The sequence below is a fragment of the Streptomyces sp. S3(2020) genome, from assembly GCF_013044505.1.
Classification (GTDB): domain Bacteria; phylum Actinomycetota; class Actinomycetes; order Streptomycetales; family Streptomycetaceae; genus Streptomyces.
In genome coordinates, this window is sequence record NZ_JABERD010000042.1 from 1 (window position 1) to 57,151 (window position 57,151).

The 57,151-nt window shown below is 68.0% G+C and carries 56 protein-coding genes; 20 read left to right on the forward strand and 36 right to left on the reverse strand.

Annotated features, from left to right (window positions below):
- Window positions 1–410: 410 nt before the first annotated feature.
- Complete coding sequence (locus HLK59_RS16080; RefSeq protein ID WP_171142111.1) at window positions 411–1,115, forward strand: hypothetical protein; 705 nt, start codon at window positions 411–413, stop codon at window positions 1,113–1,115.
- Window positions 1,112–1,558, forward strand: a complete 447-nt coding sequence (locus tag HLK59_RS16085; protein ID WP_171142112.1) for a helix-turn-helix domain-containing protein — start codon at window positions 1,112–1,114, stop codon at window positions 1,556–1,558. The genes HLK59_RS16080 and HLK59_RS16085 overlap by 4 nt, the downstream gene beginning before the upstream one ends.
- A 155-nt stretch (window positions 1,559–1,713) precedes the next feature.
- Here HLK59_RS16085 and HLK59_RS16090 read toward each other — a convergent pair whose 3' ends face one another.
- The 3 genes from HLK59_RS16090 to HLK59_RS16100 all read right to left on the reverse strand — a co-directional run bounded on the left by HLK59_RS16090 (window position 1,714) and on the right by HLK59_RS16100 (window position 4,598).
- A complete protein-coding gene (locus HLK59_RS16090; RefSeq protein ID WP_171142113.1) occupies window positions 1,714–3,567 on the reverse strand; it encodes a pentapeptide repeat-containing protein in 1,854 nt (617 codons plus the stop codon).
- 400 nt (window positions 3,568–3,967) lie between these two features.
- Window positions 3,968–4,372, reverse strand: coding sequence for a toxin Doc (locus HLK59_RS16095; protein ID WP_171142114.1), 405 nt, complete (start codon window positions 4,370–4,372; stop codon window positions 3,968–3,970).
- A complete protein-coding gene (locus HLK59_RS16100) occupies window positions 4,341–4,598 on the reverse strand; it encodes a YlcI/YnfO family protein (RefSeq protein WP_171142115.1) in 258 nt (85 codons plus the stop codon). Before HLK59_RS16100 ends, HLK59_RS16095 begins: the two co-directional genes overlap by 32 nt.
- Before the next feature lie 332 nt (window positions 4,599–4,930).
- Here HLK59_RS16100 and HLK59_RS16105 point away from each other — a divergent pair, with 332 nt between their 5' ends.
- Window positions 4,931–5,506: a hypothetical protein gene (locus tag HLK59_RS16105; RefSeq protein ID WP_206327186.1), complete on the forward strand. Its 576-nt coding sequence runs from the start codon at window positions 4,931–4,933 to the stop codon at window positions 5,504–5,506.
- Window positions 5,507–5,947: 441 nt separating this feature from the next.
- On the opposite strand, the gene HLK59_RS16110 is transcribed toward HLK59_RS16105, so the two are convergent.
- The 3 genes from HLK59_RS16110 to HLK59_RS16120 all read right to left on the reverse strand — a co-directional run bounded on the left by HLK59_RS16110 (window position 5,948) and on the right by HLK59_RS16120 (window position 8,255).
- Window positions 5,948–6,640 (reverse strand): hypothetical protein, encoded by a 693-nt coding sequence (locus tag HLK59_RS16110; protein ID WP_206327187.1) that lies wholly within the window; start codon window positions 6,638–6,640, stop codon window positions 5,948–5,950.
- Window positions 6,641–7,107: 467 nt separating this feature from the next.
- Entirely contained in the window at window positions 7,108–7,689 is a 582-nt protein-coding gene (locus tag HLK59_RS16115) for a hypothetical protein (RefSeq protein WP_171142118.1), read from the reverse strand.
- Between the two features lie 221 nt (window positions 7,690–7,910).
- A complete protein-coding gene (locus HLK59_RS16120) occupies window positions 7,911–8,255 on the reverse strand; it encodes a helix-turn-helix domain-containing protein (protein ID WP_171142119.1) in 345 nt (114 codons plus the stop codon).
- A gap of 211 nt (window positions 8,256–8,466) precedes the next feature.
- Between HLK59_RS16120 and HLK59_RS51015 the strand changes: the two genes are divergently transcribed.
- Window positions 8,467–8,991 carry a hypothetical protein gene (locus tag HLK59_RS51015; RefSeq protein ID WP_171142120.1) on the forward strand — a complete coding sequence of 175 codons (525 nt, stop codon included), beginning with the start codon at window positions 8,467–8,469 and terminating at the stop codon, window positions 8,989–8,991.
- A gap of 16 nt (window positions 8,992–9,007) precedes the next feature.
- On the opposite strand, the gene HLK59_RS16130 is transcribed toward HLK59_RS51015, so the two are convergent.
- The 6 genes from HLK59_RS16130 to HLK59_RS16155 form a co-directional block, all read right to left on the reverse strand.
- Complete coding sequence (locus HLK59_RS16130; RefSeq protein ID WP_171142121.1) at window positions 9,008–9,295, reverse strand: hypothetical protein; 288 nt, start codon at window positions 9,293–9,295, stop codon at window positions 9,008–9,010.
- 448 nt (window positions 9,296–9,743) lie between these two features.
- Window positions 9,744–10,634, reverse strand: a complete 891-nt coding sequence (locus HLK59_RS16135) for a serine peptidase (protein ID WP_171142122.1) — start codon at window positions 10,632–10,634, stop codon at window positions 9,744–9,746.
- Window positions 10,631–14,920, reverse strand: coding sequence for a hypothetical protein (locus HLK59_RS16140; RefSeq protein WP_171142123.1), 4,290 nt, complete (start codon window positions 14,918–14,920; stop codon window positions 10,631–10,633). Before HLK59_RS16140 ends, HLK59_RS16135 begins: the two co-directional genes overlap by 4 nt.
- 227 nt (window positions 14,921–15,147) lie before the next feature.
- Window positions 15,148–15,663, reverse strand: coding sequence for a DUF6262 family protein (locus HLK59_RS16145; protein ID WP_171142124.1), 516 nt, complete (start codon window positions 15,661–15,663; stop codon window positions 15,148–15,150).
- Window positions 15,660–18,071 carry a tyrosine-type recombinase/integrase gene (locus tag HLK59_RS50465; RefSeq protein WP_206327188.1) on the reverse strand — a complete coding sequence of 804 codons (2,412 nt, stop codon included), beginning with the start codon at window positions 18,069–18,071 and terminating at the stop codon, window positions 15,660–15,662. Before HLK59_RS50465 ends, HLK59_RS16145 begins: the two co-directional genes overlap by 4 nt.
- A gap of 59 nt (window positions 18,072–18,130) precedes the next feature.
- Window positions 18,131–19,240, reverse strand: coding sequence for a site-specific integrase (locus HLK59_RS16155; protein WP_346779740.1), 1,110 nt, complete (start codon window positions 19,238–19,240; stop codon window positions 18,131–18,133).
- Between the two features lie 147 nt (window positions 19,241–19,387).
- Here HLK59_RS16155 and HLK59_RS16160 point away from each other — a divergent pair, with 147 nt between their 5' ends.
- Window positions 19,388–19,771 carry a nucleic acid-binding protein gene (locus HLK59_RS16160; protein WP_171142126.1) on the forward strand — a complete coding sequence of 128 codons (384 nt, stop codon included), beginning with the start codon at window positions 19,388–19,390 and terminating at the stop codon, window positions 19,769–19,771.
- Window positions 19,772–19,773: 2 nt separating this feature from the next.
- Window positions 19,774–20,295: a DUF6233 domain-containing protein gene (locus tag HLK59_RS16165; protein ID WP_171142127.1), complete on the forward strand. Its 522-nt coding sequence runs from the start codon at window positions 19,774–19,776 to the stop codon at window positions 20,293–20,295.
- Window positions 20,296–20,921: 626 nt separating this feature from the next.
- Here the strand turns inward: HLK59_RS16165 and HLK59_RS16170 are convergent.
- The 9 genes from HLK59_RS16170 to HLK59_RS16210 form a co-directional block, all read right to left on the reverse strand.
- On the reverse strand, window positions 20,922–21,497 hold the full coding sequence (locus HLK59_RS16170) for a hypothetical protein (protein WP_171142128.1): 576 nt from the start codon (window positions 21,495–21,497) through the stop codon (window positions 20,922–20,924).
- Between the two features lie 2 nt (window positions 21,498–21,499).
- A complete protein-coding gene (locus tag HLK59_RS16175) occupies window positions 21,500–21,967 on the reverse strand; it encodes a helix-turn-helix transcriptional regulator (protein ID WP_346779741.1) in 468 nt (155 codons plus the stop codon).
- Window positions 21,967–22,638 (reverse strand): hypothetical protein, encoded by a 672-nt coding sequence (locus HLK59_RS16180; RefSeq protein ID WP_171142130.1) that lies wholly within the window; start codon window positions 22,636–22,638, stop codon window positions 21,967–21,969. The genes HLK59_RS16175 and HLK59_RS16180 overlap by 1 nt, the downstream gene beginning before the upstream one ends.
- The gene (locus HLK59_RS16185) at window positions 22,635–23,243 is read right to left on the reverse strand and encodes a sigma-70 family RNA polymerase sigma factor (protein ID WP_171142131.1); all 609 of its coding nucleotides are present in this window, start codon (window positions 23,241–23,243) and stop codon (window positions 22,635–22,637) included. The genes HLK59_RS16180 and HLK59_RS16185 overlap by 4 nt, the downstream gene beginning before the upstream one ends.
- 195 nt (window positions 23,244–23,438) lie before the next feature.
- Window positions 23,439–24,275, reverse strand: coding sequence for an IS5 family transposase (locus HLK59_RS16190; protein ID WP_171142132.1), 837 nt, complete (start codon window positions 24,273–24,275; stop codon window positions 23,439–23,441).
- 373 nt (window positions 24,276–24,648) lie between these two features.
- Window positions 24,649–28,860: a trypsin-like peptidase domain-containing protein gene (locus tag HLK59_RS16195; RefSeq protein WP_171142133.1), complete on the reverse strand. Its 4,212-nt coding sequence runs from the start codon at window positions 28,858–28,860 to the stop codon at window positions 24,649–24,651.
- Window positions 28,857–29,165: a CU044_2847 family protein gene (locus HLK59_RS16200; protein WP_171142153.1), complete on the reverse strand. Its 309-nt coding sequence runs from the start codon at window positions 29,163–29,165 to the stop codon at window positions 28,857–28,859. The genes HLK59_RS16195 and HLK59_RS16200 overlap by 4 nt, the downstream gene beginning before the upstream one ends.
- A 261-nt stretch (window positions 29,166–29,426) precedes the next feature.
- Window positions 29,427–29,690 (reverse strand): hypothetical protein, encoded by a 264-nt coding sequence (locus HLK59_RS16205; protein WP_206327190.1) that lies wholly within the window; start codon window positions 29,688–29,690, stop codon window positions 29,427–29,429.
- 132 nt (window positions 29,691–29,822) lie between these two features.
- On the reverse strand, window positions 29,823–29,969 hold the full coding sequence (locus HLK59_RS16210) for a hypothetical protein (RefSeq protein WP_171142134.1): 147 nt from the start codon (window positions 29,967–29,969) through the stop codon (window positions 29,823–29,825).
- Window positions 29,970–30,221: 252 nt separating this feature from the next.
- Here HLK59_RS16210 and HLK59_RS16215 point away from each other — a divergent pair, with 252 nt between their 5' ends.
- The gene (locus HLK59_RS16215; RefSeq protein WP_171142135.1) at window positions 30,222–30,917 is read left to right on the forward strand and encodes a hypothetical protein; all 696 of its coding nucleotides are present in this window, start codon (window positions 30,222–30,224) and stop codon (window positions 30,915–30,917) included.
- A 370-nt stretch (window positions 30,918–31,287) separates the two neighbouring features.
- On the opposite strand, the gene HLK59_RS16220 is transcribed toward HLK59_RS16215, so the two are convergent.
- The 3 genes from HLK59_RS16220 to HLK59_RS16230 form a co-directional block, all read right to left on the reverse strand.
- Window positions 31,288–31,629 carry a transposase gene (locus HLK59_RS16220; protein ID WP_171142136.1) on the reverse strand — a complete coding sequence of 114 codons (342 nt, stop codon included), beginning with the start codon at window positions 31,627–31,629 and terminating at the stop codon, window positions 31,288–31,290.
- A 415-nt stretch (window positions 31,630–32,044) separates the two neighbouring features.
- On the reverse strand, window positions 32,045–32,719 hold the full coding sequence (locus HLK59_RS16225; RefSeq protein WP_171142137.1) for a hypothetical protein: 675 nt from the start codon (window positions 32,717–32,719) through the stop codon (window positions 32,045–32,047).
- Between the two features lie 678 nt (window positions 32,720–33,397).
- Window positions 33,398–33,898 carry an SMI1/KNR4 family protein gene (locus HLK59_RS16230; protein ID WP_171142138.1) on the reverse strand — a complete coding sequence of 167 codons (501 nt, stop codon included), beginning with the start codon at window positions 33,896–33,898 and terminating at the stop codon, window positions 33,398–33,400.
- 69 nt (window positions 33,899–33,967) lie between these two features.
- Between HLK59_RS16230 and HLK59_RS16235 the strand changes: the two genes are divergently transcribed.
- Window positions 33,968–35,101 (forward strand): IS630 family transposase, encoded by a 1,134-nt coding sequence (locus HLK59_RS16235; protein WP_171142154.1) that lies wholly within the window; start codon window positions 33,968–33,970, stop codon window positions 35,099–35,101.
- 160 nt (window positions 35,102–35,261) lie between these two features.
- Here HLK59_RS16235 and HLK59_RS50470 read toward each other — a convergent pair whose 3' ends face one another.
- Window positions 35,262–35,591 (reverse strand): hypothetical protein, encoded by a 330-nt coding sequence (locus HLK59_RS50470; RefSeq protein ID WP_206327191.1) that lies wholly within the window; start codon window positions 35,589–35,591, stop codon window positions 35,262–35,264.
- Between HLK59_RS50470 and HLK59_RS50475 the strand changes: the two genes are divergently transcribed.
- Complete coding sequence (locus HLK59_RS50475; protein ID WP_206327192.1) at window positions 35,583–35,966, forward strand: hypothetical protein; 384 nt, start codon at window positions 35,583–35,585, stop codon at window positions 35,964–35,966. The genes HLK59_RS50470 and HLK59_RS50475 overlap by 9 nt on opposite strands.
- A 254-nt stretch (window positions 35,967–36,220) precedes the next feature.
- Here the strand turns inward: HLK59_RS50475 and HLK59_RS16245 are convergent, their stop codons facing one another.
- From HLK59_RS16245 to HLK59_RS16255, 3 genes are all read right to left on the reverse strand, one after another.
- Entirely contained in the window at window positions 36,221–37,198 is a 978-nt protein-coding gene (locus HLK59_RS16245) for a helix-turn-helix domain-containing protein (RefSeq protein ID WP_171142139.1), read from the reverse strand.
- A gap of 57 nt (window positions 37,199–37,255) precedes the next feature.
- Window positions 37,256–37,789, reverse strand: a complete 534-nt coding sequence (locus HLK59_RS16250) for a 2,4'-dihydroxyacetophenone dioxygenase family protein (RefSeq protein ID WP_171142140.1) — start codon at window positions 37,787–37,789, stop codon at window positions 37,256–37,258.
- Between the two features lie 1,089 nt (window positions 37,790–38,878).
- Complete coding sequence (locus tag HLK59_RS16255; protein WP_171142141.1) at window positions 38,879–40,072, reverse strand: PP2C family protein-serine/threonine phosphatase; 1,194 nt, start codon at window positions 40,070–40,072, stop codon at window positions 38,879–38,881.
- Between the two features lie 257 nt (window positions 40,073–40,329).
- Here HLK59_RS16255 and HLK59_RS16260 point away from each other — a divergent pair, with 257 nt between their 5' ends.
- Window positions 40,330–41,007 (forward strand): hypothetical protein, encoded by a 678-nt coding sequence (locus HLK59_RS16260; RefSeq protein WP_346779742.1) that lies wholly within the window; start codon window positions 40,330–40,332, stop codon window positions 41,005–41,007.
- A gap of 629 nt (window positions 41,008–41,636) precedes the next feature.
- Here the strand turns inward: HLK59_RS16260 and HLK59_RS51020 are convergent.
- Window positions 41,637–41,885: a LysE family transporter gene (locus HLK59_RS51020; RefSeq protein ID WP_240982445.1), complete on the reverse strand. Its 249-nt coding sequence runs from the start codon at window positions 41,883–41,885 to the stop codon at window positions 41,637–41,639.
- A gap of 5 nt (window positions 41,886–41,890) precedes the next feature.
- Window positions 41,891–42,376 carry a transposase gene (locus HLK59_RS16270; protein ID WP_240982438.1) on the reverse strand — a complete coding sequence of 162 codons (486 nt, stop codon included), beginning with the start codon at window positions 42,374–42,376 and terminating at the stop codon, window positions 41,891–41,893.
- Window positions 42,377–42,653: 277 nt separating this feature from the next.
- Between HLK59_RS16270 and HLK59_RS51975 the strand changes: the two genes are divergently transcribed.
- Window positions 42,654–42,785 carry a hypothetical protein gene (locus tag HLK59_RS51975; RefSeq protein WP_277349488.1) on the forward strand — a complete coding sequence of 44 codons (132 nt, stop codon included), beginning with the start codon at window positions 42,654–42,656 and terminating at the stop codon, window positions 42,783–42,785.
- Between the two features lie 65 nt (window positions 42,786–42,850).
- Here HLK59_RS51975 and HLK59_RS16275 read toward each other — a convergent pair whose 3' ends face one another.
- The 3 genes from HLK59_RS16275 to HLK59_RS51025 all read right to left on the reverse strand — a co-directional run bounded on the left by HLK59_RS16275 (window position 42,851) and on the right by HLK59_RS51025 (window position 45,225).
- Window positions 42,851–43,405 (reverse strand): hypothetical protein, encoded by a 555-nt coding sequence (locus tag HLK59_RS16275; protein WP_171142142.1) that lies wholly within the window; start codon window positions 43,403–43,405, stop codon window positions 42,851–42,853.
- A gap of 573 nt (window positions 43,406–43,978) precedes the next feature.
- Window positions 43,979–44,428 carry a hypothetical protein gene (locus HLK59_RS16280; protein ID WP_171142156.1) on the reverse strand — a complete coding sequence of 150 codons (450 nt, stop codon included), beginning with the start codon at window positions 44,426–44,428 and terminating at the stop codon, window positions 43,979–43,981.
- 560 nt (window positions 44,429–44,988) lie between these two features.
- Window positions 44,989–45,225 (reverse strand): hypothetical protein, encoded by a 237-nt coding sequence (locus HLK59_RS51025; RefSeq protein ID WP_240982439.1) that lies wholly within the window; start codon window positions 45,223–45,225, stop codon window positions 44,989–44,991.
- Between the two features lie 837 nt (window positions 45,226–46,062).
- On the opposite strand from HLK59_RS51025, the gene HLK59_RS16290 reads away from it, so the two are divergent.
- The 4 genes from HLK59_RS16290 to HLK59_RS16305 are packed head-to-tail and all read left to right on the forward strand — an operon-like array spanning window position 46,063 to window position 50,711.
- On the forward strand, window positions 46,063–46,893 hold the full coding sequence (locus HLK59_RS16290) for an alpha/beta hydrolase (protein ID WP_171142143.1): 831 nt from the start codon (window positions 46,063–46,065) through the stop codon (window positions 46,891–46,893).
- A gap of 17 nt (window positions 46,894–46,910) precedes the next feature.
- Window positions 46,911–47,813 (forward strand): alpha/beta hydrolase, encoded by a 903-nt coding sequence (locus HLK59_RS16295; protein ID WP_171142144.1) that lies wholly within the window; start codon window positions 46,911–46,913, stop codon window positions 47,811–47,813.
- Window positions 47,810–49,327, forward strand: a complete 1,518-nt coding sequence (locus HLK59_RS16300; protein WP_171142145.1) for an FAD-dependent oxidoreductase — start codon at window positions 47,810–47,812, stop codon at window positions 49,325–49,327. Before HLK59_RS16295 ends, HLK59_RS16300 begins: the two co-directional genes overlap by 4 nt.
- A 55-nt stretch (window positions 49,328–49,382) precedes the next feature.
- A complete protein-coding gene (locus HLK59_RS16305) occupies window positions 49,383–50,711 on the forward strand; it encodes an amidohydrolase family protein (protein ID WP_171142146.1) in 1,329 nt (442 codons plus the stop codon).
- A gap of 344 nt (window positions 50,712–51,055) precedes the next feature.
- Here the strand turns inward: HLK59_RS16305 and HLK59_RS16310 are convergent, their stop codons facing one another.
- Window positions 51,056–51,724: a TetR/AcrR family transcriptional regulator C-terminal domain-containing protein gene (locus HLK59_RS16310; protein WP_346779743.1), complete on the reverse strand. Its 669-nt coding sequence runs from the start codon at window positions 51,722–51,724 to the stop codon at window positions 51,056–51,058.
- A 204-nt stretch (window positions 51,725–51,928) separates the two neighbouring features.
- Between HLK59_RS16310 and HLK59_RS16315 the strand changes: the two genes are divergently transcribed.
- Window positions 51,929–52,147 (forward strand): hypothetical protein, encoded by a 219-nt coding sequence (locus HLK59_RS16315; protein WP_171142147.1) that lies wholly within the window; start codon window positions 51,929–51,931, stop codon window positions 52,145–52,147.
- 1 nt (window position 52,148) lies between these two features.
- Here HLK59_RS16315 and HLK59_RS16320 read toward each other — a convergent pair whose 3' ends face one another.
- A complete protein-coding gene (locus HLK59_RS16320; protein ID WP_240982440.1) occupies window positions 52,149–52,838 on the reverse strand; it encodes a TetR/AcrR family transcriptional regulator in 690 nt (229 codons plus the stop codon).
- Between HLK59_RS16320 and HLK59_RS16325 the strand changes: the two genes are divergently transcribed.
- From HLK59_RS16325 to HLK59_RS16335, 3 genes are all read left to right on the forward strand, one after another.
- The gene (locus HLK59_RS16325) at window positions 52,837–53,355 is read left to right on the forward strand and encodes a cupin domain-containing protein (protein WP_171142148.1); all 519 of its coding nucleotides are present in this window, start codon (window positions 52,837–52,839) and stop codon (window positions 53,353–53,355) included. The genes HLK59_RS16320 and HLK59_RS16325 overlap by 2 nt on opposite strands.
- Before the next feature lie 247 nt (window positions 53,356–53,602).
- Complete coding sequence (locus HLK59_RS16330) at window positions 53,603–54,349, forward strand: aminoglycoside phosphotransferase family protein (protein WP_171142149.1); 747 nt, start codon at window positions 53,603–53,605, stop codon at window positions 54,347–54,349.
- 719 nt (window positions 54,350–55,068) lie between these two features.
- Window positions 55,069–56,145, forward strand: a complete 1,077-nt coding sequence (locus HLK59_RS16335; protein ID WP_346779744.1) for an ISAs1 family transposase — start codon at window positions 55,069–55,071, stop codon at window positions 56,143–56,145.
- A gap of 342 nt (window positions 56,146–56,487) precedes the next feature.
- On the opposite strand, the gene HLK59_RS16340 is transcribed toward HLK59_RS16335, so the two are convergent.
- Entirely contained in the window at window positions 56,488–56,967 is a 480-nt protein-coding gene (locus HLK59_RS16340) for an NUDIX domain-containing protein (RefSeq protein ID WP_346779745.1), read from the reverse strand.
- Between HLK59_RS16340 and HLK59_RS52385 the strand changes: the two genes are divergently transcribed.
- Window positions 56,954–57,085, forward strand: coding sequence for a hypothetical protein (locus HLK59_RS52385; RefSeq protein ID WP_346779746.1), 132 nt, complete (start codon window positions 56,954–56,956; stop codon window positions 57,083–57,085). The genes HLK59_RS16340 and HLK59_RS52385 overlap by 14 nt on opposite strands.
- Window positions 57,086–57,151 lie beyond the last annotated feature (66 nt).

Consider the following 57,151-nt stretch of genomic DNA (forward strand, 5'->3'; position numbering starts at 1 on the left):
CCCCACCCTCATCTACCCCCTCCTCTTCGCCGTACGAGACAGATGGGTATAAGACACAGCCCCCAGCCCACCCCAGAAAACCAGCAGTGAAAACCAACGACGCCACACCACTGAAAAACCCACGACGCCCATCACTGGAGGGACATATCGAGGTCGATCTGTCTCGACTGAGGGGGCACATCGACCGGCCAATGTCAACCAGGGACGACATGCTCTAAGCGCTCGTGTTAAGTGCAGGCGACATCTGGGACGGATGCGTCTGGCGGGCCGACCGCCGGGCGGGCAGGGGGGAGATCTGTCCCCCCTGGAGGGACACAACCTGCGCGACATGTCGTGTCGGAGCGACATCTGTTTCAAGCAGAGCTGACATACTGCTGCGCGTCGGAGATCAACAACGTGGGAGCAGCTTCGTGTCGACTGAGCCGCAGGGCCACCGTCCAAGCGCCAAGGAGGCGCCACAGCCGAAGCTGCCGCTGGACGATCCCTCCGACGCCTGGAACCAGCCGCTACGGCCCGTCAAGGACCTGGACGACGTTGCACGGCAGTACCCGGGCCGGAAGCTCTCGCTGGGCGAGAAGCGCAAGCCCATGGAGTTCTACAGGACGGAGGAGCAGCCGAACGCGTTCTCCATGGACAGCCTGGAGTTCTTCCTCGTCATCGCGCAGTTCTTCCGCGAAGCGCTGCCGCTGCGGCTCATCCTGCTGATGATCGCCTGTCAGAAGGCCGGCGGGCGGATCCCCCTGACACAGGGTGAGATGGCGACCGTCCTGGACGTGCAGCGCACCAAGGCGAACGAGGCCCTGGGCGAGATCATGTCGCATGGCATCGTCTTCCGGGTGAAGCGCGGGGTGTACCAGTTCAACCCGCCCTACAGCTATCGCGTAGCGGAGTTCATCCCGGGCACCGAGACCATGGAGCCCGAGTACATCAAGGTCGACCAGCACGTCACCCTCAAGCAGATCCGTGCGGACCAGAGCCTGCCCGAGTTGGTGCGGTTCCCTTCACTGGAGAAGATGAGGCAGGAGATCGAGCGGCTGCGTAAGGAACGGGCAGACGAGCGAGCTCGCCGGCGCCTGGAGCGGGCGCAGCTGAAGGAGAAGGGGGCCGAACAGTGAGCGGTCTGCATTTTGCCGCGGTCAACGCGGAAGGCGTCGTCGCCGATCTCGATCTGCTGCCTGCGGCTTACCGCGTGCTGCTGAAGCTACGTGCCCACAGCGAGCCCGGCGGCCGTATCGAGATCGACCAGGGCACGATCGCCCAGATGCTCAACCTGAGCCGGACGGCGGTCAACGCGGCCCTGCGCGACCTGGACCTGGCGCAGCTGGTGAAGAAGCAGCGTGCCGGCGTCTACCAGCTCAACCCCATGCTCGCCGCCTACACCTCGCCCGAGGACGCTATCGCGGCCGTCAAGGCGATGCCGAGGAACGAGCGCCTCAACTCCACCGACTTCGTCGACCGCTACCGCAGGGCCGTCACCGCGTATCAGGACCAGCTCGCTGAGAAGCGCCGACGCCGGGCAGACGCCAAGCGCCGCCAGAACCTCAAAGCTGTCTCCTGACCCGCCCGGCCGGGCTGGCACTCCGGCGTTATCTAGGGGCCGAAGGGTTTCTGTGCAGTTCAAGAGCGCGATCGACGGCGCAGGCAAGTAGGGCACATAGCCGGGAACGGTTCGGTCGAACCGTTCCCAGGGCTTCGCCGGGCCGGGCAGGGCTGTCAGCGTTTGACGCGGTTGCGGACGGCGAGGACGGCCAGGCCCAGCAGGATGGGTTCGGTCAGGCGGGAGGTCATCTCGATGTAGGTGCCGGCGGTGGTGAGGTCCTGGCCGGAGGAGCGGAACACCACCGAGTTGAGGGTGACGTTCAGGGATTTCTCGAAGCGCTCGCCGGTGAGCCGGTTGCCGGTGGGATTTTGGGGGTCGTCCTTGTCGATCTGGAAGGTGGCCTTGCCCCCGCCGGCCGGTACGGTGCCGGTCGCGGTCTGCTTCGGGGTGTCCTGGGCAAGGCCGAAGGCCATCAGCAGGGTGATGGTGAGGAGCATGGCGAAGCCGAGCCAGGCCAGGGCCCGGGAGGCGCGCAGGCCGTAGCCGGACAGCGCCCAGTACGCGCTCAGCAGTCCCCGTTCGCTGCGGGGGATGTCGTCGGCATGGCGGCGCATCTCCATCTCCCCGTAGTAGAAGTCCGCGGCCCCCGGCTCGTGTTTCCCGTCCTCGAAGGCCTTGCGCAGAGCCCGGTACACCGGAGCCAGCTGCAACGGCCCCGTGCGCCCGGCGCCGAGGACTGCCACGTTCCAGCCCCGCACTGCTCCCGGTCGGCTGGCACGCCAGTGGTGTTCCTCGGCCAGAACGCGCCGCTCGGTGAACCGCACGGGCGGCCAGCGCCGCCACACGGCGGGCGGGGCCGTGTCGAAGGTGCAGGCGCCCTCCAGACGGAGTTGGTCCAGGTGCACGGTGCCGGCGAACAGACAACCCGACAGGTCGAGGTCGGCGAGGACCAGATGGGCCGCATCCACCCCGCGCAGCGACGCCACCCGCACCCTAGGGTCGGGCTCGCCCGGAAAGGGATCGTCCACCAGTTGCTGGCCGTCGGCGCGTAGGAACGGATCGGGTTCTGCGGCGATGGTGAGGGGGTACTCGAACACCGCATGAGCGAAGTCCACGGTGGCATAGCGCAGGCGGATCTCCGCTGTCGATGACCAGCGAGTGCGACGGCACTCCAGACGGCGCGTAGCCAATGTGAGGGTCACCGGGCTGTCGAACTTCGCGCCGGAAAGCACAACCCGCCCAGCACACACCAAAGGCCCGACGCTGTCAGCCTCCACGAAGGTCGCCGACCTGAACCAGGCGTTGCCCTTGAAGGTCGCCGACTCGAACCCGGCGTCGCTCTCGAAGGTCGCCGACTGGAACCCGGCGTCGCTCTTGAACGTTGCCGAATCGAACCCGGTGTCGCCCCCGAAGGTCGCCCACCGGAACACGGCGTCGCTCTCGAAGGTCGCCGACGCGAACCCGGCGTTGCCCTTGAAGGTCGCCGACTGGAACCCGGCGTAGCGCTCGAAGGTCGCCGACTGGAACCCGGCGTCGCTCTCGAAGGTTGCCGACTGGAACACGGCGTTGCCCTTGAAGGTCGCCGACTCGAACCGGGCGTAGCGCTCGAAGGTCGCCGACTCGAACCGGGCGTAGCGCTCGAAGGTCGCCGACTCGAACACGGCGTTGCCCTTGAAGGTCGCCGACTGGAACCGGGCGTCGCTCTCGAAGGTCGTCGACTGGAACACGGCGTTGCCCTTGAAGGTCGCCGACTCGAACCAGGCGTTGCCTAAGCGGGGGTGACCGGTTGCGGGGTCACTGAGGGCATTGAGCAAGGCGTCGAGGAGGGATTCGGTGAAGGCGGTGCCCCGGTGGTCAACGTTGACGCCGGGAGTCAGGCCGGCCAGGTAAGCGTCGCGGTCGGCGTCAACCAGGTGGGCGAGGCACGCGGTGTGGCCAGGGACATGGATGCCGTGGCACCCAACGGGGTCGGCAGAGTCTGCGCCGTGTGCGCAGTGCGGCCAGGACGGTGGTGCGGATGTGCTCATGGCGCGGCGGCTCCACGATGTCAGGTGCCCGTATGGACGCCCTGGGGACGGGAACGGTTCAGGCTCAACGGCGATGGGCCACGGCGCCCTCAAATTCCGCCGATCAGTTCGGTAAGCATTCGCCGATCAGCAGCACGTAGGCCCCGGGAAATGCGCGGATGTACTTCTGACTGCCGCCGCCAGTGCGATGGAAAAATGGGCCGCCGACCCGGCCTCGTGACCCGAGCAGCACCCTTGTGTCGCCTGACCGACGGGCAGAAGTGTCAACGCTCTCCGGAGTCCCGAACAGTACCCGGACACAACCGAACAACAGGCCGGTGCAGTCGGCACTGCTGCCCAAGGAGCACGAGCAGCAGCACCCCGGACCAAGGAAGTCCAGGGCGCTGCGCATCAGGGGAGATCAGATCCGCCAGGAGCGGATGCGATCGGCCGCGTCGTACCCATCGGCGCGGCCGGCGTCGATGTCCCTGGCAAGGTCGATCAGCGCGCCGTACGGCGGGTCGACGGCTTCGCTGGCGGCGTCCATGTACGCCGTGACGACCGCGGCGCCGTACAGGGCGTTGCGGGCCGGGAGGGGGCGCAGCCGGATGATGGCGTGCATCAGGGCCGCCGCGCGCCAGGCGTTGTCGACGGTCACGCCGACCTGCGGGGTGTTGACGCGGTGTCGGGCGACTGCCGCCACAAGGTTGGAGAAGTCGTGGACTGAGGGTTGCTTGGGCAGCACTTCCGCCTGGCGCTCCAGCAGCCAGCGGATGTCGATGTGCAGCTCCACCTCAGGCCGCCCGCCCCGGGACCTCAGCAGCATCCAGACGGGCGGGGGCGTCGTCGGGGAACGCCGCGTCGAACGCGTCTGCGTTGTCGGCGACGAACTGGCGGAAGACGTCTGCGGCGCCGTCGAGGCGGGGGTCGCGGACCGCGTTGCGTGCGGCCTCGGTGATGAGCGCGGTGACCGTGGTGCCCTCGGTCTCGGCACGCTCCTGCAACTGGGCGTGGAGGTCCTCGGGAACCCGGATCGTCACTGACTTCGACATGCTCCGACCGTACAGCAGGGCGTACAGCACGGGAGGTGTATGACGAAACTGCATCCGGACGGGGGCGTGTCCGGCGTCACCCGTCGGGGGCCACGACATAGACGAACAGTGACACACGTGACAGCGACGACCCGGGAAAATAGGCAAGTGATGACACAGCCCAGCACTGAGGGCTGTTCGAGATTCAGCAAGGACGGTCCGGGTATCTGGCCGCCCTGAAGGGGGAAGTTATGCCGAACAGCACACCGTCTGCCCCGTCTGACTCTGTCGAGCAACAAACGGCGCCTGCCCCGAAGGAGCGGCACGGGTTGCTTAGCGCGTGGGGAACGCTCTTGGCCGGAGTAGCCGCCTTGATGACCGTAGCAACTGCTATTGCCACCTCGTATGTAGCAGTCGCCACCTATCAGGATCAAAAAGACAAGGAAGAACAAAAAGCCGAGAGCGAAGCAAGAGATTTCGCCGAACGTGTCGAATTTACGATAACGGCTGAGGGTGTCGCAATTATCGACAACCCCAATCGGTTTCCTCTGAGTAGAGTAACGTTGAGCTCTTTCGTCAGCTCGGATGGCCTCTATTATAAAATTGAGGCGGAGATGCGTCCCACGTTGGTGCCTGCATGTACCCGACTGAGTGTCAGATTCGATAAGGTTTTCTCTGGCGAGCTGGGAAAGTCGACACTCGGAGGCTCGACACCAATGTTCGGGAACGCTGAAGCGCGCTTCCAGGACCGGAACGGGGATACATGGGCAGCAGACGGCAGCTCTGCCTTTGCTCGACTATCCAACGGGGAAAGCTATGCAGGGCCCACATATCGCTACGGCTCGGACACGGGGGCCGAAATCCGACAAGTTTCATTCGGAGGTACCCGTGAAGTAGCGGTGCGCGATAATTCGCCACGCTGCAAATAGAAGTCACCTATGCGGCTTCAGTGAGGTTGCAGATGTGGCCAGCTCCTGGCTCATCAAGGGCTCTTGGGGCGTCATCTGGCGTGTGTTCTCACGGTATTGCCGGGGCGTGGCACTGGTCTGCGGTACGAACGAAACCCGCCCGATGACACAGATGAACAGTGACACAGATGATCCCGGCGACCTGGGAAAACAGGGCGTTGATGACGCGGATCGGTGCCGATGACACAGATCCGCAGACTCGGCTGGACCCCGGACCCAGCTCCGGTGCACGTCCTGGGTCCGCCTGGAAAAACGCCGGCCCCAGGACCCAGGAGACCCCGCTGGACCCAGGTTCGTACGGCGAGCTGGGTCCCGTCGGGCGGGTCAGGCCGGGGTCATTGGCCGGCCTGCGACAGGCCTTCCATGAGCGGGGGACGACGTCCAGGGATGTTCCTCACCCCCCTACACCTCGCCCTGGACTGCCGGGCCCAGTTGCACTGGAGCCCAACTCACCGGGCTGGGGTGGTGCGGCAGAGGAAAACTCTGCACGACGCAGAGCCAGAGAGTGCATGAGAAGTCCGGTCCCATAACGGCCAGCAACTCGCCAGGTGCGCCCGTCCGAGGCAGTTTCGGCGTCCCATCAGACGCGAACTCCGGCTTGACTGGTTTCAGGTAGATCTGACCGTGCTTCTGGGATTCGAACCGTCCGCCACAGTCCTCATCCGATGTCCCCCGGACACCGGGACCGCCCGTGCCCTCCCCGTGAACACCAGGACTCCTTGACTGGAGCGACTTCCCATGGACGCCAGGACCGCTGCCGCTCGTCCCCCGGACACCGGGTCCGCGATACCCCGTACCCTCCACGCCCGGGCCTCCACGGCTGTTGTCTCCCTTGACCCCGGGCGCCTGCCCGACACTTTCCCCCAGCACGCCGAAGTCCTCCTCCTTCCTCCCGAAGCTGAATCCCTTCACCCCGACCGCCTTGTTGTTCGGGTCCTCCCCCTCGGCTTTCCCATAAACGCCGATACCCTGCTTCGCCAGCCCCTCCACACCCACGCCAAGAGCATCGTTCTGCCCCTTAATCCCCGGCGTGCCATCGAGGCTTTTGCCGACTTTCGGCTCATCGCCCATGAGGTCCTCCTCCACTTGATTCACGCAACGTTTCCATTGGGCGCCCCACTGGACAAAGAGACCATCTGACCGGCGCGAGCGAGTTAAGGCCTGGCCCCTCTGACGGGCTACATCGACAGCCTTGGCGAGACAGAGTTCGAGGGACAGCGCAGCCGCTGAGGGCGAATAGGCTGTTCGGACTTTCAGTCATGTCACAGGTTGCCTGTGGGCCTGTGAGGGTTGCCCTCCGCGATCAGGGTCGGGCCTCAGGCCAGATGTGCGGGCTGCGGCACGGCCCGCAGCCGACGCACGCGAGACAGAGCTGCGCCGGGGTGCGCGGGCAGTGGCAGACCGGGTTGAAGTCCGGGTCGTCCTCGCCCTCGTAGTACGGGTCTCGCCGATCAGGGGGCGGCCGTCGACGTGGACCTGGCCGTCGGCAGTGAGCGTTTCGAACCGGGTGCCGCACCAGGTCGGCTCCACCAACACCGCGATCAGCCCGTCCGGGTCGCTGGTCACGACGCGGCCCCGGGACGCGAGCCGGCTCCGGCTTCGTGGGCGCGGGCGAGCAGGGCGTTGACGGCGAGCGCAGCCGCGGGGTCGATGTCGGGCAGCCGGTCGACGGCGGCCAGCTCGTCCTCGCTCAGCCCGTCCAGGAGGCCGGTGCGGGCGAGGGTGCGCAGCAGGGCGTGGCGCAGGACGTCGGGGGCGAGGGTGGCGCGGCGGGCGGCTTCGTCCTCCAGTTGTTGGGCGCGCTCGTGTTCGGCGTCGGCGGCGAGCTCGTCCTGGACCACGGCGTCGGCGTCCGGGTCGTACACGCCGCCCGAGTTGGCGAGCAGCTGCACGATGCGCGCCCACTCAGCGACTTCGGCCGGGCCGCGTTCATCGCCGGCAAGGTCCTCGTGGTCGCGGACCAGGTGCTGCTGGAGCTCGGCTTCCTCGAGGGCGGCCGCTGCCTCCGGGTGGGTCATGCCGCGGGCCCGCCGGCGGACCGACCGGCGCCCGGCCTTCGCCCAGTCGACCGGCTCGCGGGGCGCGGCCGCGCGGTGGGCGGGCACGCGCGGGCGCCGGTGGGATCGAGGTGCGGGGGTGCTCACACAAGCCTCCCAATCGTCGCGGAAACGGTGAAGGAACTTCGGCTGCCGCGCGGTGGGCGCGGCAGCCGAAGACAGGTTTATCGCAGTCCTGAATTCTGTGCGGATAAAACGAGACATCGAGCCGTTCTATGTCCTTTAATTCGACGTGCAGGCCCGCGCAGCCGCCTCCTTCTCTGCGGAAATAGGCGTCGGTGATGGCCTCGGCAACCAGCTCGTGCAGATCATCGTCCGTCGCTCCGATCTCCCGCACGGTCAGGACCAGGTCGGCGTGCATGGGCGAGACGGCGGTCATGATGTCCCGCGTCCGAGGTCCCCTCCGGGCCGAATCCGAAGAAGGCGCGGGAGGAGATAACAAGCCCGCCGGTCGTGGCCGGGCGCTGCCGCGCCTGTACCTTGACCTGCGGTTTCCATCGCGCTTGGGTCTCCTGCACCAGAGCCTCCTGGAGGCGCTTCTGCGGCTTCTTGATGGCGCCCGAGCGATAGCGCTGCACGGTGCGGCGGGAGACGCCCAGCCGCTCGGCTACGGCCGCCGTGGAGCCCTTGGCGAGCGTGAGAAGGAATTTCATCTGGGCTCGCGTGGATTTCGGCGGCGGGACAGGTGAACAGGGCCGGTTCGGCCAGCCCGAGGCCGTTGAAGAGCTTGCGCCGGAGCGTGACCGACGCCGGGCTGGTGTGCTGATCATCCATACCGGCAGCGTCGGGCCCCTCCCCTGTGGACAGCGGCCGCCGACCGCCGGGAAGGATGACTGCGAGCACATCATCACGGGAGGGGGCGTCGTGCGGCTGACCATCGACACCGGGACGGACACCTACGAGCAGGCGATCGCCGCCGTCCAGGCCGCGTACGGGCTACGGCCGGACGTCCCGGACGCGTGGCCGGACGCGCCGGCCGCGGAACCGCGCCCCGGCCCGCAGGGCCTCGCCGACGACGACCTCGCCGACGGCTGGACGGACCAGCTGCTGTTCCAGCTGATCGCGGCGCTGATGCCCGGGGCCCGGGCGGTCCTGCGCCGGATCACCGAGCTGGGCGGCACCGCCTCGTACGACGACGTCCAGCAGCACTTCGCCCACCACCCGACGCATCCGATCCCCATCTCGCGAATCGGCGGGACCCTGACCAGCGCCAGGGCGGTACAGCGCCACCTCGGTCCGGAGGGCGCCGGCCCGCTCCTCCAGCGGGACGAACGAGCACGGCGCTACCGCATCGACGACCGTCTCGTGGCCGGCCTCCAGCAGGCCTTCGCCCTCGCCGACGCCCGCCCCGACCTGCTGCGCGGCGAACCGGCCGGACCGGATGCCTGACTGGTCGCGGCGTGCATCAGGGCCAGACGGTGTCGGACTCGGGACGCAGATCCGGCCAATCGGCCAGGAAGCGGGTGACCTTGTCGGCGGGCACGACGACGCCGGAGGACTGCCTCAGGAGCCGCACGTACTCGACGTCTTCGACGACCGCGATGACCTCCTCCCAGGTGTCATCGTCGAATGCCTGGAGCAGCCCGTAGCCGGTGTCCGTACGCTCCAGACCGGCGCCCCAGCAGAACTCGCGGTAGGCGTCGGCGTCCAGGGTGGCGGGGGTCACGAGCGCCACCCCACGGATTTTGATCATTCGGTCTCCTCTGTGCTGGGACGACGTGAACGGAGCCGCCCGGGCCTGCACTCGGGCACGGGGAGCAGCTCGGCACGCACGGGCCGGCGACCGGTGTGCGGCCGCGGCGCGTGCTCACCTATAGGGGCTCTGGAACAGCACTTCGGAGCCGTTCATCACCCTGATGAGTGACAGATCGAACGGGATTGCCCAGCGCCCGCGCCTGCGGCCGACGGGCGGCATGCCGGGTCTCCGGCCGCGCGAGGTCGAACTAATATCCCGTCGTGGCGTACGACTATCCCAGCTTCTCTGGGGGAGCGAGGCTGTAGTGGTGGTGCGGGCCTCGGGTTTATGCAGCTCAGCCACTTGTGATTGAACTCTAACCAGTGCAACAGCTGTGGTGCTATCGCTGGTTGCAGTGTTGTCTCTGGCAACCGAGCGAACTGCCGTCGCTCTGGGGCGCCGAGGATCAGATGCCGAGGTAGGGGGCGATGGTGGCGGCGGTGATCGCGGACTGCAGGTAGTTGGTGGCGTGGTGGAAGTGGAAGAGGGGGCTGATGACACTGGTGTGGTCCAAGGCGATTCCCTCGAAGTGCCGGCCGAGTTGAGGTGGGACGGCTACGGGGTCCCCGGGGTCGGCGATGTTGACCCAGCGTGTCTGCCCGGGCAAACGCACCCCCTGTGACGTGCCGCGCGCTGAACGTGGCGCGGGGGTGAGGCGTTCGAAGACCACTCGGGGCAACGCCAGGGGCGAGCCCAGGGTGAGGAACAGATCCGGCTGGAGACCCGGATGGGCGTGCAGGGCTTCGTAGGCGACGACCGAGCCCAGGGAGTGGGCGATGACAACCTGCGGTCGCTGTCTGCCGATCCGCGCGGCCACCTCCTCGCGAGCGGCTATGCGCTCGGAGGCGTCTTCGGTCCGCAAGTACGTAGCGACCTCTGGAAACAGCATCCGCAGGAAGACCCGCAGCGGGCCGTCCTCCAGGTCGAACCTGCGCGCCACCCAGGACGACAGCGCCCGCAGCGGGACCGTGGCATGTCCCTGCGAGACCTCGCCGGGGACGCCCAGCTCCTGTGCCCAGGCGGCGAGCATCTCCTGGGCGAGCGGGTCGTCCAGGAAGTCGCCGTCCTCCTCGCCTTGGGCCGGCGGGGCCGTGAGGAGCTTGTCCGCGTAGTAGGCAAAGTCGAGGTCGATCCGGTCCGCGGGCACACCGAGGCCGTTGCCCAGTTGCCGGGCCCAGGCGGCAGCCTTCAGCGCGCGGAACTCTTCCAGACGGGTGCCGGTAATGCCGGCGCCGAAGCAGTTGCCGACGCCGTGTACGGCGACGATTCGCAGCGGTGGAGTACCAGGGTTGGTCAACGGAACCTGCCTTTGAGTGGTTCGAGGTCGAGGACGGCCAGCTCCTGGCCGAAGGCGACGACGACGGTGGCGGCCGGGGTGACAGCGAGGGCAGTCACGGGTGCGGGGCAGTGAAACGTGGTCAGGCAGGTGCCGGTGGTCAGGTCCCACACGCGCACCAACTCGTCGTAACCGCCGGTGATGGCGTGGGGACGGCCGCCCAGCTCCACCACCGCCACCGCCCGCACGCCCTTGGTGTGGCCAGTGAGGGTGAGGGTCTGGATGCCGGTGGTCAGGTCCCACACCCGCAATCCTCCGTCGCTATCGCCGGTGATGGCGTGGGGGCGGCCGTCCACCTCCGCCACCGCCACCGCCTGCACGTCCCCGGTGTGGCCGGTGAGATTAAGAGTCTGGATGCCGGTGGTCAGGTCCCACACCCGCACCGACTCGTCGTAACCGCCGGTGATGGCGTGGGGGCGGCCGCCCAGCTCCGCCACCGCCATCGCATATACCGACCTGGTGTGGCCGATGAGGGTGCGGGTCCGGGTGCCGGTGGTCAGGTCCCACATCTGCATCCCATCGTCACTACCGGCGATGGTGTGAGGGCGGCCGTCCAGCTCCACCACTGCCATCGCCACCGCATGCGCAGCCATCAATCCGCTGAGGGTGTGGGTCTGGGTGCCGGTGGTCAGATCCCACACCAGCACCCCCCCGTCGGCATGACTGGTCATGGCGTGGGGGCGGCCGTCCAGCTCCGCCACCGCCACCGCGTCCGCATTCATCATTCCGGATGGGTAAGTGAGGGTGCGGGGCTGGGTGCCAGTGGTCAGGTCCCACAGCCGCACCGCCCCGTCGAAATCACCGCTGGTGATGGCATGGGGGCGGCCGTCCAGCTCCGCCACCGCCACCACCACCGCCAGCCCATCCATCCATCCGGTGGGGCCGGTGAGGGTGCGGGTGTGGGTGTGGGTGCCGGTAGTCAGATCCCACACCCGCACCTCCCGGTCGCCACCGCCGGTGATGGCGTGAGGGCGGCCGTCCAGCCCCACCACCGCCACCGCATGCACCGGCCCGGTGTGGCCGGTGAACGTACGGGTGTGGGTGCCGATGCTCAGCTCCCACACCCGCAATCCTCCGCCACGATCGCCGGTGATGGCGTGGGGGCGGCCGTCCAGCTCCGTCACCGCCATCGCATCCACCGACATGGGGCGGCTGGTGAACGTACGGGTGTGGGTGTAGGTCTGGGTGCCAGCAGTCAGGTCCCACACCAGCACCTCCCGTTCGTCACCCTCGATGATGGCGTGGGGGCGGCCGTCCACCTCCGCCACCGCCAACGCACATACCGGCCCAATGTGGCCGGTGAGGGTGAGGGTGCAGGTCTGAGTGCCGGTGGTCAGGTCCCACACGCGCACCAACTCGTCGTAACCGCCGGTGATGGCGTGGGGGCGGCCGTCCACCTCCGCCACCGCCACCGCCTGCACGTCCCCGGTGTGGCCGGTGAGATTAAGAGTCTGGATGCCGGTGGTCAGGTCCCACACCAGCACCAACCCGCCAGCACCGCCGGTGATGGCGTGGGGGCGGCCGTCCACCTCCGCCACCGCCACCGCCCGCACGTCCCCGGTGTGGCCAGTGAGGTTGAGGGTCTGGATGCCGGTGGTCAGGTCCCACACCCGCACCGACTCGTCGTAACCGCCGGTGATGGCGTGGGGACGGCCGCCCAGCTCCACCACCGCCACCGCATACACCGGCCCGGTGTGGCCAGTAAGAGTACGGGCCAGAGCTGTGGATACCTGGCTGCCTGTTGCCCAGCGCACCTGCCAGTCGGTGTCACCGGGCAGTTCTGCCTGCAGCCGTTTGTTGCGGAAGCGTGCCGCGTCCACGGCAAGGAGCTGGCGGCGTGCGGCGGGAGGAAGCGCGTGGTGAATGCCCCAGGATGCCCGGTAGACCGCGGCGTTGAGCCTGGCCTGGTCGGAGTGGGCGTATTGGAGGGCGTCCGCGAGGGTGCGGGGGTCGGCGTGCTGGAGGTAGCCGCCGTCGATGAGGAGCTCGTCCAGGCGTCCGGCGCTGATGGCGTGCTGGGCTGTGTGCCGCAGCAGGTAGGGAGTGGCCAGGTGCCACTGTCTGCGGTCCAAGGCGTCCAGGGGCACGGAGTCCAGGAGTCGCTCGTATAGCCGCGCGGCCGACTTGAGCGGGGATTCCGCTGTTGCGGGGGTGTCCTGGGCGGGCGGCTGGCTGGCCGGGTCGCGCAACCAATCGGCGAGACCTTCGTGGAAGAGCCGGTAGAGGGTGGTGCCGTCGTCGTCGACGTCGCGGCGCAGGTAGAAGCGGGCTTCGCCGTCCAGGAGCGCGTACAGGTCCGGCAGGGACAGGGGGTGGGCGCTGTCGGAGGGAGCGGTGAAGGCCGCAGCGGCGTGAGCGAGGAGGCTTTCGGGTATGCCCCGGCCCTGCGCGAAGGCGAGCGCGGTCAGCACAGGGCGCAGCAGCGGCTGGGCAGTATGGCGTTGTAGGTCGAGTTCGAGGACTTCGGGCAGGCTGCGGGGCACAGCTCGGCCGCGCCGGGCTGCCTCTTGTGGAGTGCTGGGCGCTGGCATCTGGAGGAGGTAGTGCGCGTACAGTCCCGCGGTCAGGAACTCGCCCCACTGGAGCGGGTTCTGGGCCGGGCCGCTGTCCTGGCCCTCTTCGGTGAGCGTTTCGGCGATGGCTTCCGCCAGGGCGTCCCGCAGGGGCCGCTGGGTGGCGCCGGCGTAGGGGCCGTCGGGAGCGAGTACCCGTTTGAGGTAGGAGGTCACGTCCCGGCGGATGCTGTCGGGAGCGATGGCGCTCAGGTCCGTGCAACCGCCGGCGTTCCGGGCCAGCGCAAGGAGGGCGTGGAAGCGCTCGTCATCGCGGGTGCCGACCAGCAGCCGTAGCGGGCTCCCCGGCCGCTGGGCCTGCCGGGCGAGTGGTAGGAGGAGGGCCGTGGTGATGTCCCGGGGCTGTAGGGCTTCGTCGAGGGCGTCGATGATCACGGTGACCGGCTGTCCGTCGTCAGGCAGCAGGCTCATCAGGTAGTCCGCCGGTTTCCCGGTGGTTTCCGTGCGGGTGTCGCCGGGATCCGGTCGGCCGTCCGGGGCGTGGATGTGGCGCAGTTGGCGTGCGAGGGAGGTGACGATGTCGGCCAGGGACAGGCGGCGGGTGTGAACCACCGCGATCCGGTCGTTCCTGCCCGGGGCGTCATCGTCAAGACGCGTCCACAGGGACTCGGTGGGTTGGCGCAGCGCCGGGTGCGCCGCGCAGACCAGGATGCCCAGTAGTGCCGACTTTCCCACGCCGGGCTTGCCCGTGACGATGCGCACCCCGGGCCCGGCCCTCTCCTCGTCGAGCCAGCGGGCCAGGGTGTCCAACTGTGCCGTACGGCCGCTGAAATAGCCCGGTGCCCAGTGGCGGTCGACCGGCTCGGCGCCGCTGGCGCGCAGTACGAAGTGCTGCGGGTCCCCGGCCCAGTCCGCCAGTCGGGCGATCTCCGGTGGCAGGCCCGCGAGCCGGGCGACTGGGCCTTTGCCTGGTGCATAGGAGGGGTTGGGGAAGAACGGCAGCTGGGAGAGGTCCTCATGCGCGGGAACGCGGCTGGTCTGTATCTTCTGTTCCAAGCCGCCGGCCTGCTGGGCCAGTTCCTTCACGGCGCGCTCGACGTCCCGCCAAACCGTGGGCGGCGGGATGTACCGGACGGAGGGATCGAACCGGGACCCCCGGTCGAGGTACTTCTCCAGAACCTGTACCAGAGCCTTGCTCAGCCGGTAGTCAAACGCCCTGTCCTTGTGACCGGTCGCCGCAAGCACCCAGGCCCGGCGCTCGCCCACCTCCATCCGGGCATGCCAGGCGGTCACCGCGGCCTCACCCGCGTTACAGACGTCCAGGACAAACAGGGTCAGGGGCCGATGCTGCTCCGGGTGGTCCTCGATCAGATCGATCCACCCGCTCACCGGCCGGCTCAGGCGCTTTCCGTCGCTGTCCAGGACGTACAGCTTCTCGCTGCGGTCCTCAGCCAGTTCGCCGTGCCCAACGATGTGCACGATCAGCACGCCGACGTCCTCGGCCACCACGGCCTCTTCGACTAACCTCCCACGGTCGGCAGGTCCGTCCGGCGCCCCGGCCTGGTACGGCGTGTACCGAAACTTCGACAGGACCTCTGCGACCTTGCTGGCCTGCTCGGGGGCTTCCTCCAGGACGTCCAAACCGGGCCTCGGCGAGTCACCGTCCTCGGTACGCGTCAACGCGATCCCTAACGACAGCACCGCGTGCCGCCGCAACGCACCCACGTCTTCCATCGGCCCCCCGTGCACTGGCAACTCCCGCATCCGGCGTTGCCCTGTCCTCCACCTACGTGATCAATGACTCGGGATCGACGATAGACACCATCGAGCCGTCCCGGTGACCACATCATCAAGAACAGGAGGCAGACGATCACCCCGCTACGTCAACCTCTGAAGGACTTCGGGACACGACGGCTTGGCGAGAAGCACACGGCCTGTATCGGTCACCATGCCGAACCTTCTCAGTGGGCCTGGTTCAGTGCCCGGGTCAGTTCCCGGTTAGCCGCCCGCGCGGCATCGAGCTCCTCGGTCCGCTCATTGAGCTGGCCCTTTGTGTCGGCCAGGTCTTGTTCAAGCAGCGTGATGCGACGCTGAAGCTCGTCGATGTCTGCTGAGGCGCCAAGGCCGGATTCTTTCCAGGCGGTTTCCCCAAGGCTCTCGGAGAGACGCCTCTCCAGCTGTCGGACCCGGACTGTCAGCCGCCTGTTCCGCTCCAGCGCGTTGGTCAGGTCTGCCCGCAGCGAGGCCCGGCTGACGGCCGCGATCCGGCCCTCTTCTGGTGGGGCTGCTGCGGCGGCGTGGACGCGTTCGAGGAGGTCACGGTGCCGGTAGAGGTAGGTGCGGTCCACTCGTGCCGCGCGGGCCAGGCCGGAGACTGTGATGTCCTGGTCGCTTCGCAGCAGGACATCGAGGGCTTTGAGAACGCGTTCGCGGCGGCGAGCAGAGTCGGCTCGCCGCCCGTCGATCATGCTGGTCATCCGGTCCTCTCGGGGCGAAGGTCGGGCAGGGGCTGGCGGACGCGCGGCATGCCCAGGGAGACGCCGCGGCTGCGGCGGACCAGCGTGACTGCCTCGTGAATCTGGGCCCGGTCCTCGTCGGTGAGGTCGTCGAGGTCCTGGCGTACCCGCTGAACCAGGCGGCGGACACGGGCAATCTCGTGGTCCGATGGTGTGGCCTCGGTCTTGGCCCAGTGGTCGGCGTTGGCGAAGGCGGCCAGACGTTCACGGTTGCGGAGCAGGTCGGCCAGGTATGCCTCAAGGTCGGGGAGGTAGGAGACGTCGGTGCGGAAGTGTCCGCAGCCCACGCAGCGGAAGCGCACGGGGCAGTCGTGGCCGTCGGCGGCCACGTTGGAGGGTTCGGTGCAGGTGCCGTAGGGGACTTGGACGGAACCGATGGCGCGGCGGGCGTGTTCGGAGTCGAGCAGGGTTTTGGCCTGGCGCCAGATGCGTGTGCCGTGCCGGTCGAACTGCATGGTGGTGACCCGGTCGACCGCTTCGCGGCGGCGTTTCTCGCCGACGCGGTAGTACCGCTGCGTGGTGCTGGCTTCGCGGTGGTCCATCAACGATTGCAGAACGTCCTGGGGGACCCCGGTGTCGGCATGCCGTTGTGCGTAGGTGTGCCGGTAGGTGTAGGGGTAGATCTTGTTCTTGTCGAAGGGCAGCATCGTGGTGACCCGTTTGCCGTCTTCGACGATCACGGTGGGGACGAGGAAGTCGGGCATGCCCTTCACCCAGGCTCGGTGCTGTGCCGACACCCACTCGTAGGTGGTCGCCTTCGTGCCGTGGGGGTTGGCCAAGGTGGCGGGAAAGAGTGTGAGCTTGTCGGCCGGGGTGTCGGGGAAGCGGGCGCGGGCGCGTTCTTGCTGCTTGATGATGAGTGCGGCGGTCGCGCCGGCGATCGGCAGTCGGCGAGCGTGCCGAAGGTTCTTGGTGTTGTCGTAGACAAGGACGGGGCTGCCGTCGCTTTCGCGGTCAAGGCACTGCCATGGCAGTTTGCAGATCTCGTTGGGTCGCCTGCCGGTGTCGATGAGCAGCTCGATGGTCGTGCGGACGTCTGTGGAGCTGGCAGTCTCAAGGGAGTCGAGGTGGGCGCAGAGCTGCCGCATGACTTCCGGAGGCAGGTCACGGCCGGCTTCGGAGTCCTCGGGGTCGTCGGGGATGTCCTCCTGGCGGAGGGCGAAGTCGTCCGCCAGGCCGTGCAGGGGCTGGCCGGACTTGGTCAGGCCCAGGGTCCGGAGCCTGGTCAGCACGCGTCTGGTGTCGCGGACGGTCATGTACTGCGTGCAGCCGGAGATGTCGCCGCGTTCGTTGAGGAAACTCAGCCGGCCCAGGAAGGCAGTGATGTCGACGCGGCCGAGCACGGGCAGGTCGACGCCGTGGTCATCCCGGCTCAGGTGCAGGCTCGTGGAGAATCGGCTCAGGGACTTCAGGGTGCGTTGGACGGCGGTTTTGCCACTCTTTCCGCGGTGCCGGGGGATGTCGTCAAGGGCCCATGCCTTGGCTCCTTCCCTCAGCCAGGGCTGGGTGATCCCGGTGAAGGAGAAGGTGCCGCCGAGGCCGAAGACGCTCGCGTCCCAGACGTCCTTGTGGCGTTCGGTCTCCGGGCTCAGGCCGAAGCGGCGGATGTGCATGAGGAAGCCCCGGGCCTGGGTCCTGTCGGTGCGGGTGAGGACGTCCAGGTCGAGCTCGTCGAGTGAAGTGACTTGCTGAGCACGGGCGTTGTGGGACAGATTGCGCAGCTGGTAGTCCTTGTGCCGGAGTCCGTGGGCGATCCGTTCCTGGAGGCCGAAGAGGATCTCGGCGACTACGCGGTCGGGCAGTCCGCGCAGGCTGACCTTGCGGGACTCTGCGATGGCCGAGGTCGTCAGCCGCCAGAGGTCCTCGTCCTCCAAGGCGCCTTCTTGCCGGAGGTCACGGCATTGGTCGGCGTGGGGCATGCAGTACCCGCCCCCGGTCTCGCCTTGCCGGTCACAGGCAGCGACCTGGCAAGGCCCCAGGGCGGGCAGCGGCTGTACTTCGGGGTGAGCGAGGAAGTCCTCCAGCGGGATCCCGTAGACCTTGCGCCTCTGGTAGTCATGCGACGAGCACAGGAGTGTCGCGCGTCTGCCCGGCCGCTCGCAGTGCGCGACCTGGCAAGGGAAGAACCCGACCATCCGGCCCGATCGCCTGATGGTGACGAACTCGTCGAAGGGCAGGCCGCTTTTCTTCCACCGCTCGGTGCACCCGGTGCACATTCCCTTCTGGTGGGCGTAGTACGACATCTTGTCGCAGCCAGCAACCAGGCAATCTTCGCCGCTGAACTGCGGGTGCGAGCGAGGCAGCAGCAGAACCCGGACGTGAGGATCCCAGCTGAGCAGCTGCAGGAACTCCGGTTGGACGGCGCCCATGAGCCCCGTGGTGACCGTGTCTTCCCCTGCCCCGTGTCGGGGCGTTGCGACTACCAGGTTCACCGGTCCTCCCCCTCGGTCAGGCGGGGCGAAGCCACGCGGTCAACGGCCGCACGTAGGCGTGAGCGGTCCGGATGCAGGTAGGGACGGGGGGAGGCCGGGTTCTTCTGGCCCAGCAGGGCCTGAACCTCATCCAGCGTGCCGCCGGCATCCATGACGTTGCTGGCCATCGCATGCCGGCACATCCGCGGCCCGACCCGGCGGCCCAGCCCCGCCCGTTGCGACAGCGACTCACACAGCTCGCCGATCGCGTCGGTGGTCACCGGCGAGCCATAGGGCGGGCGGAAGAGGTTGACCAGCAAGAAGTCGCTTCCGCCCTGCCCGAGGATCTCGTACCGCTCCACCGCGTACTGGTCGGCGGCCTGTACTACCAGGAAGTCCACCGGCATCACCCACGACTTCCTCGACTTCGACCAGGCGCCGTTCACGTTCTGCCGCCGGATCACGTGCAGGTGGGCCCCCTCGACATCGCACCCCAGCGAGCGCGCATCCATCAGCAGGTGGACATCACAGCGGTGTAGCCCCGCGACCTGTCCTGGACGCAACCCCACCCGGGACAGGAGCAGCACGATCAACCTGTCCCGGGCTGACCGACAGGCCCGCAGCATCGCCACGACTTCCTCGTCGCTGGCCCGGTCCACTTCCGTCTCCGGCTCCTGCAGCCGGTGACGGGCCCGTAGCCGGTACCGCATCCCACCGCTCTCGCCCCGTGCCTCCACCGGCAGGTCACGGTCATCCCCCAGCTCGTAGAGCTGCTCAAGGACCCAGGCTGGCGCGATCTTGTTGACCACCGCGTGAAGCAGGAACATCCGTACCGCGGTCAGCACCTTGTTGATTCGCGCATCCCCGCGGACCGGCTTGCCTCCCGGCCCCGGGACCACGGACTGGCGCTGGCCGCTGTTGCCCGGCGCCCACCGCAGCCACACCATGAACAGCCCCATATCCCGGGCCGCTGTCGACCAATCCCGCCCTGTAACCGCGCACCAGCGCAGGAACAAGGTCACCGCCTCGGCGTACGCCTTCGTCGTCGTCTCTGCCCGGCCCCGCGCCAGGCGTACCTCCCGTAGAAAGCGGTCCGCCTCCTCGACAACCTCCAGCTCGTCGTCCACCACGGTCCAGTACCGGGTCCCCGACGGCATCGAGACCAGAAATGTTCCGTACATTCGTTCTCATGCTCCGCTCGATCGCAACGACCTACGACAGAGCTACACCCCCCGAGAACCGTCGTAATACACCACACGACGACAAGAGATGCCATGTCACACCACTGCCGTCAAAACCCCAGAGAACCCGACGATCTCCTGACCGCGCAGCGCGACCTCCAGGCGGTGCGCGCCGACCTGGCAGCCCTGTACACGGCGCTGCCGTACAGCGTGGAGCCGATCGAAGCCTGGGCGAGGCCCGAGGGCTACTGGCTCTCCACGTCCCCAGCCCACCCGGACTCCCCCGGCTGGACGGACACCGAGCAGCAGCAAGTCGCCGACCTGCGTGAGCGCGAACGCGTCCTGGCCGCCGCGATCGTCACGCACGGCTTCTGGGGCGTGGTCGACGGGCCGGAGCGCTCGGACGCCCGCAGTGGTCTCCGGCACGCCGCCCTGACGGCGGCCGCGGTCCCGGGCAGCGGGGAGCAGGAGGCGTAGCCGTGGCGGGAACGCCGCCCAAGCTGCCGGCCGTGACGGTCATCCTGCCGGGCGGCCAGACCGTCAGGGGCCTGCTCCACGAGCGTCATCAGACCCCCGAGGGCTGGCGGTTCAAGGTCTCCCTCCCGGCCTGGCAGAACACCGAGGACGGGCGTGTGGAGCCCGCCTGGTACACGGTGTGGGTGCAGGCACCCGAGCACGTGGAGCCCGTCGACGGCGTCTCGTACGACGACGTCCCCACCAGCCGGCTCGCGCCGCCGCCGATTGAGCGGGAGATCCTCGGACCTCGCCGCCCGCCCGGCTGGGTCCTGCAGAAGCTGGACGGCCGGCGCGGACCCGACCGCGGCGTCGTACACGCCCCCGACTGTGACGAGGCACCGCAGGGTGCACCCGTGCTGACGGTGGACCAGGCCCTGGACGCTGCCGAGAAGGCGGGCGTGCGGATGTGCACGCTGTGCGGCGCCGCCCAGGAGCTTGAGCCGCTGCTGCACGGCTTCGACCACGGCTTCCGCCAGGGCTCCTGACCAGCTGTCGCAGGTCCTCGCCTCCCGCTCAGCACAACGGTGCGGAGTACGCCTCCGAACCGACCTTGGCGCGCAGTTCTGTGGTTGGGATGTTGCTGCCGCACGATAGGCACATAGTGAGCGGGCCGCCCTCGTTCGGCGCGGACGGACAGTCCGGACTTACGGGCTGGGCCAGTTCGGCCTGGCCGTCAGAGCGCGATGACCTCTCCTCTTACGCAGACTTGACACTTTGGCCCCTGTGGCAGCCGGTGGTGTTGCGGGCCCAACAAGAGGGCCCGCAGCGTGCTCAGTGCCGTGTCTCCCACCACAGGATGATCAAGGTCACGGCGCCACTGCCCAGCCTGTACGCCGCGCCCTGCAGGAACTCACTGGGGACGTCCCGCCCCTGCCGACCCACCCATTTACCCAGGCGGCGGGCGGTTTCGATACCTGCCCTACCCCAGCGGGACGGATGCCTGGCCTGGCTTTTTGCGTTACTCTCGTCCATACCGAGTTCCTCTCGTTTTCATGCGTGCTGGAACCTCGCGCAAGGAGCCCTCCCAACTCAGAGGCCTAGGAACCTGTTGGGGTACAGGGCTCCTTTTGCGTGTCTGCGAAAATAGGCGAGGCCGTTTCCGACTCTGCCCTTATTTCCCTATTCTGGATTTACGCGGAGAGGTGGATCCGGGCTCTATGCCTCGCATTCTGCACAGCAAGTAGACGGCGGTACGAAGCGCGATCAAGCAATAGATGCTGCAGCAAGTCGCCGCCCAGATGCCATATGCGTCCGCGATGTATACGGCTTGCATGCCGACAAGGAATGCGAGGAGGGTGTTTGTTCGCGGCTTCATAGACAGTGCCCAATCCACCGCATGCCACAGCGGGGCCGCAAGGTCCGTCAGCCTGTAGACCAGAGATGCCTTGACGAAGCCGAACGCGTACCGCATCTTGCGAACCGGGGAGAGCAGCAGATCATTCTCGGGGTCGCCTGCAAGGATTGCAGCCCACTCTTCTCGCAGCCGGGCGCGCTTCCGGCCTGCCATCCAGGATGCCAGCTCAGTCGTCCGCGAGGCTGCGCGCACATATTCCAGAAAGCTGTCCTGTGGCTGTGCCCTGACACCGACGCTCAACAGGAGAAGGCCTATGACAAAAATTGCGCCATATTTCCACTGCATGGCCTGATCGAAAACGAAGACCGCGGAAACAAGATAAAGTGCTGGCACGGCTACGCTTCCCCTCCGGCGAGCCCCCAACGGCTTGCATGACGCTTCCGGCGCGCTTCAAGAGCACTATTTACCGCGATACGCCCCGCTGCAGTGAGCTCGTAATAGCGTCGCGCAGGGCGTCCAGGGTGGGGGGCGGTTTCCTCGAAACTCGTGATCCACCCCTGCTTCGCGAGCCGCTCAAGGATCGGGTAGACGGTGCCAGAGCCCAGGTCGGCTGCCTCGCAGATCTTCAGCCCCCAAGCTGGAGCCTCTGGCGGAGATGCCAACAGCACCTTGATCACTTCAACTGTTGGGCGTGTGAGGCGAATTGAGGCCATGCAGCCAGTAGAGCATGTGTCGAGTACGAGTGTCGAGACCCCGTTCCCCGGACGGCAGGCAATCCCCCTGGGGCTAGCGAGACCAGAGGCGCCAGCTCGGGCATCTGCCCTGTACTGAGCCACTGTTCGCAGCCTGGCACCAAGGTTCATCAGCGACGGGTGAAGTCGTGGAGCCGGTCGGCGAGGCGCTGGTCGGGTCGGCGGACGATGATGCAGGAGTCGGCCTTGGTGGTGGCGAGGCGGTCGATTTCCATCTCCAGGCCTCCGGTGGGAGCACTTGCAAGGCTTGCGCCGCTCTTGCGTACGTACTTCGCAACGGCTTCCAGGGTGGCGAGGAAGGTGCTGTCGGGGGCGTCGGAGTCGAGGACGTCGTCGGTGACCTCGTGCAGCCAGTGGCACGCTTCGCGCGTCTCACCGAGGGCGAGGTGGTGCAGGTGCAGGCAGTAGGCGGCGGCGCGGTGTCCGGCGCCGGCGGCGAGCTGCCACCAGAACTGGGCGCTCTCACGGTGGTCGGTGAGGTGGAGCAGGCAGGCGAAGATGAGGGCGCCGTCGACGTCCAGGTGGCGGTCGTCCTGGAGGGCATCGGGTTCCTGGGCGAGGCAGTCGACGTGGTCGGCGGCGTCGGGCCGGTTGAGGATCCAGCGGCACACCACCGAGAGGCGCTGTCCGGCCTGGGCGGCGCGGACCATGTCGGCGGTCGGGCGAGCGGCAGGGCCGGCCGCGTCGGCGGCGAGGCGGCGCAGCGCGGCGCCGACGTCGAAGCCCTCGCGGCGGGTGGTGGGGATGCGTGCGTCGGCCAGCACGTCGTCGATGGCGGTCACTGTGCCGTTCCCTTCCTGGGGTTGTTCTTGCCCGCGGGGGCGGGCAGGTCCAGCCGGATGCGCAGGCGTTCCTTGCCCTTGCGGCCGTGATAGTCGACGGTGCGGGTGTCCAGGCCCATGTAGCGGGCGATCCGCTTGGTGGGGTAGCCGAGCAGGTGGCGCAGGACGATGGCGGTGAACTGGCGGGTGGGCAGTTCCAGGATCGCCTCGTACAGGCCGCCGGCGCTGCTGTTGAACTCCAGCTGGTTGCGGACCGCTTGAAGGTTCTGCGTTATCGGCCCGTTGATCAGAAAGGCCGGAGGGCGGCCGTCCGAATCAAGGCGGCGGGTGACGCCGCGGTGCAGGACGGCGAGTGCCTGCTGTTCGAGGTCGCCCTGCTGCAGCAGTTCGTCCCAGCCTCCGAGGATCTCCAGGAACACGTGGTGGACCACGTCTTCGGCGACCCGGCGGCCACCGAGGTGGATCTCCGCGAAGTCGTGGAAGAACTCCTGGTGACCGAGGTAGAAGGCCTCGAAGTCGAGGGGGAGTTCGGGAGGGGCCTGGACGCGCTGGCCGTGGCCGCCGTCCTGGGGCGATACGTCAGTGCTGACGTCGCCGTTGCCCATGGGATCCTCCAGGCGATGCAGGCGCCGGCCTCGTCACTGAGGACCGGCGCAGGGACCAGACGCAGGCCAACTCGCCTACGTGAGTGCCCAGTTGGTCGGGCTCTCTGGCACCACCATGTCGACTTTGAAGCCGCGAAACTCATGCGACCCTCGAAAACTATTACTCAGAGGACGTTCCGCATGAAGAAGCGGAGTTCATGGTTTGTGCCAGGTTATGGGTGTTTCTCCGGTGGCTCGTTTCGCGAGGTTGGAGATCATCGCGGGGCGGATCATGCTCTCGGAGTGGGCGGGTTTGGTCTCGTAGTCGCGGGCGAGCCGGCGGTGCATCATGATCCACCCGAAACTCCGCTCTACCACCCAGCGCCTCGGTGTCACGGAGAAGCCCTTGACCTGTGTGTTTCGCGGGACAACGTCGACGTCTATGCCGAGGGTGGCGCCGTGTTCGATCGCCTTCTTCTTGTAGCCGGTGTCGACCCATGCCTTGCTGATGGTGGGGCGGTCGGCGGCGATCCGGCTGAGGAGCTGGATGCCGGCCTCGTTGTCGGAGACGCTGGCGGCGGTCACCGTGACCAGCAGTAACAGGCCGAGTGTGTCGACGACGATGCTGCGTTTGCGGCCCACGATTTTCTTGCCGGCGTCGGTGCCCTGGGTGTCGACGGGCACGCTGGGTGCTGTCTTGACGCTCTGGGCGTCGATGACGCAGGCGGTGGGCTCGGAGGCGCGGCCTTCCTGCTGGCGGACGATCCCGTGCAGGTGGACGCCCAGCTTCTCGATCGTGCCGTCGGCGGTCCAGGCGCTGAAGTATCCGAAGACCGTGGTGTGCGGCGGGAAGTCGTGGGGCAGGTAGCGCCATGGGATGCCGGTCCGGTTGAGGTAGAGGATCGCGTTCATGACTTCCCGCAGGTCGGCGACCTTGCCGCCGAGGTTGAGGGAGTTCTTCTGCCGCTCGGCCCGCCAGGCGGTCAAGATCGGTTCCATCAACGCCCAGCGGGCATCGGACAGATCACTGAGATAGGGCAGTCGCGGGGCCATGAAGATACTGACTCACGCGGTCCGCACGGCCGCTATCGCTCGAACGGGCGAGGCAAAGCAGTTGCTACCGGGTCATCTTCGAACCGGACAGGAGGTGTCGGGTATGTCAGTGCTGAAGCGGGCACCTGAACCCTCTTGAAAGCTGGGCGATTTCGGCAAATGCCCTGTACCGAGGTACCGCTGGCAGAAAGTGACCGGGGCGTAGTGGCCCATAAGTGATGCGAACGTCCTCTAATACCGGTCACGGCCCACCCTTGCCACTCGGTAGCACCCGTGGAGCACCACGCACTCACGGAGCAGCGGCTCGCCTCTTCAAGTGTCAACGAGGCCCCGAAGGACCCATGACGCGGTTACGTGGCGGGGGGACCTGCGTTCACCGCCCTGTGCCGCCTCTTCGATGAGCCGCACAAGGCGGTTCGCTCTTCATGCCCGCGGGGCGGCCGCTGAGTTCCCCGGGCAGGAAGTCCCGGTCGGCGTGCACGCACAAGGACCGGACCCACTGCCCCGGGTCCAGCGGAATCGTCAGCAACGCACCGCGCACATCGGCGGTGGCGGCGCCGTCCTCCATGCGCCAGGCCTCCGCGGCGTATGAGGGGAAGCCGAGGTCCAGAGCCGCGTCGGAACCCGGTTCCCAATGCCTCGGTTGCTCGGTGATGTCCATCAGGAGTAGCCCTTGCGGCCCGAAGTCGAGGATCGACTCGATCTCCGACTCCACCAGCCGCTGGTCTGCCCGGCGGCCGGTCCCTACGTCCCACACCTCCACCCCGCCCGACGACGTCACCGCAGCCAGCCGCGTGCCGTCTTGGTTGAACGCCACCGCCCGGCCGAATCCGCCGTCTGCAAGACCTGGGCCGAGCTTCAGTTCGGGCTCCACGAGCGTGCCGTCGGCCAGGTTCCAGACCCGCACGGTGCCGTCCGCCAGTACGGCCGCACGGTCGGGATGACCTGGTACCCGCTCCAGTACGCAGCCCGCGGCACAGTTCCGTCCGGCATCGGGCAGCGGTTCGCCGATCCTCTCTGCCGTTCGCGCGTCGACGCGTTCGAGGCCGCCGTCGCTGAGAACCGCCACCGTGTCCCCGCCCAGCGGCTCGACTCCGTGCACGGAGCCCGCCTTCTGCACCGGGCCCAGGCGACGTCTGGCGTCCAACCCTGGTGTGCGATAGCGCCACACACCAGATGCCTCCCAGGCCACGGCATACGCACCGGAGTCGGTGAAACGAGCGTCCGCGAATTTCTCGGCCTCCGCATCGGGAGGCATGGCGCGTCGGTTCGGTTCTCCGCCTCCCGGAGCCGATGCCAGCAGCAAGCCTCCGTCCGGCGCCATCATGAGCCGCTGCCGACCGTGCCGGTCCCACACCTCGGCCCAGCCCGCCGGGGTGAGCTTCCGTACCGGCGTGCTGGTGGACTCCGGTTCCAGGACCAGTAGATCCGAGCCGACCGGCAGGAGCAGCCTGATCCCGCCTTTCTCAGCGGGGACCACGACACTCGAACGTATGGTCGACCCCGTCTCGTCGACTGGGACCGCCGTCCAGTAGTAGCTGTCGCCGTGCAGGGACGTGATCGTCAGGAAGTTGCTGTTCACGTCTGGCCCCGCTACGGAGTCGATGCCGTCCACGAGGTACCCGCCCGTCAGATCCGGGCTTCCGCTCTCCATGCCGTGGACCGAATGCGATCGCTTTCCGTTCACGGGGTTCACCACGTCGCCGGGGTAGTCACCCGCGTCGGACAGCAGCACTCGTCCATCACGTAGTGCCTCCATGACTCCGTCGATCGGTTCGCCCCGGGGCTTCCCTCCGTTCAAGGGCACGAGCAGCGCCTGGTTCCGGCCGGCTTCCGGGGACTCATGGCCGACGACGACGGCGTGCTCACCGTCGGAAGCCAGCCGAGCCTGCACCACTCCCGTCCAGTCGGGCGTCCACACAAGCCGTGCCACCGCCGAGGCACCTTCCGAGGTGTCCCACAGCACGGCCCGCTCCTTGCCCGCCTCGTTCTCGTACAGCAACAACAGCCGACCGTCCGTACGGAAGTCCATGCCGAACCCCATGACGACACCACCGTGGCTCGGAGGCACCTGAAGGGAGAATCCAGCGAGCGGTCCCTGGCAGCCCGTGGGGCGCACCACGATGCGCCCGTCGTCGAACAAGGCCGCCAGCAGACAGCCGTCGTCGCGGAGTTGGATGTCGACCGGCAGTCCGGGCAGAACGACCTCCGTGCGCCGGAACGTCCCGTCGCTCCAGTCGCGCCACACGGACACCTGGCCCCCGTCTGAGGCGGTCGCCACCGTACGGCCGTCTGCGCTGGAGGTGAATGACGACAGCGTCCCGGTCCAGGCGGCGTCACGCTGTTCGACCACTGTCCGCATAGACACATACCGTTTCAGCAGTGCCTGTCGTGCCTCAGGCGTATCAGCGTTGTTCATGGCCGCCAGGGAGAGCTGGAGGGAGGTGGACGGCGATTTACCGGCGAGCGCTTCGGATCTCTTGGCCAGCGCCTGCGAGGCCTGTTGCCACAGGTGTCGCTTCGATCGTTCGTTGCTGAGGCCGAACTGCACCGCCAGCACCACGGAGATGACGGACAGAAGGGCCAACGCGGCAGTCACCGCTCGCCACCGGCGTAACCCGCGGCGACGATGGCGCACTGCCGCCGCGATGAACTCCCCCTCCGCCGCCGACACATCCGCGGGGCTGCGCTCGAGCCAGTGCAGGGCCGTCTCCAGTGCGACACCGCGCAGCAGGAGCCCGCGATCACGGCCGCCCCCGGCCCAGCGCGCCCGCTGTTCACGCACCTGTTCCTGCCAGCCGCGGAACTCGCGGGAGTCCTCCAGCCAGTGCCCCAGCTGTTCCCACTGCCGGGTCAGGGCCTCGTGCGCCAGGTCGGCGATGGGTTCACCGTCGGCGCCCACGGTGATGCGCAGGAAGCGGGTGCGTACGGCGAGGGACTCGGCGACGGCGCGGAGCGGGGTGGGCAATTCCGCCAGGCGTGCCGGGACGCGGGTGAACCCGCCTGACGGATGGGGACGTGCCAGTTGCACGAAGAGGCGTCGTACCAGCCCTTCACCGCGGAGCGCGACGACTTCACCGACTCGCTTCTCGCCATGGGCTGAGAGGGCTCCGGCGACACCGCCGAGCGCGGCGTAGCCCTTGTGTGTCAGGGTCCATCCGCCGCGTTCGAGCTGTTCCGACGCCCAGAGTTCGGTGAGTGTGAACTCGACCATGGGCAACTGCCCGGGTTCGCCCTCTACGTCCGTGGCGATGCGTTCGGCCAGACCGGGCTCGAGTTGCAGGCCGGGAACGCGGGTCGTCGGCCCCTTGATGACCTGCAGGAGTTGCTCGGGGGACAGGGGTGCGACAAGTTGGGCGCAGTCACTGAGTGCTGCGGCAGTGCCGGGGGCGGCCAGATCGTCCAGTGAGGCTGAGCGCAGTGTCGCCAGGACCCTGATCCGGCGGCCCTCCGCGGTCGCGGACGCCATGGCGATGCAGAGCGCCAGTAGGTCGCGTGCGCAACGCGGTTCGGACGTGACGATTTCCTCGAGCTGGTTGAGGAACAGGACATGCCCTCGTGACCCGCCGTGGCTCAGCACCCGGGTCCCGAGTGCCTCGGGAGTCAGCCCGCCGTCCGCATCGAGGACGTCGGCCAGGATCACAGCGTCGCGTTCGCCTTCGGCGGCGCCCAGGCCCGGTTCCAGAAGCGGAGTGAGCGCCCTGGCGAGGGTGAGGGACGGACGGGTGCCGGGCAGCGGGCGGATCTCCGAGACGGTGTGACCGAGCGCGCGCAAGCGAGGGATGACCCCGGCACGGACAAGGGATGTCTTTCCGCTGCCCGACGGCCCCACCACGGGCACGACGAGGTGACGGTCGACCGCGTCCAACAGTCGCTCCACATCGTTCTCGCGGCCGAAGAAGTACTCCTCGTCCTCCTCTCGGAAGGCATCCAGCCCCTGGTAGGGGCATCGGCGCAGACCCGGCCGGAGTTCGAGGAGCGCGGCGGCGGGGATGAGGTAGGAAGCGCCGGAGCGGTCCGTTGCGACGGTCATGCCGACCACGCCACCCACCTCCTCGTCCCACACCGGGGCCCCGCTGCAGCCAGGTGCGATGCGGTGGGTCTCGCCGTCCCCCTCCATGGAGATCCAGCCCGCGCCGACCGCGGCGCGCAACCGTCCACTGATCCAGGCACCGTGCTCGGCGGATGCGGGAAATCCCAGGAGACGGAAGCGGTGTCCCCAGACGTCGTCCGCTCCGGCGAGCGGCACCGGGCGGACATTAGGCAGCCGCCCGGGAAGTTCCAGCAGGGCGATGTCCCCGCTGCCGTCCGCATCAACCGGCAGCCAGGCGGTGATCCGGGACGGGTACCTCGACGAACCGCGCTGCAAGGGGAACTCGACCAGAACGGAACCTGTCGGCGGCGACAGCGCCCTTTCATCGCTCCCGAGCGCCTGCGCCACCACGTGGGCGCACGTGGCGACCGTGTGCGGCGCGATGAGGAAACCAGTACCGACCGGTGTGCCCTCCGCGGTGCACAGCCGGGCCACAGCAGAACCGAAGGCGGGAAGGCGGCCGCCAGGCGGGCGCGACTCGGTCGCTGTCACGGTTGTCGCGTCCTCCAGGTGGCGGTCACGGCGAAGTTCGCCTCGGTCGTGCCACGCGCCACGACGACACCGGCCTCCGCCGTGAGCTTGACTCCGAACTCGACGGTCACGGACTCGGGGGCGGTCGACAGGCCCCGGGTCGCCGTCACCACCGCGACAAGAGCGGGACCAACCCGTTTCAAGGCCTCTTGGAGAGTGTCCGACGCGCCACGGGCGAGATCGGCGCGTCGCCCGACCCGGTCGATGCCCGTGCTGTCCCCCTCCGAGACCTCAAGCAGTACGACGTGCCCGTCATCCAGCAACATTTCACCCACGTACGCCACCCTGCGTTCCCCTTCATGTCCGTTGCGCCCCGCATGAGACGTACGCCCTATTGCAGGAGTTCGTGCCCTGCGGTCGCAAGCGGCATCACGGGAACACTGCTCCTGCGAGGGAATTGCTCCCAAGCCGGTTTCGACGAACCGCCTCGCGTGCTAGCGATGTGGGCTCCTTCACACTTCGGTCTCGCAGGTCAACGTCACCACGACGCCCTTCCGCACAGCTGCGGCAGCCGCTCCCGGGCGGCATCATGTCCCCCTTCGCCATCCTCCGAGGTGGCCGATGACGCTGCCCGTAGCCGCCCCGATCGCGGCGATGGCCATCTTCACTCGCTGGTAGTGGCCCTGGTAGCCCTTGGCGGTGATCTCCTGGTGCAGCACCCTCGCGGTGTGCTCGCCCTCGTCCCATCGCTGCTGCAGGTATTCCAGGTAGGGATTGAGGCTGGTCGTTCGCTGCGGCGGGGCGCGGCGTGCACACTCCTGCCAGCTGGTGGCGCGGGCGTACTTGGCCACCGTGCGTCGGTTCAGGCCCAGTTCGCGGGCGCTGGCGCTGAGCGAGCCCAGTTTGCGTGGCCGGGAGAGGACCTGGGGCCTCTCCCGGCCACCCGCGCTTCAGACGAACTCGGCAGAGGCGCCGAGCATCGTCTATCCGGTCAGGTGCCGCACAAGGATGTTGAGTGCCGTGCCGAGCACCCACAGGAGCATCTTTCCTGTAGGGGTGTCCGCCCAGGTGCAGGCGTTGCGAACCAGTCGGCGGCCGGTGGTGAACCAGCGGCTTGTGCGTGAACGCACGAGGGCGGCAAGCCTTCGTAGCAGGAGTGCGCAGCGCAAGGGGTTCCTCCATGGAGGTCGGTTGTGTCAGGTCAGGCCCCTTTCCTCGTGGGGCCCTGACTGACGGTCCCGGCCGTTTCGGCGCCCTGGACGCTCTGTCACAACCGCGGAAAACGACACGCGACTTGGGACGAGCTGTCATCCTGACGGGACGAATCTGGACGGTTCTAGACGGCAGTAGTAGGAGGACGCGCTGTGGGCAGACCGGGGAGGTTGAAGCAGCCGGATCTGCCGGAGGGACCGCTCCAACGTCTGAACGACGCGCTGCACGACCTTCACTTCCGGGCGGGCAGACCCTCATTGAGCCTGATGTGCCAATCGGTGGCCGACGGGCGTGTATCGCGCAGCCGGCTGCACACGGTATTCACCACCGGCCGGCTCCCCTCCTGGGACGTCGTAGACACGGTGGTAGAGATTCTTGCCGCAGCGGCTCGGGACACTACGCCGGAAGCCGAGATCAACGAATTCCTGCGCTTGTGGCGAGCGGCAGCCGCGGCGGACCACGCGCTGCCGGCCCACGATGTCACAACGCCAAGTCCGGTCACCGATCGACGGGCTGCAGAAGCCACCGCAGAACTGCTCGCTCTGGAGTGCGACGCCGCGGTGCTCCATCCGGGCCAGGCACTGGGACTGACGTACAGGATCCGCATGCAGGCGGACGGGCCTCTGCCTGTCATGCTGGGCGCCAGCTTGGTCGGCCGGGACTCAACGGAGTACTACGACACGTCAGGGGACCTGCACGTTACGCTCACCCCGGGCCCAGAGTCGACGTATCACCGCTGCCTGCGAGTCCCTGCCAATACGCCCGCGGGTGACTACCGACTGATCGGCGGGGTCTGGTACCCGAGAAGCGGTGAGAGAAGGATGGCATGGAAGGACCAGGGCTACATCGTGCAGATCGACAGGTAAGTCATCGCACTCCGCCCTGCACCGCGTCCTGGAGGACGCTCAACGATGTCCCGGTACCAACCCGACAGCATCTCCACGGCAGCCCAACTCTCCGTTGACACCTGGAGCAACCGCAATCTGGTGGGCCTCGGCGACCACAACAGAGATCCGGTTCGGCGGGAGGCCGTGCGGATGGGACTCACCCTTCGGCGGGCACCTCGCTCCGCGGCCCACCCATCCGGCTGGTGCATGAACGCCCGGCGCTGCCTCGGGCGGTTACAGCGGGGCTCTGGCACAGATCTTGGACAGCGGCCGCGGAGGGCCACTGGAACAGGATGATCTTGCGGAGCAGTTCGAATCCGGCGCGTCCGTAAAGCTGCCGCTGAATCTTCTAGCTGCGGGTAACGGCGCCCTCGACGCTTCCGGAGCTCCAGGGCAGGGTCAGGCCGGCGACCACGGCCTTGAGATCGGAGGTCAGCCCGCCGGCGAAGTCGGTGATGCCAGGCCGTTGTGCAGCGCGAGCTCTGTCGATCCACTCCGGCAGCAGAGTGCCGGTGCGTGTCGTGAGCATTTCCGCGAACTCGCGTACCAGTTGATGGGCCTGATCCAGTTCCGGGCAAGCAGCCAGCACGGTCTTGAACTGCTGAATCTCGTCCTGGGTGAGGATGTCCGGGCGGCGGGTGGCGGGTGAGCCAGCCGGACACCGTCCGGACGGACGGTGCCGCGGCCCCACGCGCCGGGGCGCCGGGGCGCCCGCATGCCCAACTCCCGGACGCGACGGGCCCGTCGACGGGCTCATAGGCCTTGAGGCGTAACTGGGCCCCGGCCAGAACTACTTCGTGGTGTGTTCGGAGTCGGGGAGGTCCGGCGGGAAGTGGCGTCGTTGTCCACCTGCGCCTGCACCAGGTCGCTCAGCGCGTCGATGAAGGGCTGGGCAGGCGTGCCCGGGCCGATCGCGACGGCAGTCTGACGCAGACGGAAATGTCCGACAACCCCGCTGCCTCTGGTACGCATCCGATACAAATCCCTGCGCGATTCCACGTGGTGGGTCTGGGCTGGCGGCCGCTGCTGGAACGTCTGCATGAACAGATCTGTGCAGTCGCCCCCGGCTACCGTCTCGTCGATCGCAAGGAGAAGCTGGGTGGTCACTATGAGGAGAGCCGCCACAGTTGGGTCTGTGCTCGCGCTTGCTCCGCTGGAGTTTCGCGTACGAGGTGATACAGATTCTCGAAATACTCCTGCCACCGGTTCGGATCCGGTAAGTGGTTACTCGCCCGCTTGGCCCGCTCGGCCTGCACCAGCGGTTCCATGCGTTCCCACACCGAGATCACCGACCCACCCAGGTAGCCCGACACGGGCTCGATATCCACTACACCGTGCGCGACCAGGGCGCCCAAGTTGTCGTAGAACCACGCCAGTTCCCGCACGAGATCCCGCTCGGACTCAGGCAGTCCCTCGAGCCCTGCGGACAGATCGCAGCTGGGCAATTGCTCGTAGACCACCTGCCGGGCCCGGGCCAGCTGAATACTGCGATGCTCGCGAAACAGATCCACCAGAACGGGCAGAGTGTTCGCGTGCTCCGTCAGTCGCAGCTGTCGCAGAGACGCGAAGCCGGAAACCCCCAGCGCGACAACCGACACCAGCACCGCAGCAATCTCCACGCCCCACCCCCGCCACCGCCCTACTGCCATGGCGTTCCCCACCCGTGACGGAAACAACCGCCCACGGTCAGCCACATGCCGGACATGATCGAGCTTGGCCAAGGCGAACAGGTCACGAGACTCGTCCCCGATTGCAGGAAGAGCGCACGCCATCTCCTGCATAACCCCTCCCTGGCGGGAGGACCTATGACCCGGCATGTGCGCCCCACTAGCGTCCGGCAACGGCGCTGGCCCGCAGTTGACCTACCCCTGCACCTTGCATGAGGCCACCAGTCCCTTCCCCCACGAACTCGGAAGCTCGACAATCTCCTGACGCGCGGTCATACACGCCCCTGCCCGCAGAGGGGGCGGGCGCAAGCGCGACTATCCAAGACAGCTCAGCGACGAACGAGCCGTCCAACCAGCACGGTACGGGTCACCACAGGTGACAACGGGTGCCGACAGCCTGGCTTTAACGGCGCAGTTGGCCCCGCCAGAATCGGCCTGACGTGGACCCATGAGCGTGTTCGATTCCGGCCTGGCTTGGCCCCACCGTGCGCCGTCGGGCCTGGCGAGTGGCAGGGCCGCTTCGGACCGGAACTGGGTCTGTCTGCTGTGGGCGGAGCCAGCGCAAGCCGGAGAAGTGGGGCCGCCGCGGAGCGTTAAAGCCAACAGCCGTGCCAACGGGCGCCCTCCACAGCGTTTCGCACCATCAGACGGCATCAAAGTATGGGTTCACACCACATGGGGCAACGCTGCAGCAGTTCCTAGTGCCGCATCAGGCAACGTTCGCCTTGCCGTGACGTTGGCGGGAACTGTCCTGCTGCTCGCGAGGTCAGCCGAATGTCTCGCGGTGGCGCTTCAGTCGAAATCGCTGGCGGAAGTGAGGCCCTCGACGAAGGATCCGAAGTCCGCGGCGAGGGCCAACTCCACGCTGAAGTCAGCGTCGAACCATCCGACTGAAGGTTCCCCGTGTCGGCCGCACGCCCGGTAGTCCAGCGCGATCCAGCAGGGTCCGTCGCCCGAGAGGAGCACGACAGGCGAGGGCAGACCCCATTCCTCGACCAGGTAGGGACTGTCGAGCAACGAGACTGTGCTTTCGCGGTGGCCGATGCCCATCACATGGTCGAACGGGACGTGGTCCTCCCTCCAGGAGGTCGGCCTGTCTGTCCGGAAAGCGTTCCGAGCACCTGTCACCTGGCCGCCGTTCTGAACGCGCAACAGATCAATCAGCGCGGCTGGGAGCGTGACATCGAGCAGTCGCTCGGCGTCCCGCACAGCCTGGTCAGTCAGCGGCTGCTGCACCCCATAGTTGCTGCTGGCGTCCCAGAACGCGGGCAGCACATCGTCAGAACGAGCCATGACTCGAATCGTAGGAGCTATGGGCTGCGGTTGACCGCCGGAGGAGGCTCAGGTGTCCAGAATGATCACGTGGCTGAACGTGTGCGCGTCCGGGAGATCGATGACGACGAGGGGCGGCGGTTGTTGCAGATCGTTCGGCGGGGCACCGGGTCCGTGGTGACCTGGCGGCGGGCACAGATGGTGCTGCTCTCCGCGCAGGGCATGCCGGTGGACAAGATCGCTGCGGTGACGTTCGCCAGCGCGGACCGGGTGCGCGACGTGATCCACAACTTCAACGCGGACGGCTTCGACTCGCTGTATCCGAAGTACAAGGGCGGCCGTCCCAGAACCTTCTCGTTGCCTGAGCAGCGCGAGATCAAGAAGATCGCCAAGTCCAAGCCGGCCGAGCACGGCCTGCCGTTTTCGACCTGGAGCTTGGTCAAGCTGGCCGACTTCCTGGTCGCCGAGGGGGTGGTCGACGACATCAGCCACGAGGGCCTGCGCATTGTGCTCCGCGAGGAGGGCGTCTCCTTTCAACGCGTGAAGACCTGGAAGTCCTCGAACGATCCCGACTACGAGGCGAAGAAGGCCCGTGTCGAGCACCTCTACGCCATCGCCGACGGCGAGGTCGTCCCCGAGAACAGCGAGCCCGAAGTCATCTTCTGCATGGACGAGTTCGGCCCGCTCAATCTGCAACCCCACCCCGGACGCCAGTGGGCTGAGCGCGGCGGCAAGGGCAAGGACCCCGATCGCGAGCCAAGGCCGCGCCGCCGGGCTACCTACACCCGCCCGCACGGGGTCCGGCACCTGTTCGCGGCCTACGACCTGGGCAAAGACCAGCTCTACGGCCACATCAAGAAGACCAAGAATCGCTCGAAGTTCCTGGAGTTCTGCCGTTACCTGCGCAGTCTCCACCCGGCCGACGTGCGCATAGCCATCGTGTGCGACAACTACTCGCCGCACCTGACCACGAAGCGGTGCCGTCGGGTGGCGGACTGGGCCGAGGCGAACAACGTCGAAATCGCCTACACCCCGACCAACTCCTCGTGGCTGAACCGGATCGAGGCCCAGTTCACGGCCCTGCGCTACTTCACCCTCGACGGCACCGACCACGCCAGCGATAAGGAGCAGGGCAGCATGATCCGCCGCTACATCATCTGGCGGAACAAGCATGCCCAAGACGAGCGCCTTCGCGACGTCGTGAACAGGGCGAACGTTGCCTGATGCGGCACTAGCCTGTGCAGCACCCAAAGCATCCTCGTCTCCGCCCTGAAGTGACCGATATGACCGCACCGGCAGCGCCCGCTCCAACCCTCCGTCAGATGCGGAAAGTTGTAGCAGCGAGCGTCATAGAAACAACGATCGACTGGTACGACTTCTTCATCTACGCCCTGTGCACCGGGCTGGTCTTCAACGGCCTGTTCTTCGACGGGCCAGGCGAGGACTCGCTGATCATCTCCTTCGCCACCTTCGGCATCAGCTTGTTCCTCCGGCCGGTCGACGCCGCCCTCGGTGACCGCCTCGGCCGCCGCGCGATGCTCATCGCCACCCTGCTGCTGATGGGTGTCGCGCCCCCCTCATCGGGGTCCTGCCGGCATCGGACTCCGTCGGCGTGGGCGCTCCGGTCCTGCTCGTGCTCGTACTCGTACGGATCCTCCAGGGCCTGTCCGCGGGCGGCGAGTGAGGCGGCGCTGCGCTTATCTCCGTGGAACACGCGCCGAAGGGGCAGCGCGGGCGTTTCGGCGCCTGTCCCCGGCTCAGTACGCCGCTGGGCCTGCTCCTGACCAATGGCGCCCTGGCCGCCGTCACCGCCGTAACGATGGACGGCCAGTTTCTCGTCTGGGGCTGGCACATCCCGCATGCACGTGAAGTACATCCGCCGCTACTTCCTGGCCCGCTGCCGCCGCAGGACCGCGAACGGTTCGCCGAGGACCTGCTCATCCTCAGCCACTCGGCCTGGGACGTACCGCCAGGCACCATCGACCGACTACACAGTTACGGTGGAATCGGCGGCGATCCCGGCGCCAATCCAGGACGCGCGGGAGGCGGTCGGGGTCGCGACTCGTCAACGGTCACCCAACCTGCGTGAGGCGACGCGGGCCATGGCCCGGCACCACAACCGCGTCGCCCCCTCCGGCTGCCACTGCCGTAATTGCCGCCCCTGCCACCTGCCTCGCCGTTCCCGAGGCGGGCCGCCCCTATTACGGCCGGCTGACAGTGGTGGTCATCAACGCGGCCCCGCCGTACAGGGCGCGGGTCGGCCTCGAGCTGACCGCGGGCGGCGGGAGAACGAGCTGGAAACACTCACGCTCTCCCACAACCACCTCTACGACGGGCTCAGGCTCAGCACGGTCGTCGTACGGCAGCAGGACTCCGATCGGCTCCAGGTGGACGGGCTTCGCCGGGTGTCTGGTCGTATCGGTCGCGGAAAACCCGGGCGAAGTGGGCCTGGCTGGCGAAGCCCCAGCGGTGGGCGATCTCGGCGACCGTGAGGTGACGGGAGTCTTGGGCGGTCAGCTGCTCGCGCGCCTTCGCCAGCCGTCGGTCGAGGATGTGGCGTGCGGGTGTGACGCCGCTGTGCCGGAAGACACGGCCGAGGTGCCGTGTGGAGACGCCGAGTGCCTGCGCGACCCGTTCCACGCTGAGGGCCGGGTCAGTCAGGTGCCGGTCGATGTAGTCCCGGGCCATGGCCAGCCGGGACGAGTTGGTGGGCGGAGCGGAGGCGTCGCCCAGGCGCGGGACGGCCAGTGTGCGGACCAGGTCCAGCACCGTGGCCTCGCTCCGCGCCGGGTCGGCGTTGCCGCGGCCTGTGGCCCAGTAGGTCAGCACGGACTCCAGGGTGGACACCGCCGCGCCCCGCTCGAACAGCAGGGGCGCGGGCAGGTCGCCGGTGGCGCAGTGCTCGGCGAAGGTCTCGCGGGGGATGTCCACCAGCAGCTTGCGCATAGCCGAGGGGAAACCGAACAGGTACGGGCCCCGGGTGTCGTAGAGGACCGCGTCGCCCGCCCGGACCGTGAGGCAGCCGGCCTCGTGGAAGAAGACCGCCTGGCCGGCCGTCAGCAGGCTGACGAAGACCGAGTCCTTCGGCAGGGCCTGGCAGGTGCGCCGGGTGCGTTCGATGACGTGTTCGTTTCCGGTGATCGAGGCCAGCCTGAGGCCGCCCAGCCCGAAATTGGCCTGGGTCGCCAGCAGGCCGTCCTTGGAGTAGGACGAGCAGGTCAGACCCACCAGCGCCTGTCGGTTGTACTCCTCCCAGAAACCGATCCGGTCGGCGGGATCGACGGACCACGTGGACACACGGGAGACGAGAGCCGCGCTCACCAGGGCCTCCAATCGCTCCCGCCGGAGTCGTCGAACGGCGCGGGAACCCTTCCGAAGTTACCGGAAGAGCGAGTTGACGTAGTCGGCGCCGATGCCCACCTTCTCGTAGTGCGTGCGGCACATCTCGATGTAGTCGTGGACGTCGAAGAAGCCGTCGGGCTCTCCGTTCTCGTCCAGCCAGATCAGCGGGCCCTTGACGATGAAGAACGCCTTCATCGGCTCGTCGCTCTCGTACGCCACCAGCGTGTGCCCCTCCCCCGGCGCCTCGTACACGAAGTCACCCGCGTGCGCGGTCCACGGCCGCTCCAGGTAGCCCCACTTCCCGGAGATCGTGTACGCGAACACCTCGTGCGGGTGGTAGTGCCGGTTGACCAGTCCCGCTGCCTTGGCGCGCAGGATGTCGGCCCAGCTGTTGTCCTTGACGTTGATCCACAGCGGGCGCGAGCCGACGGTCTCGGTGAACGGCACGTAGTACCGGTCGTCGTCGGTGGCGACCTGGGAGAGGTAGACCTCGGGCAGGGCGTCCGGCTTGAGGGAGTTCGTGATCGGCTTGATGTTCTTCCAGAACTCGTTGCCGGCGGCGTCGGGCATGATCGGCTCCCTGCGTCTCGCGGGTGGGTGGCCGCCAGTGAACACCGGTGATCGACAGCGGGTCTTTCCCGTGGCGGACAGGCCGTCTTGCCTATTCGGGACATGCCGGTTCCTGGCAGGACGGGCGCCCTCAGGTGCCGCGAGGAGAAACCATCGACAGACGTTACCCAGGGCCGCCCACGAACCACACGCAAGGCGATCGGCTGCTGGCAGTGCCAGGGCTGGAACCAAACACCCGCTGGATGACCTGCCTGAAGACCGCGTCTACAGACCTTGCGACCTCGCTGCCGATCGAGGTCGGGGCGTGCTGGCCTGGCGGGTCGGCTGGTGGGTATTCAGCAGGTGCCGGACGAGCACCAGTTGGCAGTGCAGACCAGTTGGTGGTCAGGCCCGGCGCCGGCGGCCCGCTTGCGCTCCCCCGCCGCGCCGCTCTCCGCAGCACGGACTCGCGCTGGGCCGTCCAGGGAGCGGCCAGCTCCCCGATCAAACCGCCGAGATGGCGGCAGGACAGGCCGAGCGGGTCCGGCAGGACGTCACAACCTTCCAGCCCGTGCGGCCGTCGTCACGTCCACAACCCTGTACCCGCTCGACCGGGGGCTGGGGCTCCTGGCTACCCCCGCCGGCCCGCTGTCACGGCAGCGCGCTCTCGCCACTGCCGCACGTCCGGACCATTGGGCTCCCAGCCATGGCAGAACTGTCGTAGCGCCTCGCACCTGGCCGGCATGGCAGCCTGGCGGACAGGCCAGAGCGGCGCCTCCCAGCCGTAGGCGTGGAAGAAGTGGTCGAGCGCTTGGCAGTGCTCGAGATGGTGCATCCTCAACCGGTTCCCCGAGATGGGCGAACTCCCAGTCGACCACCACTGCGGCCTGGAAGGTTACGAGATCGAGCAGCACATTGTTGGGGCCGAAGTTCGAACTCGCCCGCGCCCAGCACCGACTATGGGACTCTATCGCCGCACAAAGCCCAGACGACTGGGCGAGACCGATACAACGAGCCGCTCACACCTGGCACAAACACCGCCAAGAACAGCCCTACCGGTCGTTCGTCAAATCCGGAGTAACGCCCTCTCAGCAAGTAGACCGTTGCGGCTCATGGCGGCGGGTCGGGTCTTGTTTCGGCCGGCCGACTGCGATTGCTGTGCCAGTCCAGTATCAGGACCGTGGCGTCGTCCTTGAGGCTGCCATGGCAGGCGTCGAGCACCGCGGCGGTCAGGCTCCGGACAGCTTCTCGCGGGTGCAGCCCGCGGGTGTCGTGAACGACCGAGGCCAGGTCGACGACCGCGGCACCGCGCTCCTGCATGCCGTCGGTGAGCAGGACCAGGCGGTCCCCGGGACGCAACTGCAGTTCCTGTAGGCGGTAGGGGGTGGGTGCCGCCACCCCGAACGGCAGGTTGACGGCGAGTTCCACCTCTTCGACGGCGTTGTCACGCATCAGCAGCGGCCAGGGGTGGCCGGCGTTGACCAGTTCGCACCGTCCCGTTTCGAGGTCGACGCACAGCAGCTGTCCGGTGGCCAGACCACGGCTGTGGCTCAGCAGGGCCTGATGGGCGTGGTGGGCCTGCTTGAGGGCGTCGCAGCCGCTGCGTCGGGCACGCCGCAGCGCGCCGACCAACAGGGTGGCCAGCAGCGCGGAGTTCGTGTCGTGGCCCATCGCGTCGGTGATCGACAGGTGCAGGGTGCCGCGGTCGAGGGTGTAGTCGTAGGTGTCGCCACCGATGTCGTCCGCCGGGACCAGCCCGGCGGCCAGAGTGAACTGGGCGGCCTCGCAGCAGGGGGCCGAGGGCAGGAGTTGGTGCTGGATCTCTGCGGCCAGGCTGGTCTCGGTGGTGCGCCGGCCCAGGTGGTAAAGGTCGGTGAAGCGCCGGTCCGTGACGATGATGTAGGCCAGTGCGTGGGCCGCGTCGCGGACCTGTCGCAGCACAGTGTCGTCCGCGGACTGCAGGGTCAACTCCAGAACGCCGATGCAGTCGCCGCGGTTGGTGACCGGCGTGATGACGCGCTGTCCGCCCTGGCCGTCCGGACCCACATACTGGTGCTGGCTCTGCAGAACGCTGTCGTAGACGCTGCCCTGCAGGTCGATCGGCTCGCCAGGGTCGGCGGGCTCATCGCCGGCCGCGGCAAGGCGTACCAGCCGCTGGCCGATGAGGTCGACAAACAAGAAGGACACGCTCTCGGCACCGAACCGCTTCTGCAGGTCGAGTGCCACGACGTCGACGGACTCACCGGGCGGGGCCGCTTCCGCAGCGGCCAGCAACTCGCCCAGTTCCAGGTCTCCACCGTTCACAGCAACCTCCTGTCGGTTGCCGCATCTTCTTCCCCGAGTCTGCGCAACCTCACCTGTTCCGCCTATTTCGCCTGGTCAGGACAACGGGCCAGGTTGGTACGAACAGGTCAAGTCGCCCGGATACGGTCTTCGGTCCATGCCCGCATCTGAACCGATCACTACGGGCGATGGGCCGTTCCGGCTGAGCGGGACCGGTCCCGGACTGACGTCGATACCATCCTCACCAGCGGGACTGGCCGTAGAGGGAGAGGAACGTCGTGGTGCGGGAGTGCTGGTTCTGCGGGAAAGCCACACCGGCGTCGTGGCACGACCGTGTCCTGGGACTGCACCAGGACGCCGACACGACCATGACCCCGTGGATCGTTGTCCTGCGCACCACGTGGCGCCGGGAATTCGTACATGTGCCACGCTGCGCCCGCTGCCACACCGGACATCAGATCGAGCAGACCGCGGCGGTGCTCTCCATAGCCGCGCTGATCGCCTACGCAGCCGGCGGCCAACTGGACCGACTCCTCGGCATTCTGTCGGCTTCAGCCGCAGAGCGGACGGTCGCAGGGATCTGGGCAGTCGTGGCTTGCCTGCCGGGACTCACCTGGCTCGCCATCAGGCGTGGTGGACTGCCCTGGCGGCGCCTGGCACCCCACCGTCTGGGCCACGCCCGCCACCACCCGGAATTCGTGCGACTCCTGGACGAGGGCTGGAAACCCAGGCCGGGTCCCTTTCCCTACTGGGGAAACCCGCCGAACCCCCAATACCCTCCGCGGCCGGGCAGACTCCGGCGGCTCATCGGACGCGTCATCGTCCTGGCCGGAACAGCCTGCGCCATCGCCATCCCCATCGCCTACTTCCAGGGATACGAAGAACTGGCCGGAGGTCTCATCGCGTCGGCGGCAGCGCTGTTCACTCTGTCCTCGAAGATCAACCCCGAGAACTGAACGCACCGGTCAGTGGATCCGGGCGACGCGAGTCTCAACAGGGGCAGGAATCGAGGATGTTGGCTTGGAGTCTGGTGATGTTGGCGGTGCGGAGCCTGGGTTTCATCGCCGGCCGGGGTTCCGCAGCCGACGCGAGGACGCCGACGCTCCGGCCCGTGTCGGATGGTGTCGGCCTCCACCTGAACGCGGCCCTGACACGAAAGACGCAAGCGACTGTGCAGGTCAGGACGTTGAGTGCAGCGGCTGACCGGCGGTCCGACAGACCTTCCACGAACTGCAGCACCGACACCATCGCCAACTGATGCGGCGGCCACGCGGGTTGACCACGCCGCGGGAACAGATCCACGAAATCCTCGTCGTCGAAAAGCGGTCCGACGGCTTCCCGGATCCGACCTCGTCCAGTAACCGAAGCAGTGCTTTGAGGCAGCCGCAGCGACGCCGCTGCCGACGGCGATAAACAGCCAGCCGGTCGTCAGCTCCCAGCGGTGGCGGACCTTCGGGCGGGCGAGGAACGCCCGTAGCCGCGCGGCGACGGCGACCAGGGCGAACCAGTGAGCGACCCCGATGACGAGGTCCAGGGTGCCGAGGAAGAAGATCTGCCGCGATGTCGAACCGCCGCTGTCGACGAACTACGGCAGGATGCTGAGGAAGAACAGCGCCGCCTTGGGATTCAGTACATTGGTGAGAAGGCCCTGGCCGAAGCCGGAGCTCCACCGGCCGCGGGCGGGACCGTCCTGCACCGGAGTTCGCGGGTTGGCACCATCCTCCAGACCGCCAGCCGTCTCTCGCCCGGCGGCCCGCTCGCGAGCAGCCCGTCGCACGGCCAGCACGGCGCGGACGCCCAGGTAGACGAGGTAGGCCGATGCTCCGCAGCACATCCCCGTCACGGAAAGTATCCGTTTGACCGCCTCGGCGGCGACAAGCCATCCCTCCCGAGGCGGCCGTCCGCGTCGGTGAGGACCATGGACTTGACGGCGTTCTGCTCGTTCTTCCCCGAGATGAACTTGTCCCGGTCCTTGCGGCCGGCGGACGGGCGACGGACGCGGATCTCGGTGCCGTCGATGATTCCGGTCTTCTCGTTCTCGCCGAGGTGGTCGACCCCCTCGGCGGGCGTGCGGAGCCGAAGGCCGGGAGCGATGGTGCAGCCCCGCTGGGCCGGCAGCGGCCGTACGTCACCGATCGCGCGCATGATGGTGGAGCGATCTACGTCGAACCAGCAGGCCAGTACGTCGTGGGTGGGGCCATGGCGGAGGTGAATCAGCGTGGCCAGGAGCCGGTCGATGAAGACGAGCTTGTGTTTGGCGCCGGCGCCGACAGCTCTTCGGCGGGGACGCGAGGCGAGTGTCGCCTGGTGTCGCTCGTGCCCCAACGGGCCTATCTCCGCTACGAGTTCCGCGATCACCTCCGAACTCAGTCCGGTGATCTGCTGACTGCGAAGGACCCCTGCACGCGTCCGGTTCCCCACCACGCAGACCTTGATCGACGATCAAGGTCTCGACGCGCCACCGCCAACCATGCACGAACCCGTCAGCTCGACGTTGCACTGACCTGGGGTGACCGTCACGACGCACCGGATGCTCGGCAATAGCACTGACGTGTCATCGCGGGGCGGTAGTGTTGTACGTTTCATCCAACGGGAGGCATTCATGACCAAAATCGTGCGGGCCGTCGCCATCACGGCGGGGATCGTCATCGCGGTCGCGGGCGGCGGGACCGCGATCGCTGCGGACAACGGCGACACCGTGACGGTGGCCATTGTGGCTGGCGCCTACAAGTAGTCGGCCAGCGCCGCGGTCCGCTCTCCGTGGGCGGGCCGCGGCGGATTTGACCCGGTACGAGGCTGTCACGCGCCGCCAGATCTCTCATTTCCTGGCCCTTGCCCCGTTGCGGACGCCGCCCCTGCAACTGTCCATATCGCCATGGCCCACAGGGAAAGCGCAGAAATGAGGCCCACCACGAGGCGAACGCTCTCGTCCGGGCCGTTCGTGAGCCAGACGGTCATGCCCGCCGCCCCGGAAGCGATCAACAGGGCTGCCGGTATTCGCAGCCGGGGCTGCTCGAACACCGCCGCCAACGGCAGGAAGTGGAGCCCAACGACAACCGCGATCAGCGGGGGAACAAGCACCGGCACCCCGACGTGACGGCAGACTGCGGCGATGGCGATGATCAGCAGCCACTGGAGCCCGTTGATCTGATTGAACCGCCGACGTCGGCCAACGGGGAATGGGCCCCCTGCCGACGAGGGAAGGAAACGGCGCGCGGCGAGCATCAGCCCCACCATGACGACACAGCCACTTACCACCAGGACCTGCCGCGTCAACCCGTCGAATGCGCTCGAGCCCAGCAGCCACCAGCCGAGCCCGAACAACGCGAGGAACCCCACCCCTGACTTGAACATGATCGGAACCCTAGGCGCAAGAGCAGCCCGCGGGTCCAAAGATTCTCAACTTAGCGCGGGTCTCGTCGGGCGACGCCCTCATCCGCCTGGCGGCGGCTGAACTCAAGCGACACCGACGCCGGTGCCGCGGTCGTGCCCCTTCGCACCAGAGCCGCAGCCGAACCGGGCGAACGTTGTCTGATGCGGCACTACCCCAACCTCTGCGGTGTGCACGCTGAGCAATGGCTGAGGTCGTCTGGCCGTTCGGGCAGTTGCCCGAAAACAATCAGTGGCCGGTGCGGTGCGGCTGACAGTTCGGGGCTGTGGAGGAAGTCGCACTCCGGCTGAAGGAGCTGCTGCTACCGGCGGTCCAGGACGTTGTGGTGCTGTCGGTGGACGTGAACATCGAGAAGATGGATCCTGCGCCAGCCGCGACCGCGACGCCGCCACCACCGGCCTCACACTGCCCAGGAGCTCAGGCGTCACCGAAGGCCATGCCAACCGGATCGAGATGCTCAAGCGCCGGATGTTCGGCCGAGCCGCCTTCGGCCTGCTGCGCAAGCGAGTACTACTGCGGGCTGAACCCCGACCTCGTTACATACTGATCCAGCAGTACATCCGGTGGCCGCGAGCAGCCGCACTCCCTGCCAGAGCAGCAAGATCTTCCAGGAAACCCGTGAGCCCACTCGGGTCCGACTGAGCGTTGAAGACACCCGACGCGAACCAACCACGTGCCACTTCGCCCAACTGCTTTCGTCCCAAATGGGCTAGCGCATCACAAAAAGAATCAGTAAGGGACAAGCAGACCACGTCGCCGGAACCCACCATTCCTACCAAATGCCCATGCCTCGGATCAGCCTCGATAACATCGGCGTCCCGCCCCGTAATGAGCACCTCGGCAGGCAGCAGCTCGACCACCGGATCGACACCCTTCACGACAAACGAGTCGTACCCCGATCCGATCGGTAGTCCGTCCTCACGAACCACAGCCCGAACGGCGTCCTCATCATCAGCAGCGGCGTAGTACCCGAAGAGAGCTCCCATACAACCGATCATGACACTCACCACCAACAACGAGCCCGGCAGGCAGCCGAACCCGATCACCGATCACCGATCACCGATCACCGATCACCACGCAGCGTCACCGACCACCAAAGCTGAGCCAGAGCCGGAACTCGGGCTCTGGCTCAACTTTGTGAAACACGCAGGCCAGCAGCTCCAACGCTCGCGGTCACGCCGACCCGTCCCGGGCCCTCGCAGGCTGTGACAGGGTTGGCGGCGTGGACTGCGCGGTGCGGCTGCGAAGCATCGAGCAATCGGTTCGTGGTCATCGCCAGATGAACGCCATGCACGTGCGGACGGTCACGCGATCAGCACCAGTGATCCGAGGGAGATTCGGTGGCAAACGAACGCGCGGCATACGACGAGGTCGTGGCAGCCAGGTCGGCGCCCGGTCATCTGCAGTGAGGGATCGCGCGGCCCGGACGGCTGCCATCGGCCAGGGGGTGTGAATAAGCCCGTCCGGCGCAATAGGCGCTCTACCCGCAGTTGCCTCTTCGCGGGGTGTTCGGGATCGGTGACGACCTGCTGGAGGGTCTTCGTAATCAGCCCCGTCCGCCGAGTCGCGCCTGGCCGTCGAAGTCCACGTGCCGCAGCAGCGCGAAGAGTGTCAGCGTCACCGCGGCGCTCATCCCTGCGACCAGGACGTGGCCGGATTGGTAGGCCAGCTGCGGTGGGTAGGGGTCGTCGAGCCGCAGCTGGTACATGGAGTCGACCAGCAGCAGTGCTCCGACGATCAGGCCGACGGCCGCGACGAGCGCCAGCGGGATGATCACGAACACGGTGCGCAGCGGAAAGCGGTGCGCGGGCGCCCGGTGCACCAGACCCCGGCGGGCGAGGGATGCCGTCAGCCCGCCGCCACGGTGTGCGCGGCGACCGCTCTGGAGTATGTGTAGGCGAGGCCGGCAGCGAGGCCGCGAGCCGGTAGGGGACGACGAGGATCAGGCCGAACAGCACGCCCATGGCGATGGTGGTGTGCCCTCTGGGGAAGCTGTTGTGCCGCAAGTCGGGCGGGGCATCGACGAGTTCGGGGCGGGGCAGCACGTACCGCTTGGGCACCTCGGTGATCACCAGTGAGCCGCACACCGTGCCGACGGCCACGGCAGTGAGGGCGGTGCGGCGCCGGACCAGACCGATGACGGCCAGGAGCAGCACCGCCATACCGAGCGAGTAGACCGTGTGTGCTCCAGGGCGCGGCTCGCGTCATGCGCTGCCGCGAGGGGGTCTCGTCGGTCCTGCGGCCGGCCATGACGGCGTTCACCCAGCGCTGCCCGGCCACAGTCAGCACGAACAGGACATACGTCACCCAGCACGACGGCGGAGAGCACAGTGGCGAGCCGCAGCCGGCGGCGGACCCGGGCTTCGAGGCGGTCCTCCGTCTCCGCGGGCGCCGGTCAGGACCCCATGCTCACTCGGACAGACGCGCCCTGGCGCCGCGCGGCCCGGTGCACGGCGAAGAGCCGCCGATTTCTGCCCTTGCCGGAGCACGACCCTGTGACCGCGAAAAGGAGAACCGGCCTGGTGAACGCGGCACTGCCGTCAGCTCCTCGCGCAGCCCCCACCGCGAAACGCGCGCTTCCGCTTGACACAGCCACCTTATTGGATACACCGTAGCCAATATGAACATCTGGTCTGAGCCGCAGCCCGACTCCCGGTTCGTCGCGGTGGACGGCCTGCGGATCCACTACAAACGCGCAGGAAGCGGCCCCCCGCTGGTGCTGCTGCACGGCAGTGCCTCGTCGCTCCAGCATTTCGACCGTGCGGCGGCGCTGCTCGCGCAGTCGTACGACGTCATCCGTCCCGACCTGCCGGCGTTCGGGCTGACCGGCCCGCGCGGGGATCGCGACTACCGCGTCCCTACCTACGCCGGAACCGTGGCGCGTCTCCTGGAGACGCTCGGGGTGCCGCGTTACGCCGTGGCCGGCAATTCACTGGGCGGCAACATCGCCTGGAACCACGCTCTGGACCACCCGGAGCGCCTCAACGGCCTGGTGCTGGTCAACGCCACCGGCTACCCCGAGAAGACGGTGCCGGCCGGCATGCGGCTGACCCGCCACCCGCTCCTGCGTCCGCTGCTTCGCCGGGCGATGCCTCGACGGGCCATCGAACGCAATCTGCGTTCGGCGGTCGGCCCCAGTTCGCGGATCGTGGACGACGCCATGGTGGACCGGGCCTACCAGCTGATGAGTCGGCCCGGGAACCGCTCGGCGTTCGTGGACTTCTGCAACACCGACCAGCCCGACCGCAGCGCCCAGATCTCGCGGATCGCCGTACCCACGCTGGTGCTGCGCAGCGCGAGCAGCGACGGCCAGCACTTCGCCCGGGACATCCGCGGTTCCCAGGAGCTGATCCATCCCGCCGGCGGCCACCTGCTACCGGAGGAGGAACCTCGCTGGTTCGCCGACGCCGTAGAGAAATTCCTCGACTCCTCCGCCGACAACTGCCGCTGACGCCAAGGAGGCTCCCCATGAAGTACTTCGTAGCGGCGGGCGAGGACCGTCGCCTGGACGCGCGCTCACGAAGCGGGCTGCGCGGCAGCTTCGTCGAACTGTCCGACGGCGCGACGCACTACGAGCTGACCGGACCGGAGGACGGAGAGGTCGCCCTGCTGGTCGGTGGCCTCACCATCCCCCTGTTCTACTGGGACGGGCTCGTCCCCGAACTGCACGCCCGCGGCCTGCGCACCCTGGCGTGCAGCGGGTACGGGCGCGGCTACTCCGACCGCGTGAGAGCGACGTACGACGAGACGCTCTTCGTCCGTCAGCTCTCCGAGCTGACCGAGAAGCTCGGCCTGAACCGCCCGCTGCACCTGGTCGGCACCTCCATGGGCGCGCTGATCTCGATGGCGTACGCCGCCCGGCACCGCTCCGCCCTGGCCACCCTCGTCCTGGCCGGACCGGCCGGCCTCGCCCCGCGCAAGGCGATGTCCCCGGACCGGCTGCTGCGCAGTGATCTGCTGGCCGGCCTCGTGGCCCGGCGCCACGGCCTCAAACTGCTCACGGGTCACCTCGGGCACAACGTGCGTGCCCCCGAGAAGGCCGAGAAATTGACGGCGATGGTTCTCGACGCCTACCGCTTCGAGGGCTCGCTCTACGCCTTCTTCGACACACTGCAGCACCTGCCCCTCTCCGGCCGCGACGACCTCTACCGGCACACCGGGGCCCTGGACATTCCGACCCTGCTGCTGTGGGGCGCGGACGACCACGTCACGCCCATCGACCAGTTCGAACCGGCCCGCGCGCTGCTCAAACCACGACAACACCACGTGATCCACGACTGCGGGCACATGGCGCCCTTTGAACACCCCCACGAGGTCGCCGACCGGATCGCCTCCTTCGTGGCATCCAGCAAGGAAAGGCTCGACTCATGAACGACACCCAGCCGATCGACGTCCTGATCGTCGGAGCGGGCCCGGCCGGTTCGGCGCTCGCGATCGATCTCGTACGACGCGGTCTCGACGTCCGAATCGTCGACAAGGCCCCGCACGCCTTCGAGGGCTCACGGGCCAAGGGCGTCCAGCCCCGCACCCTGGACGTCCTCGACGACCTCGGCGCGCTCGACGACGTGCTGGCCGGCGGCAGTGTCTATCCCAAGCTCGGCCTCCACGGCGGACCGCTCACCATCCCGTGGAAGATGTTCCCGCACAGAGAACCCACCTCGGACGTCCCCTACCCCAACACCTGGCTGATCCCGCAGTACCGCACCGACCGCGCCCTGCACGCCCGGCTCCGACAGCTGGGCCACGACGTCGAGTTCGGCCGGGAGATGGTCGAGCTGACGCAGGACGCGGACACGGTCACCGTCAAGGTGGCGGGCGCGAACGGCGTCGAGGAGATCACGGCCCGCTACGTCGTGGGAACCGACGGCGGTGCCAGCAGTGTCCGCAGGGGGCTCGCCTTCGACTTCGCCGGGTCGACCGACGAGAGCGACCGGATGCTCATCGTCGACGCCACCACCACGGGCCTGGCCCGCAACCGGTGGCACATGTGGCCCCGCCCGGGCGGACGCCTCGTCGGCGCCTGCCCGATCCCCCACGGTGACGCTTTCCAGTGGATCATCCGGCTGACGCCGGACGAGGAACCGCCCCGGGACAAGGACGCCATCGTCCGACGGATCAGGGAGCACACCCACGACCGGCGCATCGAGCTGCACGACATCCACTGGACGTCGGTGTTCCGGCCCAACATCCGTCTCGCCGAACACTACGGACGGGGACGCGTCCTCCTCGCCGGCGACGCCGCGCACGTCCACACCCCTGCCGGTGCCCAGGGGCTGAACACCGGCATCCAGGACGCCTACAACCTCGGCTGGAAGATCGCCCAGGTTCTCGCCGGGGCCGACGCCCGGCTGCTGGACACCTACGAGGCCGAGCGGCAGCCGATCGCCGCCGGCGTGCTCGGGCTGTCCACCGAGCAGTGGGCCGGGATCGCCAAGCTGGACCCGTCCAGCATGAAGCGCGGCAAGGACGAACAGCAGCTCGCCCTGACCTACTTCGGCGGCCCGCTCGCCCCCGCCGACGGCGAGCACACCACCACGCTGCGAGTGGGAGACCGCGCCCCGGACGCCGAACTGCTCGGTGCCGACGGCGGGCAGACGCGGCTCTTCGACCTGCTGCGCGGGCCCGAATTCACCGCGATCGCCTACGGCGCCGGTGCCGCACACGACCTCAAGAACCTCAACTGGCCGACTTCAGGCGCCCAGTTGAAGACAATCGCCATCGGCCCAGACGGCGCCCTCTCCGACCCCTCGAACACGCTGCGGCGCGCGTACGGCCTGGCCGGCGACACCCTGCTGCTGATCCGCCCCGACGGCTACATCGGGCACATCGCCACCCGGGACTTCCTCACCACCACACACAAGGCCGCGCAGACGATGACACCGTAGGCAAGGAGAGCCGCACCATGTCCCACCAGAGCCGCACCCCCACCGGGGACGACGCATGAGCCGTACGCTCCTTCGGGGGGCGCGGGTCATCACGATGACCCCGGACCGTCCCGACGCCGAACGGGTCGACGTCCTCGTCGACGGCGACCGCATCGAGGCCGTCGGCGAGAACCTGCCGGCCGCCGGCGCGGAGGTCGTCGACCTCTCCGGCCGCATCGTCATCCCCGGCCTGATCAACGCCCATCTGCACACCTGGCAGACGGCACTCAGGTCGGTGGGCGCCGACTGGACGCTCGTGGAGTACCTGACCCACCTGCACGGCGAGTGCGTCGGGCACTACACCCCGGACGACATGCACGTCAGTAATCTCGCCGGAGCGCTGAACCAGATCAACTCCGGTACGACCACCCTCGGTGACTGGTGCCACAACAGTCTCACCCCCGAGCACGCCGACGCCGCCGTCGAGGGACTCGTCCGGTCCGGTATCCGCGCCGCCTTCCTGCACGGCACCCCCTACCGTGCCCCCGACATCCCGCACCCGCTCGCCGAGATCGACCGGCTGCTCGACGGCCCCGCGGGCCGCCATCCCCTCCTCACCCTCGGCATGGCCCTACAGGGGCCGCAGTACTCCACTCCCGACACCGCGGTGACCGACTTCCGGGCCGCCGCCGAACGCGGTCTCGTCGCGTCCCTGCACCAGAGCGGCGGCGAACCCTCGCCCGGCTGGGAAGCACTGCGCACGGCTCGGCTGTTCGGCCCCCGCACCAACGTCGTGCACGGAATCGACCTCCCCGAGGACTGGATCAGGACCCTGGTCGACGCCGGTGTCACCTTCACGGCCACCCCCGAGAACGAACTCGGCCAGGGCCACGGCACCCCCGTCACCGGCCCGCTGCTGCGGCTGGGCGCGGCGCCTTCCCTCGGCACCGACGTGGACACCGTCGTACCCGGCACACTCCTGACCGCCACGCGCATCGCACTCGCCCACCAGCGCGCCCTCGACCACGCCCGGCACCGCCGGACCACCGGCGGGCATGCCGACAAGCCCTCGGTCACCGGCAGGCAGGCGCTGGCATGGGCAACGGTCGAAGGGGCCAGGGCACTCGGGCTGGCCGATCGCGTCGGCCGGATCGCGGAGGGCATGCAGGCCGACCTCGTGGCCGTCGACGCCCGGGCCCTCAACCTCTGGCCCGCCCACGATCCCGTCGCCACGGTCGTGCACGCCGACATCGCGAACATCGAAGCGGTGATGATCGCAGGACGGTGGCGCAAACGCGACCACACCCTGCTCGCGACCGACCTCGACGTTCTGAAGGACCGCCTGCGCGAGTCCGGGGAACGGCTCCTGCACACGATGCACGGACCGGGCAGCGAACAAGGCTGACGCACACCGGCACGGCCCCGGTGAAGGAAAGCTCCTCGCGCCGACCCGCGTCTCCCCCGCCTGGGTCGGCGCGAGGTTCCACGTCCTTCTGCCGTCAGCGGCCACGTCACCCAGCGCTGACCGCGGGGCAGATAGTGAAGGAAGCCATCACGGTCCTGGACACCGCCGGCGACCTCGTTCTGCGGGCCGCTGACGCCGTCTGCCGGGAAAGTCAGGCTTCCTCGTCCGAGCGAGAACGAGTGGCGGAGTCGTCGAAGGACAGGATGGGTTCAGACCGCCAGCGATCACACCATCCGGATGGATCAGCGTTCTGGGGGTCCGCGAACCGGACCCGCCGACGGCGGTCAGCCCTCGTCGCGCAGGTCGCCGAGGCCTCTGAGGAGCAGGTCGAGACCAAAGGCGAACTCCTCGTCCAGCGGCAGCGGCAACGAGCCCGCCACCGTGGCCGTCGCCGGGAACCGGGCCCGGTCCATGCTCTTGAAGAGGGCGGACAACTGCGCGTCGTCGGAGCCCTCGGCGCTGCCGTGCCCGTGGACCTGGATGGCGAAGCCCAGGACATAGCGGGCCAGCGTGGCGTATCCGTGGGCCGCGACTCCTGGTGCGAAGCCGCTGTCGAGCAGGACCGCCACACAGCGCTCACGCACCAGCATCGCGTTGGGACCGATCGGGCTCTGCTCGACCATCAGACGTGCCGCGTTCCGGTGCCTGCCCAGTGCGTCGAACATCAGGTGCGCGACCTTCCGCAGCGCCTGCTGCCAGCCCATCGCGGCGAGTTCCTCACTCGTCAGGTCCACGGAGCCGAACATGCGGTCGACCACATGGGTCACCAGCGCCGCTCGGCTGTCGAAATGCCGGTACAGCGTTGCCGTACCCGACCCGAGTCGCTGCGCAAGCGCCCGCATCGACAGGGCGTCCGCGCCCTCCTCGTCCACGATCTGCAACGCGGTGGCGACGATCCGGTCCAGCGGAACAGGCGGCCGCCCCGGAGAACGCCGAGCCGCGCCCCCGCTCACGCGCGTGGAATCACCTGCTGCTGTCACGGAACCGTCCAACCTCCCCTGACGAGCCACTCAACAGCACCACCGTATCCGCTCCGAGCACCCGGGGTGTCAGCCGATCGCCCGCTCAAGGACCTGGCTGGTGGACGTCGTGGTCGTGGGCGGGCGTCCGTGAATTCGACGACGCGCGGGTACTTGTAGGCGGCGAACTCGTCCTCTGTGGCGAATTCTTTCGGGCTCCGGCGCAAGTTCCGGGCTCTGTGGGACGTCGAAGTCGGCGCGGCCGTACGCCGGTCTCTTCTGGAGCTTGATTCTGTTGACGTGGTGGCGGACGATTTCGATGTCTCCGCGATAGCCCAGCATGGCTCGCAGGCTGTCGCGGCGTTCGATACGTTCGTCGACAGCCAGGAGTCGACGCATCAGATCTGGTGGCGCTGATTCAGTTTGCTGCGCTGACCTCCTTGACCAGCGCGGCCATGGCCTTGACCGCCTCACTGTCTTCGAGTCCTTGTTCCCGGCACAGTGAATGCCATGTGGTGAAGTCCGCCGCGTGTCCGATCGCCGCGCGTCGCATCCGATCGCCCTCCCCCACTGACGCACCCACCAGAACCTCGATGTACCGCCGGTTCGTTTCCTCCCACGCCTGCCGGATCAGCTCCGGGACGGCGTGCTGGTCGCGGACGCCCAGCGTCAGCATCCGCTCTCCGCCGCGATAGAAGCGGTAGAGGTCGGTGAGCCCGATCCGCAGCCGCTCGTCGGGATCCTCGACAGCGGCCCATTCCTCCGGCCGGGGCAGCGTCTGCTGCGACAGCCAGTGTCCGGAGCACGCGGCGAACAGCGCCGGCTCATCGGGGAAATGCCGGTAGACGGTCAGCCGCGTCACCCCTGCACGCTCGGCGATCGCCGCGATGCTGGTCGCCGCGGGGCCGGTGGTGCCGTGCAGGTACACGGCGGCTTCGACGATGCGCTGCCGGGTGCGGCCGACGTCCTCGGCGCGCTTGCGCATCTCGTAGCCCCGCGATTTGACTGAACGATGCTGTTCACTCAACTTGCCGCCTCGTGGTCCGGGGTGGACACTTTTAATAGAACACCAGTGTATCTCGAAATCGATCAGAGGAGTGATCGCCATGACCGAGGACCTGGTCCCTCCGCTCACGGTCGTCCGCCCCGGCGAGGGCGCCGAGGGCTTCCTCGGTTCCATCGGGGTGATCTTCAAGCTCTGGGGTGCCGATACCAACGGCGCCCTGTCGGTCGTCGAGCACCCGTTCCCGGTCGGCGCGCTGGTGCCGCCGCACCTGCACACCCGCGAGGACGAGTACTCGATCGTCACCGAAGGCGAGATCGGCTTCCGCTCCGGCGACCGCGAAGCCGTACTGGGCCCCGGCGGCTACATCACCAAGCCGCGCGGCGAACTGCACGCCATGTGGAATGCCGGCCCGGTCCCCGCCCGCATGATCGAGATCATCAGCCCGGCCGGTTTCGAGAACTGCTTCCGCGAGATCGCCGAGATGCTCGCCGACGGCCCGCCGCCGTCCACCGACGCGATCCCGGCACTCGTGGCCAAGTACGGGCTCGAATTCGGCCAGCCAAAGTGGCTGCCGGACGTCATCTCGCGATTCGGGCTCACACCGCCACCGGGAGCGTAAACCCACAACCCGCTGACCAGCCGGAACACCACAGCCGAGAGAAACGCCCTCTGGGCCACCACCCTGGTACGCCTTGTCCGCCCAGCACTTGATGTCGCCGCCGGCCAGCGAGTAGCCCACCCGGCGGGGAATTGACGCCGGGACAGGTGATCGGCAGGCACGCCTCAACTGCCCACGCGGTCAGCCGCGTAGTCCCACGTGAGAAACCTGGCGACGTCGGCGATCACCCCCGGGATACTGGTCGCCCATGGATGAGGTCAAAGTCGTCGTCGCCCATTCCGAGCGCGCGACTCTGCGCGTCGGCGATGTGTTTCTGAAGGTGGACGCCGATCAGACACGCATCGATGTCGAGGTCGAGACGATGGCCCTGGCACCGGTCCCGACCCCGGAGGTCCTGTGGCGCAAGCCGCCCGTCCTCGCACTCGCCGCACTACCGGGGACGACCCTTGGGCGCCTCGGCGGGCCCTCGACCGGGTCGCCGTCGGCGTGGGCCGCGGCGGGCGCCGCCATCCGGAAGCTCCATGACGCGCCGTTGCCGTCCCGGTCGGGCCAAGCCGGCCGGAGCATCGTCGCGCTGGCGGCGGAACTCGACGACGAGTGCGAGTTGCTCGTGACGAACGGCGTCCTGCCCGCGGACCTGGTCACCCGCAACCGCCAGATCGCCGAGGCCGCGCTGCGCCCGTGGACTCCGGCGTTCACGCACGGCGACCTGCAGATCGCGCACGTCTTCGCCGATGGCGACGAGGTCACGGGCATCATCGACTGGTCCGAGGCAGGCCAGGGTGATCCCTTGTACGACCTCGCCACCTTCACACTCGGACACGAGGGGCATCTCGGCGACGTCACCGCCGGCTATGGCACCGACGTCGACCTCGACGTGATCCGCGCGTGGTGGTCGTTGCGAAGCCTGCTGGTGGTTCGCTGGCTGATCGAGCACGGCTTCGACCCGTTCGCGCCGGGCTGTGAGGTCGACGTGCTGAAATCCCGGATGTGAGGCTGCGCAGGCCCGACTGCCACATACTCTGGAACGCTCGCCGGACCGCGCCGCGGCTCTCGTCCGGCGTCTACGACGACGTTCTGGCCGGCATGATCAGTCTCAGCCGGGCGGCCGGAGAACGGGATGACGACGCCGAGTGCTTCGCCCGGGCGGAACTCGCCGTCGAGGCCGGCCTGCACGGGGGCACCCTCGCGGGGCGCACCGAGACCCTGGTCTGCCAGACCCGGACGTACCTCGACCGATGGCCGGCCAGACTCACGGACAGAACCCGTCGGGTACGGTCGGCAGAACAGGGCGAGCAGGCGCGGCCGGGCCACTACCCACGGCCGAAACGCCGAGCCGACCCCTGCACCCTCCCCGGCGGAGGCATCCAGCACCGCTCCAAGGAGACCAATCCTGGTCCCCCGAGTGCTGTGTTTCGCCGAAGACGACAGCCCCTGGGTAGTCCGCAGGGCCCTTGAGAAGTCTTGAGGTGGGTGGTTCGCCTGCTGGGCACCGGATGTGATGTCTTGTCAGCTTCTGTCGGCAGCAACCTTGGACGCAGAACAGGCATGGATGCTGGTGATCATGTGGGTGTCGAGTCCGTATGACCACCGAGCGAGTCCATGCCTGCGTACCCATCGTCCCGCATGCCGTCATGTCTCCAGCAACTGGGGGACGCCTCCAGTCCCATCCCGCTGAAAACGGTCGCTGACCTGCGGAATTATCTAGCCACGGTGCCTGACCCACGGGCCCGTCGAGGTATCCGTCACCCATGGACGGCCCTGCTCACCGCTGCGGCCGCCGCCGTTCTGGCCGGCGCTGCCTCGATCACAGCGATCGGCGAGTGGGTCACCGACGCCCCGCAGCGCGTCCTGGCCCTGCTCGGATTCCGGCCTGATCCGCTGACCGGCCTGATCCGCCCGCCCCACGCCACGACCATCCGCCTGGTCCTGGCCGCCGCGGACGGTGACGCACTGGACCGCGCCATCGGACACTTCCTCCAGGAACGCAGGGCCCCAGCCCCGGGACGGAAGATCATCGCCGTCGACGGCAAGACTCTCCGCGGTTCCCGCACCGCGAAACAGCCGGCCATCGCCCTGTTCGCAGCGATGACACACAGCGGCCAGGTCCTCGCCCAACGACAGATCGACGGGAAGAGCAACGAGATCCCGGCCTTCGCTCCCCTCCTGGACAGCATCGATCTGGCCAGCGCCGTCATCACCGCCGACGCCCTGCACACCCAGCATGACCACGCCACCTACCTGCACAAACGCGGAGCCCACTACCTCGCCGTGGCGAAACGGAACCACCCCGCTCTCCACGAGAGCGTCCGGCGCCTGCCCTGGCGCGACGTCCGCCTGGACCACCACGAACGCGGACGGGCCCACCACCGCGACGAGATCCGCCGTCTGAAGACCGCCACGTTCGCCCACCTCGACTACCCCCACGCCCGCCAGGCCCTCCAAGTCGTGCGCCGGAGACGCGATCTGGGCACGGGCAAGCTGACGATCGAGCGGATCTACCTGGTCACGAGCCTGCCACCCGGCGCGGCCACGGATCCAGGCAGCGAACTCGCCACCTGGATCCGTGGCCACTGGCGCATCGAGAACCAGCTGCACCACGTCCGCGACCGCACCTTCCACGAGGACGCCTCGAAGACCCGCACCCGCCGCCTGCCCCGCGTCATGGCCGGCCTGCGCAACCTCGCCATCGGCGTCCACCGCCAGGACGGCCACAGCAACATCGCAGCCGCCCTCCGCCGCACCGGCCGCGACCACCTGCGGCCTCTCATCGCCCTCGGACTGGCCTGACGAACCCGGACACAAGATCACTTCTCAAAGAGCCTGGCCCGATCCTCCGCAACCACATTCCTCAACCGGCCGACGCAGGCAACGGTGGGTAAATTCACGACGTCCGCTGCCCAGTCACCCGCCGTGACGGATCACGAAGCCCAGACGACTGTCGCCGGTCGAGGTACCGCGGCGGCGGGGTAGACCCGCTGGCGGTTGAGGCGACGAGCCATCAGCGTGACGGCCGCGAGGGCGAGCATCGCCCCACTGTGCTCGGACAAGGAGCCGTGAACTGCGCTCAGCTGGACCGAACGGGTTCGCGCCGGCAGAACGGGCGGGCGCGGACCGTCTCTTCTCTGCTCTTCATCCGCGCAGGACGACCGGGCGCACGGGTGCACCGTTGCGAGGACGTCGGTGATGAGGTCGGCGAGGCCGACGGGATAAGACCGTGTCCGCCGTGTCGCGCAGCTCCGGGAGGGTCCACCAGCGGTGCTCGCGGATGTTGTCGGGCTGCGTGGCGCGGGCGGGGTCGACGTCGGCCGCGGAGACGCGGGTGAGGAAGTGCCGCTCCACCTGACGTACTTGGTGACCGCCGATCATGTGGTCCCTGCTGCGCTCGGCGAGTTGGAGCCCGAGTGCGATTGCCTGCTTCTCGATGCCGAGCCCTTCACCCAGCTCGCGGGCTGTCGCCGCGGCGTGGTCTCCCGCGCCCTCTTCCTCCAGGCAGCCGCCGGGCGTTGCCCAGAAGCCGCCGTTCTCGTCGTACCGCAGAAGTCGGTGACCCGGACCAGGCGAAGGACTGGTGACGGCACCGGGCGGTCGCGCGCCGGTGAAGGTGGTCACCGACCTCACCGGCACGGTGCTGCGGATCAAACCCCTCGGGTCCTGCACGGCGAACGTCGAGCGGACGTTCCTGATCTTCTCGGTGAGTGTGAACGGGCCATGGGAGCACGGGTATTGACGCTCGCCTCTACCCCCTCCTACGGTTCCTTCGACACCACGAACATCGTTCGACATCTCGAATATG

Coding starts and splice junctions, on each gene's coding strand:
- HLK59_RS16090 (WP_171142113.1), bottom strand. CDS start 3,567: ATGAGCACATCCGCACCACCGTCCTGGCCGCACTGCGCACACGGCGCA.
- HLK59_RS16095 (WP_171142114.1), bottom strand. CDS start 4,372: ATGCTGCTGAGGTCCCGGGGCGGGCGGCCTGAGGTGGAGCTGCACATC.
- HLK59_RS16100 (WP_171142115.1), bottom strand. CDS start 4,598: ATGTCGAAGTCAGTGACGATCCGGGTTCCCGAGGACCTCCACGCCCAG.
- HLK59_RS16120 (WP_171142119.1), bottom strand. CDS start 8,255: ATGAAATTCCTTCTCACGCTCGCCAAGGGCTCCACGGCGGCCGTAGCC.
- HLK59_RS16130 (WP_171142121.1), bottom strand. CDS start 9,295: ATGATCAAAATCCGTGGGGTGGCGCTCGTGACCCCCGCCACCCTGGAC.
- HLK59_RS16140 (WP_171142123.1), bottom strand. CDS start 14,920: ATGGAAGACGTGGGTGCGTTGCGGCGGCACGCGGTGCTGTCGTTAGGG.
- HLK59_RS16145 (WP_171142124.1), bottom strand. CDS start 15,663: ATGACCAGCATGATCGACGGGCGGCGAGCCGACTCTGCTCGCCGCCGC.
- HLK59_RS50465 (WP_206327188.1), bottom strand. CDS start 18,071: ATGGGCGCCGTCCAACCGGAGTTCCTGCAGCTGCTCAGCTGGGATCCT.
- HLK59_RS16160 (WP_171142126.1), top strand. CDS start 19,388: ATGTCACACCACTGCCGTCAAAACCCCAGAGAACCCGACGATCTCCTG.
- HLK59_RS16175 (WP_346779741.1), bottom strand. CDS start 21,967: ATGAACCTTGGTGCCAGGCTGCGAACAGTGGCTCAGTACAGGGCAGAT.
- HLK59_RS16185 (WP_171142131.1), bottom strand. CDS start 23,243: ATGGGCAACGGCGACGTCAGCACTGACGTATCGCCCCAGGACGGCGGC.
- HLK59_RS16190 (WP_171142132.1), bottom strand. CDS start 24,275: ATGGCCCCGCGACTGCCCTATCTCAGTGATCTGTCCGATGCCCGCTGG.
- HLK59_RS16200 (WP_171142153.1), bottom strand. CDS start 29,165: ATGTTGCTGGATGACGGGCACGTCGTACTGCTTGAGGTCTCGGAGGGG.
- HLK59_RS16225 (WP_171142137.1), bottom strand. CDS start 32,719: ATGCAGGAGATGGCGTGCGCTCTTCCTGCAATCGGGGACGAGTCTCGT.
- HLK59_RS16230 (WP_171142138.1), bottom strand. CDS start 33,898: ATGGCTCGTTCTGACGATGTGCTGCCCGCGTTCTGGGACGCCAGCAGC.
- HLK59_RS16250 (WP_171142140.1), bottom strand. CDS start 37,789: ATGCCCGACGCCGCCGGCAACGAGTTCTGGAAGAACATCAAGCCGATC.
- HLK59_RS51020 (WP_240982445.1), bottom strand. CDS start 41,885: ATGTGCTGCGGAGCATCGGCCTACCTCGTCTACCTGGGCGTCCGCGCC.
- HLK59_RS51975 (WP_277349488.1), top strand. CDS start 42,654: ATGACCAAAATCGTGCGGGCCGTCGCCATCACGGCGGGGATCGTCATC.
- HLK59_RS16275 (WP_171142142.1), bottom strand. CDS start 43,405: ATGTTCAAGTCAGGGGTGGGGTTCCTCGCGTTGTTCGGGCTCGGCTGG.
- HLK59_RS16280 (WP_171142156.1), bottom strand. CDS start 44,428: ATGGGAGCTCTCTTCGGGTACTACGCCGCTGCTGATGATGAGGACGCC.
- HLK59_RS16290 (WP_171142143.1), top strand. CDS start 46,063: ATGAACATCTGGTCTGAGCCGCAGCCCGACTCCCGGTTCGTCGCGGTG.
- HLK59_RS16295 (WP_171142144.1), top strand. CDS start 46,911: ATGAAGTACTTCGTAGCGGCGGGCGAGGACCGTCGCCTGGACGCGCGC.
- HLK59_RS16300 (WP_171142145.1), top strand. CDS start 47,810: ATGAACGACACCCAGCCGATCGACGTCCTGATCGTCGGAGCGGGCCCG.
- HLK59_RS16305 (WP_171142146.1), top strand. CDS start 49,383: ATGAGCCGTACGCTCCTTCGGGGGGCGCGGGTCATCACGATGACCCCG.
- HLK59_RS16325 (WP_171142148.1), top strand. CDS start 52,837: ATGACCGAGGACCTGGTCCCTCCGCTCACGGTCGTCCGCCCCGGCGAG.
- HLK59_RS16320 (WP_240982440.1), bottom strand. CDS start 52,838: ATGGCGATCACTCCTCTGATCGATTTCGAGATACACTGGTGTTCTATT.
- HLK59_RS16330 (WP_171142149.1), top strand. CDS start 53,603: ATGGATGAGGTCAAAGTCGTCGTCGCCCATTCCGAGCGCGCGACTCTG.